The sequence below is a fragment of the Burkholderia sp. WSM2232 genome (assembly GCF_000472545.1).
Classification (GTDB): Bacteria; Pseudomonadota; Gammaproteobacteria; order Burkholderiales; family Burkholderiaceae; genus Paraburkholderia.
On the sequence record NZ_AWZV01000027.1, the window covers coordinates 1 to 56,784 of the forward strand.

A 56,784-nucleotide genomic window follows, 5' to 3' on the forward strand; every position below is an offset into this window, starting at 1 on the left:
TCGTGGTTGGTGTCCATCAGCAGATGGCGCACGCCCGCGCAGAAATGGAACATGTAGGCCCAGCCGAGCACCAGCACGATGAGCTTGACGATGATGTTGGAGAAGAAGGCCTTGAAGCCCNCGAAGCTCAGCTCCGAGGTCAGGCTCTGGTCGAAGAGGTACAGCAGGAACGGCAGCGCGACGAACAGCAGGCCGCCGCTCACGCGATGCAGGATCGACACGCGCCCCGCCAGAGGCAGGCGATACGCCGTCAATATCTGCCCGATACCGATGTTCCGGAATTCCGGCCTCGGTTTTTTTAATGTGTCAGCCACAGTAGACCCCTTCATCTCATTAGAGAAACCCAACGGCGCACTGCCGCGCGCCTTCATCGGCGCGGCTCGTCCGGCCCTCATCGTCATGAAGATGAAAGCTCTGTATTGCGGGGAAGACTTATAGGACGCGGACTGCGCGATGGCGATATTTTGTCGCAGCGCTGATATACTGTCCAATATCTATCTCGTCTTACTGAAATAGGTTTTACAGATACCGGATGGAACTGCGTCATATCCGCTACTTTCTTGCGGTTGCCGAGGAGCGCAACGTCACGCGTGCCGCCGAAAGACTCGGCATTGGCCAGCCGCCGCTCAGCCAGCAGATTCACGCGCTCGAATCCGAAATCGGCGTGCGGCTGTTTCGCCGCACGGGCCACGGTGTCGTGTTGACGGAGGCCGGCGAGGCCTTCGCTGCCGACGCGCAGCGCATTCTGTACGACACGCGCCTTGCGGTCGAAAAAGCCCAGAGCGCGGGGCGCGGTGAGATCGGGCAGTTCAACATCGGCTTCACCGGGTCCGCTGCGTTCAACCCGGTTGTCTCGAAGCTGATTCGCGCTTATCGGCAGGACTATCCGAATGTCACGCTCACGCTCGCGGAGGGCAACACGGCGCAACTGCTCGCCTATCTGGGCGACGGCCGCGTGGATGTCGCGTTCGTGCGTCTTGGCAGCCAGTCGCCTGCGGGCGTGCAATTCCATCACATTGCAATCGAGCCGATGCGGGTCGTGTTGCCGGCCACGCATCGCCTCGCGAAGAAACGCCGGATTCCGCTCTCGGCGTTGGCCGAAGACCCGTTCGTGATGTTGCCGCGAGAAGCGAGCCCCACGCTGCACGATGTGATCGTGGGGGCATGCCGGGAGGCGGGCTTCGAGCCGATCGCCGGGCAACAGGCGCCGCAGCTCTCGTCGGTGGTGAACCTGGTCGCGGCGGAGTTCGGTGTGTCCCTGGTGCCAGCTTCCGTGTGTCAGATACGCGTGGAAGGCGTTGCGTATACCGACGTGCTCGGCAACGCGATTTCGATCCGCTTGTCGCTGGCCTCACGCATGGAAGCGGCGCCTGCAAAGACGGCCAATTTTCTGCAAAAGGCGTTTGCGTTGGGCGCGTCGATCATTTGAGGCCTCGGCCTCGGCGCGGCGCGTCGGCTTGGGCGACTGTGCCTCCTGCGATCCGAGCCGCGCTGTCTTTTTTAGCAACACATCCGCGACCGGTTGCGTCAACGTGCAACAACGCTCAGCACGCCGGCCCGCGTGCTGACTCATCCCCACTGTTCTCCTGTGTCCGGCCTGGCGCGTGTTGCGCGCGGGCGCTGCCGCAATGGCATGCGACTTGCCTTGAACCGCTCGCAGCCAGACTGCGTTCCCCAGACGATGGCGTGGCCGCCCGGCTTCGCGTCGATAACTCAACAGCAACCAGGTGGTGTGGGACCAGAGTAGCGCGCTCGCTTGAACTCGGGTCGACCGCAACAAGTTGTATGGGACCGGAGTAATGGGCTTCGCTCGAACTCCGGTCGACCGCAACAGGTTGCATGGGACCGGAGTAACGAGCTTCGCTCGAACTCCGGTCGACACAGGAGACAAAAGGATGAAAGCACGTTCAATTGCAGCGATGCGGCCGAGGGCGCTTGCGGTAAGCGTCGCAATAGCCGTCGGTCTGTCATGCGCAACAGCCGCCGTAGCCGACGACTACCCGGCCGTCACCTACGAGCGACTCACCGCCGCGCAAAGCGATCCAGGCTGGCTCACCTACTACCGCACCTACAACGGCCAGGCCCATTCGCCCCTCAAGCAGATCGATGCGTCGAATGTGAAGCAGCTCAAACAGGTCTGGAGCTACAAGTTTCCCGCCGATCTGCAGCAAGGTTTCGAAGCGACGCCGATCGTCAATGGCCGTTATCTCTTCGTGACCACGCCGAAAGACAACGTCTATGCCTTCGACGCGGCAACCGGCAAGCAACTGTGGAAGTTCGAACCGAAGCTCGGCGCGGAGTCGTTCAAGACCGCCTGCTGCGACGTCATCAATCGCGGCGTCGCGCTCTACGGCAAGAACGTCTACGTCGCCATGCTCAACGGCGAAGTGGTGTCGCTCGATGCGCAAACAGGTGCGCTCGCGTGGCGCAAGTCGATGTTCGAGCCTGGCCTCGGCTACGCGTTCTCGCTCGCGCCGCTTGCACTCGACGGCGCGCTGGTGGTGGGCAGCGCGGGCGGCGAATACGGCGCACGCGGCTTCATCGCAGCTTTGAACCCCGACAACGGCAACGTGCTGTGGAAGCGCTTCACCGTTCCGGCGGCGGGCGAGAAGGGCGGCAACACGTGGCCCGACGGCATGCAGGAGCACGGCGGCGCACCCGCATGGCTGACAGGCACGTATGACGCGGCATCGAAAACGCTGTACTGGGGTGTCGGCAATCCCGGACCCTGGCTCGCGGATCTCAGGCCGGGCGACAACCTGTATTCGGATTCGCTGCTCGCGCTCGATCCGAAAACCGGTGACCTGAAATGGCATTACCAGTACACCAAAAACGATACGTGGGACTACGACGGCGTCAACACGCCGGTGCTCGCCAACATCAAGTATCAGGACAAGGACTACGACGCGATCATCCACGCGGACCGCAACGGCTACTTCCATGCCATCGACCGCGGCACGGGCAAGCTGATCTACGCGAAGCCGTTCGTCAAGGCGACCTCGGTAACGGGTTATACGGCGGACGGCGTGCCGATTCAGGACCGCTCGAAATACCCGAAGACCGGCACGACAATCGAAACGTGCCCGAGCTTCCTTGGCGGCAAGAACTGGTGGTCGGTCTCGTACGATCCCGACAAGCACATTGCGATCGTTCCTGCGCTGCATGCGTGCATGTCGCTGTCCGGCAAGTCGGTGACCTACATGGAAGGACTGCCGTACCTCGGCGAAGGCTTCGAGATCAAACCTGAACCGGGCAGCAAAGGCTACGGCGAACTGCAGGCTATCGACGTCAGCACCGGCAAGAAGCTTTGGAGCTACTGGAGCAAGCTGCCCTGGAACGGCGGCGTAGCGACGACCGCAGGCGGCCTCGCGTTCAGCGGCTCGCTCGACGGCCACCTCTATGCATTCGATTCGGCAACCGGCAAGGTGCTCTGGAAGAGTCCCAAGCTCGCGAGCGGCATCGTCGCGCAACCCTCGGTGTTCGAAGTGAACGGCAAGCAGTATGTAGCGATCCTCGCCGGCTACGGCGGTGCGAACCCTATCTGGGGCGGCCCGATGGCAAAAGCTGCCGAGAAGATCCCACGCGGCGGCACGCTCTACGTGTTCGCACTCAACAACGGCTGATGTCCAGAACCGCCGTACCCGCCTGCTCGACGCCGCTGCGGGCGAGCGGGCGGGTCACGGTAGCCCGCCTTTTCCGGAAAGCAAGATCATGACGACTCGACTCAACTCCTATGCGCTCGCCGGCGCCTTGCTCGCGAGCGGCGCGCTGATATCCGGCCACGCCAGCGCGGGCGTGCGCGCCTGCACGTTTCCGGGCAGCCCGTCGACAGTACTCGACGAGGCCGTTGCACGCGAAGCCTTTCGCACCGCGGGCATTCCCCTCACGCTCGCACCCGGCGGCTTTGCGAGCAGCGACGACGACGGCGTGTCCCTCAAGGAACTCGACAAGGCGCTCGCGCGCAAGTGCGATGTGATTGCCGGCTTTCCACGCTCGACGGTCGCCGACGGCTCGGACAGCAAACTCAGATTTTCGCGTGCTTATCTGCACTCGGGTTATGTGAGCGTGACGATGCCCGAAGCAACTGCACACAAGGACAGCGCCGAGACTGTTGCCGCCACTTATGCGAGCCCCGCGCAGCTCATCGCCGTGCAGCAGCCCAACGTGAAACTCGATCTGGAGAACACCGCTGAACTGACCGTCGACGCCGTCGCGAACGGACATGCGCAACGCGCAATTGTCTGGTATCCGGCGGTCGTCGCGTATACGAACTCGCACCCTGAGCGGCACTTCAGGATTGCGCAGACCGCGTCGCCGTATGCCGACTGGCAACTCGTATTTGCGTTCGGCAAGAACGGTGCGGCGTTGCAGCCGCGTATCGACGCCGCGCTGCGCAAGATGGAATCCGACGGCAGGCTCGCCGCGTTGACGCGCGGCTGGACGCTGCCTCGCACAGCGCAGGCGAGCGTGCCGGACGCAGCAGCGTTTGCCTATCGCGATGGTCCTCGCGATGCCGGCGTCATGCCGTCCGTGATGCGAGCCGGGGGCCGCGAGATGGGCCGAGGGGATATCATCAAGGTGGACGCGGTCGCATCCGCAGACGTGCCCGGTTTCGACCGCGGGCAGGTCGCACATGGCAAGACCTTGTATTCCAGCGCCTGTGCGAAGTGCCACGGTCCTGAGCTGCAAGGACTGAATGCGCCGGCGTTGCGTGGTCCGTCGTTCGCACCAGCGGGCCATTCGAAGCTGACCATCGGCGGTGTGTACGGATACATGGCGAACAACATGCCGGCGGATCGTCCGGGCAAGATGAAACCGCAGGATTACGCGGACATCATGGCGTTCCTGTTGTATTCGAACGGCTACAGCGCCGGCAAGAGCAAGCTGACGGACGAGGCCGCGAGGGCGTCGTCACGACCGCTGACCGCGGGTACTTCGCTCAACGCAGGCGCTACGCAATAGCTGTAGGCGTCGAAAAAAGTTGCGGGCAGCGCGGCCCGCTCAGCAAAGCGCCCGGCGATTCTCTGTCGTTCAGCAGAATCGCCGGGCGCTTGAACACGTGTGCGGCCAACGCAGTCCGGCAAACCGAAGGGACGCGCGCCACCTTACGCACGGTTCAATTCACTCTACCCAGCCGCGCTGCCGCGCATGCTCGATAAAGCGGTAGATGTCAGTGGCGAGATTCGACGCGTTGAACAAGTCTTCGAGTTCGCCGATGATGTCGTCGAGTTCGCGCGTGCCGTCGCAACGGCTCAGTATTTCGCCTGCGCTGGAATTCAAGCGGATCGTTCCATCGGGCGAGAGCAGCACGTAGCCGTCTTCGGCTACTTCCCATCGCACGCAAAAGAGCGGGCGCAAATGTGGCCGCGGACCGGCACAGCGTTCAGTATCCGGAGCGTTCATGCGAGGCACGCGTCGTATTCGTGGTGGCAGGCCGCGCCTGCATGCTGAGGGGATTCACGTTGTGATGAGGGGTGACTCGAATCGTGCCGCGCGCGTCACGTCGAGCGACGCGCGCGGTGTTCATGCTTGCTTCAGCGTGTGGCGATATACATCGTCACTTCAAAACCGAAACGCAGGTCGGTGTAGGCGGGGGTGGTCCACTGCATGGCTGTCTCCTTGGATAGGACATTCGATTGAATAACCGCATCGTTGAAGCGGTCTCGTATCCAAACGCAAGGTCCATGCCGAACTTGTCGACGTCTCCATTAAGCCGGTTAAAAGCGCAAGTCATGCGTTGTATCGCCAACGAAGGCTCGTTTGCGGGTCGACGCGCGCCGTGCGCGAACCCGGAGCGTGCCGCGCGCGGCGCTGATGGCCGCGCGCTGTTCAATTGTGGAACAGCGGTGTTGCAAGATAGAGCAATGCCACACGGCACCCGGCAATCACGCTGCGTCTTCGCTGTGATTCGCGCCGTGCGCCGGCAGTTTGCGGTAGATCGTATTGCGCGAGATGCCGAGCGTGCGTGCCGCAGCCGACACGTTGCCGCCATGCTGTGCGAGCGCGTTGGCAATCACGCTTGCGGCGACGTCGTGCAGCCGCCCCGTGGGCAGCGGCAATACGCCCGCTTTTTGCGCAGATGTCGGACCGACGGCGCGCAGATCGTCGAAGAAGTCGTCCGGCAGATGCTCGCGGCGGATCTCGCCGTCCTCATCCACCATGACCGCCGCGGTGCGCAGCAGGTTGCCCAACTGGCGGAAATTGCCCGGCCACGCGCATTGCTCGAACAGCATCATGACGTCGTCTGCAATGGTGAGTGGCTGGCCGCCGGCATTTTCGGCCGATGCGTTATCCAGCATCTTTCTGATCACCGCGGACAGATCGGTGCGCTCGCGCAGCGGCGGCAGTTTGACGACAAGGCCATTGAGCCGGTAGTACAGGTCCTCGCGAAAGCGGGCCTGCGCAATCATTTCGCGCAGATCGCGATGGGTCGCGCAAATAATCGCGACATCCACCGGAATCGACTTCGCGGAGCCGAGCGGATTCACCAGACGCTCCTGCAGCACGCGCAGCAGCCGCACCTGCAACGGGTAGGGCATGTCGCCGATTTCGTCGAGAAAAAGCGTGCCGCCGTTGGCCTGCAGCAGTTTGCCGACAGCGCCCTTGCGCCGCGCGCCGGTGAAGGCGCCTTCCTCGTAGCCGAACAGTTCCGATTCGATCAGCGTTTCCGGTATCGACGCGCAGTTCACCGCGACAAACGGCCCGGCATGTCGCGGTGAATCGTTGTGAATGGCTTGCGCGAGCAGTTCCTTGCCGGTGCCCGTCTCGCCGGTAATGAGGATCGGGATGTTCTTGCCGATCACCTTGCGCACCTTGGTGATGACCGCCGCGATCTGCGGGTCGCCCGTGTCGAGCGAGCTTAGTTTCGACAGAGGATTCGTGGCCGCCGCGCCTCTTTCGCTGCGCTGCGTTGCGGGCGCTTGGGTCTGCACGTGTGGCCGGGCGGGCTCGTCGGCCACCGTGCCGCGGCGCAACTGGACGTGTGCGCAGACCACGGCGCCGTTGCTCAGGTTCAGCGAGAGGTGACGGTCGCGCTGCATGCTCAGACGGTCCAACAACTGCGCGCTCGTGAGCCCGAACAGCGACGACAGCGTATGCGCCCGCAGTCCGGCAAGCGGCAGGCCGAGCTGGAATTGCGCGCTGCGATTCGCGGATAGAAAGCGGCCGTCGCAGGTGAACGCGGCGATGCCCTCCATCAAGGTGCCCAGAAACTCCGGGCGGCCGTGAAAGGCAATCTGCAAGGTCTCGCGAAACGTATTGGCGAACAGATGATTTTCGATCATCTGCACCGACATTTTCGCGAGCGCCATGGTGTGCTGGTGATAGCTGCGGTGGTCGCCGGTCACGTCGAGCACGCCGATGAGATCGCCGTACGGATCGAGAATCGGCACGCTCGAGCAGGTCAGAAAGCGGTTTGCGGCCAGATAGTGCTGCTCGCCATGCACGACGGTCGCGGTGCGTTCGGCGAGCGCCGTGCCGATCGCATTTGTACCTTGCCGGCTTTCCGCCCAGTTCGCGCCGGGTCGCAGGGCGACCTTCTCGGCGCGCTGCAGGAAATCGTCGTCGCCGATGGAATGAAGGATCAGCCCTTCGGCATCCGTCAGCACGATCATGCTTTGGGTGTTCACAATCTGCTCATGCAAGGTTTCCATAACCGGCGTAGCGTGCGCGCAGAGAATGCGATTCTGCTCGAGCTTCAATGCCAGTTCGCCTGCAGGCAGCACGTCGTAGTCAGGGCGCATGGACTCGCTCAAACCGAATACTTCCGAGCGTTCATGGGACTTCTGAATAGACGGGGTCAGCCAGCAAGCCTCGCGCGGGGCGAGTGGGGTTACGGCGTGATACATGTCATCGCGCATTGTCTCCTCCTGGTCAGGCCCCGGTCGCTGTGCCGGGGTCGTGCTGGTGCGACACGATGCAAATACCGCGCCAGTTGTTCGCCGTCCGCGTGGCGGGCATTGTTGACATCAATCAATCGCGGCGCGGGCAAAGCACGGATCATGAGCTTGGGTGATGCACGCCCGCCTGAAAAAGTGTGGATGCTGCTGCCGCGCGAGCGGCCGGGAGAAAAATCATGGTACGCGCCGAATACCGGATCGTCGTTGCAGTGGTCGCCGTGTTTGCGTCTCTCGCCGGGTTGTCCCTGGCAATCGACGGACTGCTGTTCGATAACAGCGGCTTCGTGCGATACGGATTCGCAGCTACGGTCGCCGGAGTCGCAGCGTTCGTGCTGCTGCTCAATCCCGGAGCCACTGACAGAGACTGAGATGGTCCGGGGTGCGCGCGGCGCGCGCCGCGCGCAGTGGAATCAGACGTTCTCCGATTCGTCACCGGCGGCGAACAGGCGGTGTTCCGCCTGCGCCTGTTCGTTGTCGATACATTGCACATGCCAGTGGCCCGTCATCAGCGTCCGGGCGCGTTCGGCGCACCATTGCGCCCGCCCGGTTTCGCCTTCAAAGCGTCTGTTGCAATCGTTCAGTTCGAGACCTTCGAGCACGCAGACGGGCGCGCTGTCTTCGGGCGAGCACACGAGCGTGTTGCCGCAGTCCACTTGCAACGTGCCCCATTCCGGGAGCTCGAGACCAAGATGGCCTTCGCGCGACCATTGCCGCGTGTCCAGATCGAGCCAGAGAATGGCGAATGCCATGGGATGGACGCGGTCGAACGTGTGGAGGTGGATAGTGAGACGCATCATGATTCTCCTGTCAAATGCCCCCGCATGATCAAAGCTGGTTGGCGCAGCGCGATCTGCGCTTTTGCTTGCGCGTTCGGGCTGCGGTCCAGTTCATATTTGTCGACGAACCGTGCGGTCGTCTGCCGCGATACCCTCATGCCGTGATCGCGCGCACGATTGCGTGGACGGCATGTTGTCACTCTGTCAGGCCAGGCCGTGCGCGGATTGATCTGGATCAGCGGCCTTGCAACGGCGAACCGGGCGTTGCAGCGGCCGCGGCTCGCGGCGGCTAGTCGAGCTTCAGCACGACGCGGCCATCCACGCGGCCGTTCTTCAGTTCTTCGAAAACATGGTTGATGTTCTCGAGCCGGTCGAGATGAATCCGCGCCCGAACGCGGCCTTGCGCGGCAAAGTCGAGCGATTCCTGCAGGTCCCTGCGGGTGCCGACTATCGAACCGCGCACGGTGATGCCGTTAAGCACCGTGGAAAAGATCGGCAGCGGAAAGTCGCCGGGCGGCAGGCCGTTCAGCGCAACGGTGCCGCCTCGCCGTACCATGCCCAGCGCCTGCGCAAACGCGCTGCGCGACACGGCGGTCACGAGTACGCCGTGAGTGCCGCCAATTTCCTTCTGAATCGCAGCGGCCGGGTCGCACTCCAGCGCATTGAACGTGAGCTCCGCGCCGAGTTCGCGCGCAAGAGCGAGTTTGTCCTCCGCTATGTCGACGGCTGCGACGCGCAAACCCATCGCAATCGCATATTGAACCGCGACGTGGCCCAGGCCGCCGATTCCCGAAATGGTGATCCATTGACCCGGCCGCGTGTCCGTCACGCGAATGCCTTTATAGACGGTCACGCCGGCGCACAGAATCGGCGCGATATCTTCGAACGTAACGGACGCCGGCAGATGGCCGACATAGTTCGGGTCCGCCAGCACATACTCGGCGTATCCGCCGTTGACCGAATAACCCGTGTTCTGCTGCTCGTTGCACAGCGTTTCCCAACCGCCCAGGCAATGTTCGCAGTGACCGCACGCGGTATAGAGCCACGGCACGCCGACGCGATCGCCCTCCTTGATATGCGCGACGCCTTCGCCGACTGCGGCGACATAGCCCACGCCTTCGTGGCCGGGAATGAACGGCAATGACGGTTTGACCGGCCAGTCGCCGTCGGCGGCGTGCAGGTCGGTGTGACAGACGCCCGACGCCTTTACGTTGACGAGAATCTGACCGCGGCCAGGCCGTGGCACGGCGACTTCCTCGATATGCAGCGGCGCACCGAATTCGCGAACTACGGCGGCTTTCATCATTTGAGCCATGAGCTTCTCCAGACGATGGTTGGACCGCAATCAGTATCTGCTCCGCGCACTCGAACGAATTGACATGCGTCAGCCAGGACGCTCGCTGACGGCGCACGGTTGCAGCGCCGGGACCACGGTTGCGTGCAAGGTCCTTCCGCATGATCCATGTCAAGCGGGGGCAGGCGCCGCCGTCCTAATCTGGAATCACACCATCACCTAATCACTCAGGAGGCTTGCCATGCGCGCATCTGATGTCATGACCGGCAACGTCATCTCGGTCACACCCGACATGACCATTCGCGAGGTCGCGAGGCTGTTTGTCGAAAAACGTATCAGCGGCGCGCCGGTGCTCGATCCGGACGGCAGCGTCGTCGGCATGATCAGCGAGGGCGATCTCCTGCGGCGTAGCGAAATAGGCACCGACGAGCGCAGGCGCGTGTCGTGGCTGGATTTCTGGTCCGCAAGCCACGAGGCGCGCGACTACGTGAAAACGCATGGCACCAAAGTGGGCGATGTCATGACCACGGACGTGATCACCGTCGAGCCCGACACGCCGCTCGGCGAGGTGGCCGCTATTCTCGAGACCCGCGGCATCAAGCGTGTGCCCGTGACGGAAGCGGGACGGCTCGTCGGCATCGTTAGCCGTGCAAATCTCGTGCAGGCACTCGCGAGCGTGCCGGATGAACCGGTTTCGAAGTCCACGCTTTCGGACGCCGAAATCCGCGCGCTGCTGATGGGCGAACTGGCGGGCCGCAAGTGGGCTTTTGCTGGCCGCAACATTGTCGTGACCGATGGCGTCGTGCATCTGTGGGGCGTGTTTCAGTCGGCCGAGGCGGTGGACGCGGTTCGCGTCGCGGCGCAAAGCATACCGGGTGTCAAGCGGATCGAAGACCACACCGAGCCGTATCAGGTAATGCCGGGCATTTGAAAAAACGACGGGCGGCGCAAGCGCGCCAGCCGAACCGCATGGAGACAGCATCATGAGTTCAAGCGAGCGCGGCGCCGACGGCGCCGCCGCAATCAGGCGGATTCTCGTTGCCGTGGACGCTTCGCCGGAATCGGCGCGCGCAGCGGACTATGTATGCCACATGACGCTGCCCGGTGCGCTGATCCGCATTGTGAGCGTGGCGGAAAATCCTCGCGTGCTGTTGCCGCTCGGATCGATGACGGACGCAGAGTTGCAGCTCGCGCGAACCGAACTCGCGCGCGACGCCGAACAGGCCGTGGCGCGCGCGAAAAAGATGTTCGCGGACGCGGGCATCGAGGTCGAGTCGGGCGTGATCGAGATTGCAAGGCAGGGCGGTTACACGGCGAACGCGCTGATCGATGCGGCGGCACAATGGGGTGCAGATCTGCTGGTGCTCGGCGCGCGTCAGCATCACGGCATGATGCGCTGGGTGGAGGGCACCGTGTCGGAGTTCGTCACCACGCGCGCGCTGTGTTCGATACTCATCGTGCCTGCCGGCTATGAGGCAGACATCGGGCCATCGCCTCAGCGGATTCTCTTTGCTCTTGACGGCAGCGTGGCGTCGCTGGATGCGCTGTACGCGGGTTGCCGGCTCGCCCGCCCGGACTCGCGTTTGCGCGCGATCTATGTGGTCGACCGTGCAGTGCGGTTGACGGATTTCGTGCCGATCCATGTTCTCGAGGAGGCTTTCATCGAAGAAGGCGAGGCGGCTATGGCGAGAGCGAGAAGCGTCTTCGAAACGGTCGGCAACACGGCGGAGACCGCGCTTGTCAAAACCGAGCCTGTCAGCGACGACGTGTCGCACGCCATCGTGCGCGATGCCGAACGGTGGCATGCGGACCTGCTGGTTCTGGGCACGCATGGACGACGCGGCGTCGCACGCTGGCTGCTGGGTAGCGTCGCGGCGCGCACGGCGCGCCTTGCCCGTACTCCGGTGCTGCTCGCGCGGCCCCTGCCCGACGCATGAACCGGCGGGCGGCAGGCGTGCACCTGAGTGCTGCGATATCGACTTGATTCGATTGGCGCATGCGTCGGCTACAGTGGCAAAATCGCAGAAAAAATGGAGGCCACGTGTCGATCGATATCGCTAATTTCACGCCCGGCTGGTCGCTGACCGGCGGCCTCGCGATCGGGACCGCCGTCGCGGTGCTCGTCCTGTTCAACGGGCGAATTGCCGGCATTAGCGGCATTCTGGGTGGTCTGGTGAGCGCGTTGTTCGGTTCACAGCGCAGCGACACCGGGTGGCGTGTCGCGTTTCTGGCGGGGCTCGTTGCGGCGCCTGTGCTTGCGCATTTGCTGGGTGAATCGGTCGTGCTGGACATCGGCGCCGGCTGGGGCCAGTTGCTCGTGGCCGGCTTTCTCGTCGGCCTCGGCACGCGCTATGCGGGCGGTTGCACGAGCGGACATGGCGTCTGCGGAATTTCGCGCGGCTCTCTGCGTTCGGTGGTCGCCACGGCCACCTTCATGGTGGCCGGCTTCCTGACGGTCTTCGTATATCGACATGTGCTGGGAGGCTGACGTGGCGAAGCTGACTGCGTTGCTTTCCGGGCTACTGTTCGGTGTCGGCCTGATGATCTCGGGTATGGCCAATCCGGCGAAAGTGCTCGGCTTTCTCGATCTCGCCGGAAAGTGGGACCCGTCGCTCGCTTTTGTCATGGGCGGCGCGTTGGCCGTCGGCGTGGTCGCGTTCTGGCTGGCCAGACGCCGTACTAAATCGCTGCTCGGCCTGCCCATGCAAATCCCCGCGAGTTCCGCCGTGAGCCCGAGGCTGATTGTGGGCAGCGCGCTGTTCGGCATCGGCTGGGGGCTGGCCGGGTTTTGTCCGGGCCCTGCTCTCGTCGCATTGGGCGCGGGTTGTCCAAAAGCCTGGGTGTTTGTCGCCGCGATGTTGGGCGGCATGGCGGCGTTCGAACTCGTCGAGCGCGCGAAGCCGCGCCGCCAGCACGCATGACGGTAATGTCTACAGCGGCGTGGAACGCACCGCATTGCCATAGGTGCTGACGATTCGCGCGTCCTGTTCCGCGGCGGAAAAAAGCTCCCACTCGAGACCGTTGACATCGACGCTGCTCGAATACGCCGCAGCGCTATCGTCTTCGAATCCGACATGGCGCAACTGGCCCGCCTGCGCCGGTGTTTCGTTAATCGAAAAGTTGAGCAGATCCGTGCGCCACATCGCGTACTTGCCCGGCACGATGGCGGACGGCGGTTGTCCGAGGCGCCGGCTGTAGTCGGCAATGGATTCGTCGAGATTCGCAACAGCCAGTGCAATGTGAAAGCGCTTCATGATTGGCTCAGGGCGGTGGTGGAGGGTTGATGGTCGAGGACGGGTGGTCGGGTAGTCGGGTAGTGCGATCGACCATGACAGGCTCCAATCGTAAGCACTGTCCACTCGCGCAACCAGCCAGGCGTTTATGCTGGTATGGGTGTTACCCGGTTACTGGGTTGCCCGGGCCGGTCGTGCATCTGCCGCATCGGCCTTGTGCGCGAACGCCTGCACGATCGCGCTGCCCAGTTCATCGGCGATGCGGGGCGAGGGGCCGCCCACAGCGAACATCGTGAACTCGACATCCGGAAGCGCAGGCAGACCTTCATCGGGCGGCATCACGCGCAAGCCGTTCACAAGTTGCGTATGGACCATCGGCGTGACCGCGAAGCCGGCTTGCGCCGCAGCCCGCAAACCGGCGACGCTCGAGCCCACGAGCGCGATCCGGTAGTCCACGCCGCCACGCGCGAGGGCGGCGAGCGCGGCTTCGCGATACGGGCACGGTTCGGGGAACAGCGCGAGCGGTACGGGCACGCCCCGCGCAAGCGACGACCATTCCGCACCCACCCACACCGGAGGCTCGCGCCACAGCACCTGCCCGGCACGACCACCGTCGCAGCGGCCGCCGATCACCACGTCGAGCTCACCCTGGTCCATTGCGACCAGCAGATCGGCGGGAATGCCTACGCGCACACTGAAAGCGATGCGCGGATAGCGCACGGCAAACGCCTGCATCACGTTCATCAGCCGCACATTGGAAAGGTCTTCGGACAGGCCGACGCGAACCTCGCCGTGGCTGGGCTCGCGCGACAGTTGCGCCTGCGCATCCTGATTGAGCGCAAGAATCGCGCGCGCGTAGCCAAGCAGCAACTCGCCGTCCGCAGTGAGCGCGACCGAGCGCGTGGTGCGCGCCAGCAGTTCGCGGCCGATCTGGTTTTCCAGGCGCCGCACGTGCGCGCTCACCGCGGATTGCGTCAGATTCAGACGCGCGGCGGCATGCGTGAAGCCGCCTTCCTTCACGACCGCCACAAACGAGCGCAACAGGACGGTATCGAACACGGCATGCTCTCCTCGGGTGGACCGATTCAGTGCGATTGCGACTGAATCGGTCCACTATACTTCGTTTAAATTTCTCTTTGAAATATGTTGTGATTGCTGCACCCCAACCCGTGTGGAGCAATCTCATGCCGACCCTGCTGCATGTCGAATCGTCACCGCGTAAGACGCGGTCCGCGTCCCTCGAAGTGGCGCACGTTTATCTGGACACCTATTGGGAAGTGCATCCCGATCCTCGCATCGACGTACTGGATTTGTGGTCGACCGAATTGCCGGAATTCGACGGCGACACGCTCGAGGCCAAGTACGCCGACCTGAGCGGCGCGGCCCTTACCGAAGGACAGCAGCAGGCGTGGTCCCGGATCCGCCAGCTCGCGCAGCGCTTGCACGACGCCGACACGCTGCTGTTTTCCGTGCCGCTGTGGAATTTCTCGATTCCGTACAAGCTCAAGCATTTCATCGACGTCGTATCGCAGCGAAACGTGCTCTTCTCGTTCGACGAGCGAGGGCTCACCGGCCTGCTGCGCGGCAAGAACGCCGTGGTGATCTACGCGCGCGGTCTCGATTATTCAATCGACTCGATCACACCCGCGCATTCGTTCGATTATCAGCGGCCGTTCATGGAGGCGTGGCTGCGCTCGGTCGGCGTGACGGATGTCGAATCGATCATCGTCGAGAAGACGCTGCTGGGAGCGGAGGTCGATCGCGCGGCGCGCCAGGCTGCGTGCGAGCAGGCCGTGGCTCTCGCAAGGTCGAGCGCTGTTTGTGCTGCGAAGTAAGTCACGCCGTGCAAGGGCTGGAGCGTCGCCGCGGCTGGTGACGCTTGTCTGCTTTGGAGCGGTTTGCTGTGCATGGTTTGTTCGCTGTCAGTTTACGTAACAAATGTTACGTTATATCATTCGATCGCTTTGAGCAGGACGAGTCGCCCGCTGTTGCGCCGCACGTCCCATCGCTCAATGTCGGCCCGGAATAGTCTGCCTACGAAATGCAACGTTATAACGTTGCGTTAATGGCGGTCCCGGTGTGCAAGCGAATCCCAAAATGACCGTGAACAAAAACTCTCGACGCATTCGACGCACAAGCATGCGTGCGCTTCGGCTGTCGCCGCTTTCTCTCGCGCTGGTCGCCGCATTGGCCCATGCGCAGTCCTCTAACCCGGCTCCGGCGCAGAATGCGGCCCAGACGCCAGCAGGCTCTCTTGCTCCGGTGTTCGTCACCGCGAATCCGTTGGGCGATAGCGACCTGATCGCTCCCGCGACCGCGTTGTACGGCGACGCGCTCACGCGCCGTCAGACCAACTCGCTCGGCGAGACGCTAAACGGTCTGCCCGGCGTGTCGACCACGACTTATGGTCCGATGGTGGGGCGGCCCATCATTCGCGGCATGGACGGCGACCGCATCCGCCTGCTGCAAAACGGCGTGGCTGCGTGGGACGCGTCGTCGTTGTCTTACGATCACGCAGTTCCGCAAGAGTCGCTCACTGTGGAGCGCGTCGAGATCGTGCGCGGACCGGCCGCGCTGCTGTACGGCGGCAATGCAATCGGCGGCGTGGTGAACACGATCGACAACCGGATTCCGCGCGAGCCGATCAAGGGGCTGACCGGCGGCGTCGATGCGAGCTATGGCGGCGCGAACGACGCGCGCGCCGGCGCGGCGCAGGTGGAAGGCGGCAACGGGCAGTTCGCCTTTCACGTCGACGCATTCGACCGCGAAACGAGCAAGGAGCGCATTCCCGGCTTTGCGCATTCGGACCGCCAGCGCGCGCTCGACGGTCCCAACGCGGACGAGGCCTACGGCAGCCTGCCGAACAGCGACGGCCGCTGGCATGGCGGTGCGCTCGGCGGCGCCTACACATGGGCCGACGGTTATGCGGGCCTGTCGTACAACGGCTACGAAGCGAACTACGGCTCGGTCGCCGAGGACGACGTGCGGCTGCGCATGCACCAGGACCACGTAGCGTTTGCATCGGAAGTGCGCAACCTGCGCGGACCGTTTTCGCAACTCAAATTCGACTTCGGCTATACGGACTACGAGCACAAGGAAATCGACAACGGCGAGACCAGCACGACGTTCCGCAATCATGGATACGAGGCACGCATCGAGGCGCGCCATCGCAAGATGGGTCCGTTCGAGGGCGCGCTCGGTGTTCAGCTCAGCCAGAACACTTTCTCCGCTTTGGGCGATGAGACACTCGTGCCGACCACGCAAACCACGAACGTCGCGCTGTTCGGCCTCGAAGAGTGGAACGTGACGGATGCGTTCAAGCTGAGCGCAGGCCTTCGCTACGAGCACGTCAAACAGCAGCCGACGGCGGCCGGCAACGACAAGTTCGCGAGCGCGCGCGACCGCGACTTCAACGCGGTGAGCGCATCGCTCGGTGCGCTCTACAAGTTGACGCCGCTGTGGTCCGTGGCGGGCAACGTCGGTTACACGGAACGTGCGCCCGCGCTGTACGAGTTGTATGCCAACGGTCCTCACGACGCGACCGGCCAGTTCCTGGTCGGCGATCCGGATGCGCAGAAAGAAAAGGCCGTGTCGACCGATCTGTCGCTGCGGTTCGCGAGCGGCCCCAACAAGGGCAGTGTCGGCGTGTTTTACAGCCGCTTCAAAAATTATCTGACCGAGTTCAACACAGGGCGGCTCGTGGACGACTCCGATCAGGTCGTCGCGCCCGGTACTGACGATGCGTTGAACGAAGCCGTGTATCGCGGCGTGCGTGCGGAGTTCTACGGTGTCGAACTGGACGGCAAGTGGCGCGTTTTTCAGAAAGGCCCGCACCAGGTGGACGTGGAGTTCACTGGCGACTACACGCATGCGCGCAACATGGACAACGACCAGCCGCTGCCGCGCATTTCGCCGCTGCGCGCCACAGTGGCTCTCGACTACGGCTATGGTCCATTCGGTGCGCGCGCCGAACTGCAACACGCGTGGGGTCAGCACCGCGTACCCGAGAACGATCTGCCGACGGCCAGTTATACCAGGCTCGGCTTGCTTCTCACCTACAAGTTCCGCGTTGGCGCGACCAACTGGCTAGCCTATCTACGCGGCGATAACCTGACCAACCAGGACATCCGCTATGCGAGTTCGGTGGTGCGGGACATCGCACCCGAAGGTGGCCGAAGCGTGATGGTGGGCTTGCGCACGCGGTTCTGACACGCAGCCATAGTCGCATCTGTCATGACACGAAGGCGGAGCCTCGGCGGCCGCCTCGCACAGCCCGCAACAGGCACGCTCCACAGCTCCCGGACGACGACCATACAAATCGACGCGTTAGCGGCACAAGAACAGTTTGTTTATGCCGTCGGCCTTTTTTTGTCGGCGCTTTTTGCAGACCATGCCGACATACGATGCTGCTAACGAGACTTGGGAAATTCTCCCGCCGCGTACGGAACGTTGCCTAGATCACTAAACATCTGCGGAGCCAATTGACGTGAACGACGATACGATTAACCGCGGCATCAGCCGCCGCGACATGATGCGCATGCTGGCGGGGACCGGCATGATGGTCGCCGGTGGAGGGCTGCTCACGGCCGGGCCGGGCGCGCTCGCCGCCGAGGCGCCCAGAATGGGCGGCAGCATCCGGGTCGCGTGCGACGCGAGTTCGGTATCGGATACGCTCGATCCCGCAGCCGGTTCGACGGGCGGCGACTATATCCGCTTCTTCATGTTTTACAGCGGCCTCACGCAACTCGACGAGAGCCTCACGCCGCGCATGAACATCGCCGAATCGGTGTCCAGCACGGATGCAAAAACGTGGGTCATCAAGCTGCGCCGCGGCGTGACCTTTCACGACGGTAAGCCGCTTGTGCCGGCGGACGTGGTCTATTCGCTGATGCGTCACAAGAATCCGCAAACCGCCTCGCGCGTGAAGACGCTTGCCGATCAGTTCGCGAGTGTGACGGCAAGCGGGCCGAACGAAGTGACGCTTACGCTGCAAGTGCCGAACGCCGATCTGCCGGTGATTCTCGCCACGCCGCAACTGGTCATTGTCAAGGACGGCACGACCAACTTCAACTCCGCAATCGGTACGGGGCCGTACAAGCTGAAGAGTTTCAGGCCGGGCGCGGGTACTGTCGGCGTGCGCAACGACAACTACTGGAAGCCGGGGCAGCCGTACCTCGACCAGATCGAGCTCATCGGCATCAGCGACAACGCCGCGCGGGTGAGCGCACTGCTCGCGGGGGATGTGCATCTGATCAACTCCGTCGATCCGCGTGCCACACGGCGCATCGCCGCGACGCCGGGTTACGAGGTCAAGGAAACGAAGTCGGGCCTGTACACGGACCTGATCATGCGCCGTGACAATACGCTGACGGGCAACCCCGATTTCGTGAAGGGTATGAAGTACCTGTTCGACCGCGAACAGATCCGTTCGGCGGTATTCCTCGGCTACGCGGTGATCGGCAACGATCAGCCGATTCCGCCAGGGCATCGGTATTTCAATGCTTCGCTGCCGCAGCGCAAGTTCGACCTCGACAAGGCGAAGTTCTACCTGCAGAAGGCAGGCGCGGTCGGCACTGCCGCATTGCCGCCGATCTACGCGACCACCGACGCGAACGGCTCCATCGACATGGCACAGTTGATCCAGCAGACGGCCTCGAAGATCGGTGTGAATCTGACCGTCAATCGCGTGCCGGCCGACGGCTATTGGTCGAATCACTGGATGAAGCATCCGCTCGGCTTTGGCAACATCAATCCGCGCCCGAGCGCTGATGTACTGTTCACGCAGTTTTTCAAATCCGACGCGCCATGGAACGAGTCCGCGTGGAAGGACCCGAAGTTCGATCAGTTGCTCGTCAACGCGCGCGCCGAGACCGACGACGCGAAGCGCAAGCAGATGTACGCCGACATGCAGGCGCTGGTTGCAGACGAGAGCGGCATCGGCATACCCGCGTTCATCAGTCTTCTGGATGCCAACGACAAGCGCCTGAAAGGCCTCGGCTCGATTCCCACCGGCGGGATGATGGGCTTTTCGTTTGCCGAGTACGCATGGTGGTCCGCCTGACATAAGCGTTTTATCGTGTCGGGCGTTCCGCTGACCGGCTCTTCGCGAAGACCTCGCGGGGTGGCCGGTCTTCGTGTTGGTGGCATTCAACCGCAAAGACAATGAAGCTAGATTCGTACTGGCTGGACACGGCTCCCGAATTCAGGGACGGTGCGCAAGGGCCTGTTGAAGGGCACAGCGATGTGGTGGTGATCGGGGGCGGCTTTACCGGCCTGTCGGCCGCGCTGGAACTCGCCAGCCGCCGGGTGTCGGTCACACTGCTCGAGGCCGGCCGGATTGCCGGCGAGGCATCGGGAAGAAACGGCGGGCAGTGCAATACCGGCGTCGCGCAAGACTTCGCAGCGCTTGCTGCAAGCGTGGGACTCGAGCAGGCTCGGGGGTTTTATCGCGCGTATGAGAGCGCGGTGCAGACGGTCGAATCGATCGTGACGCAGCACCGGATCGACTGCGATTTCGTGCGTTGCGGCAAGCTCAAACTCGCGGCAAAGCCGAAGCACTTCGACAAGTTTGCGCGGACCTATGAAGTACTGCATCGCGAAGTCGATCAGGATATCGAACTGATCGAGCCGGCCCGCACGCGCAGCGAAGTGGGCTCCAATGCGTTTCACGGCGGCCTGTTGCAGCGTAACGGGGCGCAGATGCATATGGGCAAGTTCGGCGTGGGCCTCGCGCAAAGCGCGGTGCGTCACGGCGCGCGCATCTTCGAGAACGCCGCCGTGACGCGGATGAAGCGCATGGACGGCGGCCGCTACGAGATCACATCGGCGCGCGGTGTGATTCGGGCCGACAAGGTGCTGGTGGCAACCGGACCATCGCGGCAAGGGCCGCTGCAGTGGTTTCAGCAACGAATGGCACCTGTCGGCAGTTTCATCGTGGTCACGGAGCCGCTTTCGCCAGCCCGGCTCGACGCGCTTTTTCCGCATCGTCGCAACTATGTGACGTCGTTGAATATCGGCAACTACTTTCGCGTGACGCCGGACAACCGGCTGCTTTGGGGCGGGCGAGCACGATTCGCGATGTCCGATCCGCGCTCGGATGCAAAAAGCGGCCAGGTGCTGCAGGCCAACCTCGCCAGGTACTTTCCGGAGCTGGGCGCCACGCGAATCGACTATTGCTGGGGCGGTCTTGTCGACATGACGGTGGACCGCCTTCCGCGCGCCGGACAGCATGACGGGCTCTACTATTCCATGGGTTACAGCGGACATGGCGTGCAGATGTCCACCCATATGGGACGTGTAATGGCAGACGTCATGGAGGGGCGCGCCGAGGCCAATCCGTGGCGTGCGCTGCCCTGGCCGCCCGTGCCCGCGCATGCCGCGCGCCGCTGGATGCTGCCGCTCGTCGGCGCCTACTATCGCATGCAGGACATTCTCCACTGACGCGACGCGGCGCATTGGCGAGCCGGTCGGGCAAGCTGCCTTTACAATTGCCCACTTCAGTCCGACAAACGTGACCTGCGCGATGAGATACCACCTTGCATTGACCCTTGCCGCAGCCGTCGCGGCGAGTGCCGCCGCTAACGCTCAAACATCCCCTAACGGCGATACCGGCGCACTGCAATGCGCGATCGGAAAAGTGACCGGCGTGGGTGGGTCCGAACAGAGCGTGCGGGAATACCTGGCAACGCCCCCGCGCGACCAGTATCGTTACCTGGCCGACAATCCGATCCAGTGCCGGATTTCCGACGAGGGGCGTGCGTCCGCATGTACCGGCATCACGACGCTGCGGCGCGAACAGGTGAGCGTGTACGATCAGATCGACAGTTCGCTGACTGCCGTGGTGGCGCGCGTCGAGCTCGACCACGGCACGTATCCTGTGCTGATCGCGGTGCCGAGAAAGGACGTGCAGTGCCAGGAGTGATTCGTGCCTGGGTCTTGGCTGGGTCTTGCCGGGGTTTCGCCTGCGTTTGGTCTGACACTCGCCTGACTTTCGCCTGACTTTCGCCTGAGTCGTTCGGGCCTGCTGGTCTGGCCGCTGGTTCGGACTGTGCCGGTTCGATTCCCGACCCTTTCGCACACGGAACACACAGATGCGAGTTCGATCCCGAATCAGCGTGCTCGAAAGCATTCCGCGCAGCGTCTGGGTGCTAGGGTGCGTGAGTCTGCTGATGGACGTCTCCTCGGAGATCATCCATAGTCTTCTGCCGATGTTCCTGATGGTGAGCCTGGGCGCGAGCGCCGCGACCATCGGCCTGATAGAAGGCATTGCCGAAGCAACGGCGCCCATCGTAAAGGTGTTCTCCGGCGCGCTCAGCGATTATCTCGGCAACCGGAAGTGGCTCGCGGTGACAGGCTATGCATTGGGCGCGTTGAGCAAGCCACTGTTCGCGATTGCGCCGACGGTCGGCGTCGTCGTGGCCGCGCGCGTGATCGACCGCGTCGGCAAGGGAATTCGCGGCGCGCCGCGCGATGCGCTGGTGGCGGACGTAACGCCGGTTCACCTGCGAGGCGCCGCGTTCGGGTTGCGGCAGTCGCTCGATACCATCGGCGCGGTGTTAGGGCCGCTGTGCGCGGTTCTCATCATGTCGGCGTGGGCGGACAACTTCCGGCTGGCATTCTGGCTCGCCGTCATACCAGGCGTGCTGGCCGTCGCGCTGTTGAGCATCGGCATTCACGAGCCGGCGCGCGCGCCCGGCGCGAAGCGCGTCAATCCGATCCGCTTGGAGAACCTGAAGAAGCTCGGCGCGAACTACTGGTGGGTTGTCGCCATTGGCGGCGTGTTTGCACTCGCGCGCTTCAGCGAAGCATTCCTCGTGTTGCGGGCGATGGGCAGCGGCGTGCCCCTGGCATGGGTTCCGCTTGTGATGGTGGCGATGAATATCGTGTATTCGCTGTCGGCCTATCCGTTCGGCAAGCTCGCCGACACGATGAGTCATACGAGGCTGCTGATTGCGGGCCTTGTCGTGCTGATCGCCGCGGACCTCGTGCTCGCACATGGCAATCACTGGGGCAGCGTGCTGCTCGGCGTCGCGTTGTGGGGCTTGCATATGGGCATGACCCAAGGGCTGCTCGCCACCATGGTTTCGCACACCGCGCCGGCGCAGCTTCGCGGCACCGCGTTTGGCTTTTTCAACTTGCTGAGCGGGATCGTTACTCTGTTTTCGAGCGTGATTGCCGGTGAGTTGTGGGACCGGCTGGGCGCTGCCACCGCGTTTCATGCCGGCGCGGTGTTCTGCATCGCCACCATCGTGCTGCTGGTGGCCGGCAAGGCGCGTGACACGCGCGTGGCGCCACGCTGACATGGCACCGCGAGCCTGGGCCGCGTTATTCGGTGAGCTCGGCGAGTTCAGCGACGAGTCGCGACAGGCGGGCAATGCGCTGGTGATACATGGGCGCCTGCGGCGAGGTTTTGAGGTTTTCGACCCGCTCGCGCCAATAGGTTGGCGGAAAAGGCTTTTGCGACACTGATGAGATCACGCGCTCCAGGTGAACGAGCTCGTTCTCCAGTATGTGGTGATGCATGATTGAACCCCCGTGAGTAGCCAGTCTGGCCTGCCCGCGGCGTCGCTGACAATCTGACGCCGCGTAGAACTGGTCCTGCAGCTTGTTCATGTGCGCTCACTACAAAGGACGAGCCGCCATTGCCGCCCCCCGAGGGCATGCAACGGCGGCCAGACCAACCCCGCAGCGGATCGTCTGGTACATAGCCAAAGGATTTTCCGCTATTCAGTGCGTTGCATCGCAAGCCGCTTCTCTGTGGAAGCGTTCTCTTGCAACGTTTCAGCACTGTCACTGCTATAGCACAGCCCTCTCTAAGTCTTATGCCGACGACGCGCTGTCGGCTGTATGGTCGGTGCTCCACACTTGTTCGTATAACTAATCGACTCCTCGCGATCATGAATGGCGAGCGTTCGATAAGCGGCGTCGACCGGTCCAGACGCCGAAGCTCGAACACAGTGCGGCACACGATTCCTGTTTGGTCTCCCGGCTCCCGGTGTTTCGGACAAATTCCGTCACAGCGGTCGGACTCAACGCTGCGAGCGGTCGTAAGAGCAAGGGCCGTGCCATATGTTGAGATGGCGTCTGCGCGAGCGAAAAGGGTTGTCGGGTTATGCGCTGGTGGTCAATCTCGTCCAGGTTGGGTGCTAAAAGTGGACGTTTTCGTCCATGCGGCGATGCGGCGCGCGTAGAGGGGCGCTTTCGTCCGAATGGGACGAGACAGGCGAACGCGTTGGGAGAGGAAGCAGCAGGACACGAACGGTCCCGAGGCTGAGAGTCCGGCGCGGCGAGCGGGCGCCGGGCCGGACGAACCGGAATAACCGGGAAAGACGGGGGGGAACCGGGAGGAACCGGGGGGAACCGGGAGGGACCGGGCCGCCCCGGAAGTACCCGGAACGGCCCGACCGGAACACCTACGACTGCAGGCTGACCTTGCTGTACGTCAGCCGGCTCGGGCGCACCTGCATGCGCACGAGTGACACGAGAAAGCTGAAGCCGGCCTGGTTCGGATCGATCACCGGAACATAGCTGCCCATCTCGTCGCTGAGCATTCGGGAGACACGGCTAGCGACGTCCACGAAACCCGTACAGCCGAGCAGAATGGATTGCGCGCCGTCTTCCCTGATCGCCTTCAGCGCGGCGTCGAACGTGCGGATGATCACGACGTCCATGTCGTCGAGCTGCGCGACCGGGCAATTGATTGCGCGAATCGACGCGAACGTGTCCTGAATGCCGTACGTCTGCGGATGGCCGCGCTGCATGGCGAGCGTGCTCGGCAGGATCGTGACGATCGAGAAACGCTGGCTGAGCGCGAGCGCCGTGAACGCCGAAGCCGGAAAACCGCCGATGATCGGAATGTCGATCACTTCGCGCGCGGCTTCAACGCCGCACATATCGAAGTCGGTTAGCCAGATGCCGTCGAAGCCGTCGTTGGCAATGGCCTGGGCGAGCTCGACCACCGGCATGCCGTTTTGCAGCCAGTTCGTGCGGTTCTCGATGTCGGGGTGTCCCGTGGCGATGTTGCGGATCTCCACCTGCACGTCCGGCGGCACGACGGGCGCAATGGCTTTCAGGATGCGTTCGTTGTACTGCGACGTGGCGACAGGCACGAGCACGCAGACGCGAATCGGCGAGTTCAAGATGCGTCTCCCTTGTGGGCGGATTGTCGTGACTGCAGCGACTGCAGCGACTCGAGCGGCACATAGGGGCCGAGATAGTTGAGCGAGTTGAGCAGTTGCATGAAGCTGTCCAGAATCAGGCCGGGCTTGCGCAGTTGCGCGTCAGCGCGCCAGGCAATAAGCGTCACCGGGCGCTTGCCGACTGCGGGGTTCAGCGAGCCGTCGGAGTTCACGAGGTCGCCATTGCTGAAGACAGACTGGCCTTCGCCGCCGACGTAATAAGCAACGCTGTCGGGCGCGAGCACGATCGGCTGTGGACACGTGCTGTCCCATACAAGCAGCGACTCGTTCTGGTACATCACCGTGTAGCTATGCTGCTGCGCCTCGATCCGGATCTTGCCGACGTCGAAGCCGCCGCTCGTATCCACTTCCGCCGACACCAGTTCGCCTGGCTCCGACACCACTCGCGCCGCTAGCCCGCAACGCTCGACCAGATAGTCCGCCATCTGCCGGGCGCTGCCGATGGCGCCTGCCTGCAACGCGCGGCCGAGGTCGAGCGCGCGCGTGAGCGTGCCGCGAATCGGCGTCGCGCGGCCAATATCGGCCGGTTGCATGACCCACATTGCGAGTCCGCCGAACTGGCCGAACTCGGGGTCGGCGACGACCGGGCGCATCATCTGTTCGACAATCGCCGACACGTCGCGCTGATGAGTCGGGGCGCCAAAGTTGCCGGTGCGCGGCGTCACGTCCAGTTCGACGCACAAACCGCCCTGGCTCACGAGAAACGCGGGCCGCGGGTCGATTTCGGCGGCGGCGAACGTGAGCATCGGCAACGAGGGCACGGCGCGGCCGGCGCCGTCGGCGTCAATCACCGCGAGGCCGAGCTTGGCCGCGACCAGCGCTGCCACCGTGAAGCCGAGCGCGCCGCTTTCCGGCGGCATCACATAGGCGAGCTTCTTCGATTGCGAGGCGAGCCGCGCCTGCACGTTCTGCACGGCTGTCACGGGACCGAGCGGATAGGTCGCCGAATTGATCGCTTCGGGCGCGCCGAGATACGCGACCATGACGGCCGCGCCTTCGGTGGCTTCTTCGACGGAGACCACTTTTACCGTATCGGTCGGGTAGTAGTCGCCGGCCACGAAATGTGCGGCGAGATGCCGGGCGGACTCAATCGTGCCGCCCCCGCCGCTGCCGAAAAAGGCCGCGCCCAGTAACAGCGGTTCCAGATCTTCCGGGCGTAGGTCAAATGCCATTTACGATTCCTTGAGTGTAGTTGTCGAAAGAAGTCTGTTGCTGGAGTTCAGTCAGCAGTTTTGCCGTGCCTGCCACGCGCGGCGTTGCATCCACCGGCAGCGAACGCAAGCCGCGCTCGAGTGTCTCGATCGCTTCCGAGACGCGGCCCGTGGAGCGCAAGAGGTCCCCGAGATAACGCGCGGCATCCACGCGCGCGGGCACGGAGCCGAACGCGAGCGCGGTCGACAGGGCCGTGCGCAAGCCCAGTTCCGCCGCGTTCACGTCGCCGAGCGCCCACTGCGCGCGTGCCCGCGTGACGAGCAGCTTGCCCAGGTAGACGCGTTCCTGGCGGGCCAGTGTTTCGTCGATGGCGGTGGCCAGCATTGCTTCGCATTCCCTGGCGCGTCCGGCACGCAGCAGCAGTTCCCCGTGATGCCACGTCTTGAACGAATAGAACAGCGCGCCGCCATTGCACACGACATGGTTATCGTAGCCGTCGAGCATGACAGTTTCGGCTTCGTCGGTTTGACCCAGCGCGCTGAGATGACAGGCCCGCAACACCTGGCCTACGCCGCGATAGAACGCAAAGCCATATGCAATGGACACCGATTCCAGTTCGCTTGCGAGGCGGCCGAGCCGGTCGAAGTCATCGAAGAGCGCGGCGAGCCACGCCGCGCCTTGCAGATTGACGACGTGAGCGAGCGCGTGCACGCCTGGTTCCGACGCGCGAAGAATCAGCATCTCCATCGCGCGGCGCGCCTGGGCGAAGGCGCCGATCTGATACGCGGCGAGTCCTTCGAAAGTGAGTGCGAGACTCGCGAGGTCGATGCCTTGCGAGCCGGTGCGAATGTCGTTGACTCCCACGCCGAGCAGATTGCCGCGCGCGAGACAGGCAAGCGCTTCCTCGCTGTCGCCAAGCCAGAACAGCGTGTTAGTCATCGCCACGTGAGCTTCGTCGAGCGATACCCGATCGCCGCCGTTCTGCGCGCGCTCCAGCATATTCTGCGCGGTCGCGCGTGCCTGCTTCAGTTGCAGCGTAGTCAATTGCGTGGTCCAGATGCCGAACTGGATCGCAGCAATTTCCGCGGGGGCACAAACGCCTTCGCCGATGGCGAGCGCTGCGGCATAGCACGCGGTGGCCTCCGCATACAGCCAGCCGTGCACGCTGCGCAAGCTCATGCCGAGCAGGCGATAGGCGTCGAACTGCAGGCGGCGCACGGCTTCCTGTTCGTTCGGCGTTTGTAGCACGTCCAGACAGCGACGCAGCGGCGGAATGGCTTCGGCGAAATTCGATTCCTCGATCAACGCCCGCGCATGTTCGAGGCACTTGCGCGCCTCCCGATGATGTTCCTCACGCGACTTCAGGCGCCGTTCGATGGTCTTGCGGCCCACGCCGAGCAGCGCGGCCGCTGCGCTTTTGTTGCCGCTCGTGCGCTCCAGCGCGCGGTCGATCAGCAGATCTTCGGCGGCGCTTAGCTTGTCGCGGCCTTCCAGTTGCAACAGCATGTCCGCCAGGCTCGCGCGTGATACCGGTCCGCTTGCCTCGTTAGCGAGGAACGGCTCGAGCGTATCCACGTCGATGTGTGCACTTTCTGAAAGCACGCTCAACTGGCTGACGAGATTGCGCAATTGCCTGATGTGCCCCGGCCATGGATGTTGCGCAAGACGCCGCAGCGCCGCCGGTGAAAACTCGAGGCGGCGCGCGTGCTGTGACGCGAAGTGGTTGACGAGCGCGGGAATGTCTTCGACGCGCTGTTCGAGTCCAGGCACCGCGAGCACGAATACCGCGAGGCGATAGAACAGGTCCTCGCGAAAAAGTCCCTCGCGGGCGAGCTCGCGCAGGTCGCGGTGCGTCGCGGCCACGACTCGTCCGGCAAAGTGCAGGCTGGTCGACGAGCCGAGCGGGCGAAACGTGCGCGTCTCCAATACGCGCAGCAGCTTGGGTTGCAGCGCGAGCGGCAACTCGCCGATTTCATCGAGCAGCAGCGTGCCCTTGCCGACCTGCTGAAAAAGGCCCTGACGATTTTCGGCGGCGCCGGTGAACGCGCCTTTGACGTGCCCGAATAGTTCAGCTTCGACGAGATGCTCGGGAATCGCGCCGCAATTGACATCGACGAAAGGTTGATCCTGGCGCTGACTGTGCGCGTGTACGCGGCGCGCCACCAGTTCTTTGCCTGAGCCGGTCGGCCCGAAAATCAGCAGTGGATGATCGGTGGGCGCGACGCGATCGATCATCCGGACCAGTTGCCGAAACGCCGGGGCGCCGCCCACGAAGGAGCCGGATTCGGTCTTCTCCTGGGCGAACGGAACGACAGGGGTATAACTCATTTAGCGAGTACGCTCCACATGATCCGCGTGCGGCGCAACGCGGAAGTGGCCGTCTGGCGACGGCGGTCATGCATCGATCAGGTGTCTGGCGGAACTTCCTAGTCTGCTGTAGGAATGTTCCGCCCTAAGAGAGACAGAGTATGACGGCTTGCTGCAGATGTTGTCTTTGGAAATTAATCCTTGCGCCGCTTGCGTGGCGCGTGTCATTGGCCAGGCGCGCGCGGCCGCACAAGCCCGCCGCAACCCGCTTGCTATGCATTACGGATATAACGGCGGCGTCTGCGTGATTCTTTAGCGGTGTGGCGGGGGAGCGGGCTGAGATCAGGTAGCAGCCGCGGTGAATTGAGGGAGCGAGGAAGCAGCGGCAGCGACAGGATGGAGGATGCAGCGAAGGAGCCGTGCCGATCCGCCAAAAGAAGAAGCGCGCAACAGCTCAGGCGGCCGCACGCGGCGGCCGCCTTCGTGTCGCCGCTTTACTGCCCGACTCGCAAGATCAAGCCGGAGGACAACTGCACCATCAGATAGTCGCCGCCGATGCCGACCCACGAGTAACCGCGCGGCGGCGGAGCGAGCCGATAGGCACGCCAGTCGTCGATTACGTATTGACGGTCGCGGTATTCCGGAGGCAGGCGGTCGCCCTTGCGCCAATGTCCCGGCGCGTTTGCCGAGTTGCCCGGGCCATCGGGACCGTGTCCAGGTGGCGTCTGCTGGTGCCCGTGACCATTCGGTCCCTTGCCTTTATTCGGTCCCTGCCCATGGCCTCCGCCATGCCCTGGGTTGCCTTGCGGCGGCTGAGCAAGTGCGAGCGACGATACGAGAAGACTCGCAGCAATGGTCGATGCCAGAAATATGCGGGATTTGCTCATTAGCCATCTCCTCTGAAACTGGTGGCTCAAGGTTAAGAAAGCGCAAAACCGACGACGTTGGCAACCGCAATTGCACGATGCCACACGCCCCGAAATATGCGCTTGAGGATTTCCGCTCCTTATTGTGCCGTATTGCAGCCCATTAGCTGGTGCCGATTGCAACGCCGTGAGCTCTGCTATTTGCCGCCTGGGCTTCCAGTTCGTCCAGTTGCAGCAGAAGCACGTCGATAGAACTCAATTGCGCATTGGTCAAGTGCTGCGAATCGAGCAGTTGATGAAGCCGCTCGCGCCAGTACGCGCCCGGCAGGATGGGCCCCGCGAGGTCCCCCGTCATTGACGCGCGCATGACCCGCGCAAGATGCGCGATCTCCAGGTCGATCAGTGTGAGCATGTCCCACCTCGCAACGTTCGTTCTTGTTGTGTAACCAAGAGCAACTAAACCTTAGTCCAAATGCGGCAAATAACCAATTGGGCCGGGTATGCGCCGCGCTGCTAAAGGATTGGCGGCCAGCGTTAGCACCTTTGTGAAGCATGATATGCAATTGGCGAGTGCCAGTCTCTCCTGATATGACAAAGAATGTCAAATCCAACGGGGTTACCACTCGTTGCAAATTGCACGATCTCCTTACAGGGAATTTCCATATGCTTCAGGCCACAACAATGATGATGGAGGGATTCCCCATGAAAACCCTGTTTAAAGCGCTCACGTGCGTACTCGCAATTCCACTCGCGCTAACGGCTTGCGGAGGCGGCGGTGGCGACGGCGGCAGTACCCCCACCGGCACGCTGCGAGTCCAGATGACCGACGCTCCCGCGTGCGGTTTCGACCATGTCTATGTCACGGTGAACAAGGTGCGCGTGAACATGAACGCGCAAGCCGGCGACGGCGACAGCGGCTGGCGCGACGTCACATTGGCGACACCGCAACGAATCGACCTGCTTTCGCTGACCAACGGCGTGCTTGCGGACCTCGGGCAAACGGCCCTGCCCGCCGGCCAGTATCAGCAAATTCGCCTCGTGCTCGCGCAAAACCAGGGCAACACGCTGGCGAACTCCGTTGTTCCGACAGGCGGCAGCGAGCAGGGCCTCGACACGCCGAGCGCCACGCAAAGCGGCTACAAGATCATCCGGCCGTTCACCGTGCAGGCGAATACCCTGGTCGATCTCGTGCTCGACTTCGACGCCTGCAAGTCCATCGTGCAGAAAGGCAACGGCTCGTACAGTCTGAAGCCGGTCGTGACGGCGACGCCCACGGTGGTGAGCGGCACGATCTCGGGCTATGTCGCGCCTGCGGAAGCGGGGGCCGCGGTGTATGCCGAGCAGAACGGCCGCATCATCAAGGGCACCGTGGCGGACAGCAGCGGACAGTTCGTGCTGACACCGCTCGAGCAGAGCTCGACGAGCGGCAACTATGACATTGTCATCGTGCAGAACAACGTGGCGACGGGCGTTGTGCGTTCCGTGCCGGTCGTTGTGAACGCATCGACCGTGGTGTCGACCTCGGCTGCGCCGATCACGCTGCCGGCGTCCACCATGCACGTTGCAAGCGGCACGGTTCTGCCCGTGAGCGCGCAGGCTATCGTGCGGGCGTTGCAGTCGGTGAGCGGCGTCAACTACGAAATCACCAGCGCGAACGCCAATCTGGATACCGGCGCCTATGCGCTGAACCTGCCGGCCGCCGCGCCCGTCGTCGGTACGTATTCGGGTACGCTGCCGGTCTCGCTCGCTCCTGTGGCCGGCGTGGCGGGCCAGTACACGGCGCAGGCAACCAGCGTGACCGGTGCGACCCAGCAGTCGGCAGTCAATGTCTTGACTACCGATCAAGCCAACGTCAACTTCAGTTTCTAACCACCATTAGATGATGACGGAAGGGCGCAAGCCCTTCCTCGGGGAACCTCATGAAAAAGATCTTCTGTCTGCTTGCTACGGGTGCCGTGCTGTTGAGCGGCTGCGCGCTGTATGTGCCTGATGCGCCGGGTGTGGTCGTGGTGCCGCAAGGCCATCCGCAAGGCGGTCCGGGCAACGGCTTCTGCCCGCCAGGACAGGCGAAGAAAGGCAACTGCTGAGCGTCACCCCGCTGATCACATGCTCGTTGGCATCGTGGGCGCGCCTGTGCGGCGCTCCCGCATCGCCTCGGCATGTGGCTGTCGGGCTTTAAGCACCGCGCGGTCTCGCTGCCCGTCGCAAGCGTGCCGGCGTTCCTGTCTCGTGTCCACATACAGCCCGCGAGCCACGCACCAAGGTTTAGCCTACACCGCCACACACAGCCGATAGGCGTCGTAGATTGCCGTGTGAATGTCGCGCGAGGCCACGGCGTCGCCGATCCGGTAGAGATGAAACTGCCCGCCGCCATTCCCGGTCTGTAAGCCCGGCTGAGCCGCACCGCGCGCGAAGGCCGTCAGGTCCATCTGACCGTCGTTCACCGAATGCGCGCGCGCCGCCTCAAAGAGATCGTCGACGGCAATCGTCCCGCGTTCGACCACGACATGCTCCGCCTCCATCTGCACGAGTTCGCCAGTTAGCTGGTGTCTGAAGATCGCGCGCAACATGCCCGTGTCGCCGCGCTGTACCTCGATCAGTTCGACGTGTGCGCGCACCGGCACCTGCCACTTCTCGAGGTTGCGCATCCACACGAGGTCGTCGCCTTTGCCGCCGGTTTCCTGCGCGGGCAGCGCGTCGAGCACGGCGAGGCGCACCTCGAGTCCCGCCGACACGTAGCGCTCGGCGCACAGATACGCGTTATGGCGCCCGGTGCCGTCATAGACGAGCACGCGCCCCGCTCGTGGCGGCATGGCCGCGAGCGCGTCGGTCACCGGGCGGCACCATTCGCCGCCCGCCAGTCCGTCGAGATCGGGGATGCCGCCGGTGGCCACGATCGTCACGTCGGGTTGCGCTTCGAGCACGTCGTCGAGTTCCGCGTAGTGGTTGTAGCGGACTTCGACGCCCAGGCGCTCCAGTTCTCCGACACGCCAGTCCACAATCCCGATCAGATCCTTGCGCCAGCTTCCCGACGCGGCGAGCACGAGTTGTCCCCCGGCGCGATCGGCCGCTTCGAGCAGCGTCACGCGATGGCCGCGGCTCGCACAAACGCGCGCCGCTTCCAGCCCCGCCGGACCTGCGCCGACAATCAGCACCTTGCGCGGCGTCGCGCTCGGCACGATGGCGTGCGGCAGATAGGTTTCGCGCGCGGTCGCCGGATTGTGGATGCAGGTGGCCTTCGCATTGCGGCAATGCAAGCCGCCTACGCACGGGCGCGCGGCTTCTTCGCGTCCTTCCTCAATGAGCCGCACAAGATGCGGCTCCGCGATATGCGCGCGCGTCATGCCGACCATGTCGATGAGGCCCTCGCGGATCGCATAGCGTGCGGTGGCGAGATCGGCGATCTTCGCGGCATGAAAGACCGGTAGCCGCACAGCGCGCCTGAACGCGGCCGCTTTCGAAAGCCACGGCGCCGACGGCATGAACATGCCCGGCATGCTGTTGACGATGAGCGACATCTTCGTGTCCATACGTCCATAGACCACGTTGAAGAAGTCGAAAAGGCCGCTTTGCTCGAGAATGCGCGCCATTTCCAGACTCTCCTCGAAGCTGCAGCCGTCTTCGAGTGCGAAGCGCAGGCCGACGGGATACTCGCTGCCGACCTCCTTGCGGATGGCCTCGTGAACCTCGAGCGCAAAACGGCAGCGGTTCGCGGCCGAACCGCCGTAGCGGTCGCTGCGCAGGTTGACGCTCGGATCGAGAAACTGCCCGATCAGATGGCCGCCGGCGTGCGTCTCCAGGCCGTCCAGTCCGCCTTGCATGCAGCGTTTCGCGGCGCGTGCGAAGTCACTGACAATGCGCGCGATGTCATGCGTACCCATCGCTTGCGGGATCGCGCGATGCAGCGTCTCGCGGCGCGCCGAGGGCGCGAGCATCGGCAACCACGGTTCGGCGTACGGATCGCCGCGCCGGCCCAAATGCGTGATCTGACACATCAGCGCCGCGCCGTGCGCATGCACGCGTTCGGAAAAGCGCCGCAGATGTGGCACGACTTCGTCGACGCCCATGTTGATCTGCTGGAACGTGTTGGGACTGTCTATGCTCACATTCGACGATCCGCCGAACATCGTGAGGCCAATGCCCCCGCGCGCCTTTTCCTCGTGATAGCGTTGGTAGACTTCCTGCGGGAATTCGCCTTCGATGAGACGGCTCGCGTGACTCGTGCTCATGACGCGGTTTTTCAGCACGAGGTGCCTGATGGTCAGCGGTTGCAGCAGCGGGTCGGAAGAAGCGGCGGGGCGCGTATGGTCCGCGGTGGGCAAGGTCATGTCGGCACTCTCTGAAGGGTCTGCCGACAACGCTAAGGTTGCTCTCGAAGCGCGTCAATTTACATCTTCGTCAACGCGAATTACATGGTGTTAGCCGATGGCACTTCGACTTCCGTCGCTTCAGGCGCTGCACGTTTTCGAGGCGGCCGCGCGACACCTGAGCCTCACGCGCGCGGCGCACGAACTGAATGTCACGCCGGTGGCGGTTAGCCGCATGGTGGCGCGCCTCGAAGACGCACTCGGCTTCAAGCTCTTCGCACGCACGAAGACAGGGCTTGCTCTCACCGACGAGGGCGCAAAGCTGCAACAGGCAGTGGCCTCGGGTTTCGGCCTCGTGAGCGACACCATCCACGAACTCAAAAGCCGGCAGCAGGAGAACGAGACCGTCACGCTCTCGGTGTCCAGCGGCTTTGCCGCGCAGTGGCTGCTGCCGCGTCATCCGCGCTTTCAGGCCGCGTTTCCGGCAGTGAATCTACGTCTGCAAGTCATGGCGACCAGGCTCTACGGTCCCCTCGACGGCGCCGATCTCGGCATTCGCCTGCACAAGCCTGGTTCGGCGAACGACGCGTTGTTCTTTTGCCCCGAGGTGATCATTGCCGTATGCAGTCCGGACTATCTTGCCGAACACGGTCCGCTCGACGCCCTGCGTCAAACGGCTGACGGCACGCGCGGCCACACGCTGATCCACCTCGAGCCGACCACGCATACCTGGGCCGACTATTTTGCCGTGACCGGACTTGCGAACGGCGCAGGTGCGAAACATGTCAGCTATTCCGATGCGGGCCTTGCGTTGCAGGCGGCCATGCTTGGGCATGGCGTGATGCTCGGCTGGCTGCTGGCCGTCGCCGCGCCGCTGAATGCCGGTACGGTCGTTCCGGCGTCGCGACGCATCGTCGAGACGGGCTGCAACTATGTGCTGGAGTGCCGCAGCCGTGAGCCGTCGCGCGCGACGCGCGAGGTAGCGCAGTGGCTTATCGACGAAATGCGCGTCGAGCTCGAGAACGTCGAAACGATCCTCGCTTCGACAGAGCATGTGCAGACTCGCGCGCCGGTTTGAGCATGGCGCCGCGCCGCTTCACCTCTTACGTGCGCCGGGCCAGGGCCAGCGCGCAGCAGCGAACAGCAGGCGGCCCGGGGCGGGCCGCCTGCCGTGTCATGGTCAGCCGCGTTCAGGCTCTGCTTCGCGGCGAAACAACGCGGTTGTGTCCGGGAACCGCGGTGCGGCCGATGCCCGAGCCGCCGCTTTCTTCAACCGGCGGCTGATGCCGGAAGCCTGCATTGCCCGACACGATAGCGATGATCGCGCCGACAACCAGCGCCGCGAACGAGAACCAGCTTGCGCGCGCCACGCCGCGCGCAGCGGCGTCTGCGGTTTCGCGCACCTGCTGTCCGGCTTCGGGGCTCGACGCGATCAAAGTCGCCGACGCAAGCGCCGACTGCATCTGTTGCTTCGCCGTATCGACCACCGAATTCGTTCCACCCGCGTTGCCCGGCGTGGCGCCGACCTGCGCGCCCACTTGCGCACCAGTGGCCGCGACGCTGCCCGCCGTGCTCACCGCGCCCGTGATGACGGAGGTCATCCCGTACACGATGAAAAGCGTCATCACCGCCCAGGCGAGCAGGCCATGCAGCCACCCGAGCACGGGCGCGCAACGTCCTGCGTAGTACGAACCGACGAACACCGCCAGCACCGTCGTCACGATCACCCATACGCCCGAGCCGAAGCCGAAGCCGTGCAGCGGGTCCGGTTTGGACATCGGCGCGAGCAGCGATGCGCCGATGGCCGTGCCGAGCACGCTCATGATCAGATAGACGATCATCGAAAGAATCACGCCCGCGAAAATCGGGCCCCATGACAGCCGGGGCAGGCCGTCTTGTGTGGTGAGCAGTTTCATGGTGTCTCCTGCAAGAGAGGGGAACAGGTCGCCTGTTGCCGCGCACGTCGCCCGGCCTCTGCGCTTGCGCAAGCGCCATGCCGTGAACCGCCTGCGAGCCAGTGTGTCAGCGGCGGCGCGCGTTATACGCGGCGGCTTGCTCCAGCAGCCATGTCCTGAACAGTTCCAGTGGCTTGCCGTGACTCAGTTCGGTCGGGTAGACCAGGTAGTAGGCGGATTCTTCGACGGCGGTGGCGGCGAACGGAATCACGAGACCCAGTTGCGGGAGTTGTTCGTCGACGAAAAACTTGGGAACTAGCGCAATGCCGAGCCCTGCGGCGGCCGCGCTGATCAGCATGGAGTGCAATTCGTAGCGCACGCCGTGCATCGTGGCGCTGTCTTCCACGCCAACATTTGCAAACCAGCGCGACCAGGCGTCGGGCCGCGTGGTCGAGTGAAGCAGCGGGTAGTTCAGCAGTTCCTGCGGCTTGCGGACCGTCTTTGCAACCAGCGACGGCGAGCACACCGGCACCACTTCCTCGCCGAACAGATAGTCGGACGAGGTGCCCGGCCACGTCGGCTTGCCATAGTGAATGGCGGCTTCGAAATGCGACTCCTCAAAAGAGAACAGGTCCGTGCGGATGCCCATGTTGATGCGCACGTCCGGGTTGCGGTCGTTGAAGTCCTTCATGCGCGGAATCAACCATTGCGACGCAAACGTGGGCAGCACCGCAAGCTCCAGGTAACCGCCGCCGCTGCCGTGCGCAATGATGGAGAGCGTGTCGCGATCCAGATTTTCCAGCGCGCGGCGCACCTGCGTGCCGTACAGACGCCCCGCGCGAGTGAGCATGACCCGCTGCTTCGACCGAACGAAAAGGCGCACGCCGAGATTGGATTCGAGCGTTGCGATTTGCCGCGAGATCGCGCTTTCGGTGAGGAACAGCTCTTTCGCGGCATGCGTGAAGCTTTCGTGCCGCGCGGCGGCTTCGAAGGCCAGCAGCGCGCTCATGTTGGGAATCTTGAACCTGCGCATGTTTGTTCCGGAAAGTCATCAAGTGACAATTTAATCTCGCTTTACGCGGCACGCAACCGTTTGAATAATGCTGTTTACGTAAGGTGGGCCGCCATGACGGCTCGCTATGACCCCCCATTCCCATTGCGGCGCCGCGCCGCGAGAGACAAGCAAATGCGCAATTCGAACGTTGAACGCCTGCTACTGAAGCTGCTGGGTCCGGCAAAAACGGAGTCGCTTTTCACGACGTTGAAGTTCCCAACGGCACTGGCAGACTGGGAAGACGGCACCGTCACGCGCGCCGAACTCGCGCAGGCAATGAACATGGCGTTGTTCGAGGACCTGCTGGAGCGTTCGCCGAACGGACGCGCCTACACGAGCGAGGCAATCGCAAACGGTGGCTCGGTCTATTTCGACCACGGCGCGCTGCGCACGGTGCGTTGGGACCACAACGGCGCGCTACCTCCCGGCGAGGCCGCGTTTACCCGTATCCTGCGTCCGCTGGGCTTCAGACTGAACGGGCGCTATCCGCTCGACAAGCTGGGCATGACTGGCCGCGCCTACGCGCATGAAGATGCACCCGACGAAATCGCGCAGTTCTTCGTGAGCGAACTGCATCCCGAGCGCTTTTCCGCCGAATTCCAGCAGGCTGTGACGAACGTGGTCGGTTCGTCGAAAGATCCGCTGACGCCGCTCGCGGTCGCGCAGCTTTGGGAACTGGAGCGCGAAGGCTCGCTGCCTGTCGACGCGGCGCACGCGCTGCTGCCGGTGATTGTCGGCGCGTTCGCGCGTCAGCACGATGTGCCTGACGAGGCGGACTACGAGGTGCTGTTGCGCGAATCAGCGGAAATGGCGTGGATCTCCACTGAGGGCAATGCGTTCAATCACGCGACCGACCGCGTGGAAGATGTCTTCACGCTGTCGGACGAAGAGAAGAGCAAAGGCCGGCCAATGAAGCCGGAGGTCGAGCGTTCCCGTTCCGGCCGTGTGTTCCAGACGGCGTATCGCGCGGATACCGTCGAGCGCCAGTTCCGCTCGGCTGGCGGCAAACTGGTCACGCGCAAGGTTCCCGGCTCGTTCTACGAGTTCATTACGCGCAAGCGCACGTTCGATCAGACGTCGCGTAGCTGGGTGACCGACTTGCGCTTCGACGCCGGCAACGCGCAGGGCATTTTCAAAATGACCGCGAACGCGGCGCAGTAGAGGTGGAAAAGCCGGTGGAAAATGCGGTAAAGGACGCGATGAAGGACTCGGTGAAGCAGGCGGTGAACGATGCGCCGGCGCATGCCGCGAGACGGGCCGCGCCGTTCCAGGCAAGCCCGCGCCTCTTGCAACAGGTCGAGGCCGATCTGCGCGCCGGGCTGCGCGGCGAAGTGCGTTTCGACGCCGGATCGCAAGCGCTGTACGCGTCCGACGCGTCGAACTATCGGCAGATTCCGTTGGGCGTGGTCGTGCCTGCCGATGTGGACGATCTCGTTGCAGCGCTCGAAGTGTGCCGCAGTCACGACGTGCCGTTTCTGACCCGAGGCGGCGGTACCTCGCAAAACGGGCAGTGCGTGAACGTCGCGGTGGTGGCGGACGCGAGCAAATATGTGAACCGCGTCGTCAGCATCGATCCGCAAGGCAGAACCGCTATTGTCGAGCCGGGCGTGATTTGCGACACGCTGCGCGATGCGGCCGAAAAGCATGGCCTCACGTTTGCGCCGGACCCTGCCACGCACAGCCGTTGCACGCTCGGCGGAATGATCGCGAATAACTCGTGCGGCGCGCATTCGGTAATGGGCGGCAAAACTGTCGAGAATATCGAGGCGTTGGAAATCGCCACGTACGACGGGGCGCGCTTCTGGGTCGGACCGACCAGCGAAGCGCAGTTGCAAGCGATCATCGCGCGAGGCGGACGCCAGGGCGAGATCTACGCGAAGTTGCGTGACTTGCGCGAGCGCTACGCCGAGCGCATTCGCGCTGAGTTTCCGCAAATCAGGCGGCGCGTCTCCGGCTTCAATCTCGATCAGCTGTTGCCGGAAAATGGCTTTAACGTCGCGCGCGCGCTCGTGGGCACCGAGGGCACCTGCGCGGTCACGCTGCAAGCCAAGGTGCGCCTCGTGCACAGCCCGGCGTGCCGCGTGTTGCTCGTGCTTGGTTTCTGCGACATCTACACGGCTGCGGACGCCGTGCCGCACTTCAACCGTTTTTCGCCCATTGCCATTGAAGGCCTCGACCGCGCGATCATTCGCGGTTTGCAGGCGCGCGGACTGAAGCGCGACGAAATCGCGCTGCTGCCCGAAGGCGACGCGTGGGTCGTGCTCGAATTCGGCGCTGACACGGTGCGCGAGGCGCTCGCGCAGGCGCATGAGGCAGACGCGTACTTCAAGTCAGGCGTGGCGGGCATGGCGATCAGCGGCCTCGTCGTCGAAGAAATGCCGAAGCAGCAGAAAATCTGGTCGATACGCGAAACGGGGGCGTCGGCGGTGGCTTTGTCGATCGACCCATCGAAGCCGGACCCTATGGTCGGCTGGGAAGACGCCGCAGTCGATCCCTTGCGGCTCGGCGATTATCTGCGCAAGTTTCAGGCGCTCGTGGACCGCTTCGGTTACGAGACGTGTTTATACGGTCATTTCGGCGACGGCTGCGTGCACGCGCGCATCACATTCGACATACGCAGCGCCGAAGGCGTCGTCAAATGGCGTAGTTTTCTGCGTGAGGCGGCGCAACTGGTGGTCGATTTCGGCGGCTCGCTGTCGGGCGAACATGGCGACGGCCAGGCCAAGGCCGAATTCCTGCCCATCATGTATGGCCCGGAAATCATGCAGGCGATGGAAGAGTTCAAGGCTATCTGGGACCCGCTCAATCGCCTGAACCCGGGCAAGGTAGTGCATGCCTACCGCGCCGACGAAAACCTGCGCATGGGTCCGGCCTACAAGCCGGTCACGCTCACCACCAGGCTTGCGTTCGCGAGCCCCGAGGGCGACGGCATGCAGCGTGCGGTGGAACGCTGCATCGGCATGGGCAAATGCCGTTCGCTCGAGGGCGGCACGATGTGCCCGAGCTTTCGCGCGACACGCGAGGAGAAATTTTCGACGCGTGGCCGCGCGCATCTCTTTTGGGAAATGCTTCAGGGCGAAGTGGTCAAGGACGGCTGGAACAGCGTCGAAGTCAAGGAAGCACTGGACACGTGCCTCGCGTGCAAGGGCTGCAAGTCCGATTGCCCGACGCATACCGACATGGCCTCGTACAAGGCGGAGTTCCTGTCGCATTACTACGAGCAGCACCGTCGGCCACGCCAGGCGATGTTCATGGGCCGCATCGGCCAATGGGCACCGCTTGCCAGTCGCTTTGCATGGCTAACTAATTTCATGACGTCGGCGAAACCGTTGGCTCATGTCAGCAAGTGGATCGCGGGCGTGGCGGCCGAGCGGCATCTGCCGGTATTCGCGCCGCGCCCTTTCCGGGCCATCGCGAGGCGTCGCGCGGCCGCAGGCAGCGCCGTTGCGCGCGAGCCTTCGCGCAGGGTCATTCTGTGGGTCGACACGTTCAACGAGCACTTCTCGCCCGACATTGCGACCGCCGCGCTCGACGTGCTGACTCGGATCGGCTATCAGGTGGTGTTGCCACGCAAGCGTCTTTGCTGTGGGCGGCCGCTGTACGACTACGGGCTGCTGGACGAAGCGCGCGCCCTGCTGCGCAGCGCTGTAGATGAACTCGCCGACGACATTCGCGCCGGCGTGCCGATAGTCGGACTAGAACCGGGCTGCCTGTCCGTCTTCAAAGACGAACTGCTGAAGCAGCTTCCCAACGATCCGGATGCGCGAAAGCTGTCGGATCAGACCTTCCTGTTCTCCGATTTCGTCGCGCGCGCCGATTTCGAATGGCCAAAGCTCGACGCGGCAGTCGTGGTGCACGGCCACTGCCATCAGAAGTCGATCTTCGGCATGAAGGGCGATACGGCCCTGCTCGACAAACTCGGCGTGCGTTGGTCGCTGCTGGACACGGGCTGTTGCGGCATGGCCGGCTCGTTCGGTTTCAACACGGACCACTACGACCTGTCGATGAAGATCGCCGAAGACAAGCTATTGCCGCTCGTGCGCAACGCGCCCGCTGAAGCGATCGTGGTGACCAATGGTTTTAGCTGTCGCGAGCAGATTCAGCACGGGGCAGGCAGACAATCCGTGCATATCGCGCAGTTGGCCTTGCAGGCGCTCGGTCAAGCGACGGGGGGCGCCTGGAACGCCCACTGACCGCTGCGCTTGCACGCGTGGGACGCGCCGCTTTTCCGATCAGAAATATCGTTCAAGCTTCCTGCCGCCAGCACTGCACGTTTGGTATTGCCGCCAAAAACGCGCGCGTGTATAGTTTCCGAACGTACCAAAATTTCGTATTGGAAATTCAAAGAGGTCTCAATCGTGAAAGCATCGACCATTCTCTCCGAGCTCGGCATTTCCCACCTCGCGGAAGCGGGCGACATCGCCGTCCATTCGCCGATCAACGGTGAACTGATTGGCCGTGTCGCGAGCAAGACGGTTGCCGACGTCGACGCCGCACTGGCCAACGCGCAGAAGGCTTACGCAAGCTGGCGCAACGTGCCGGCGCCGCGCCGCGGAGAGTTGGTGCGCCTGCTCGGCAACAAGCTGCGCGAGCAGAAGCACGCGCTTGGCAGCATCATTACGCTCGAGACCGGCAAGATTCTTCAGGAAGGCCTCGGCGAAGTTCAGGAAATGATCGATATCTGCGATTTCGCGGTCGGTCTGTCGCGTCAGCTTTATGGCCTGACGATTGCGTCCGAGCGCCCCGGTCATCGCATGGCTGAGACGTGGCATCCAATGGGCGTGTGCACCGTCATTTCCGCCTTCAACTTTCCGGCGGCCGTGTGGTCGTGGAATGCGGCGCTTGCGCTCGTGTGCGGCAATGCGGTGATCTGGAAGCCGTCGGAAAAAACGCCCCTCACCGCACTCGCCGTGGACCGGATTCTGCAAGACGCGTTGAAGGAATTCGGCGACGCGCCGGAAGGTCTCACGTGTGTGGTCAACGGTGGCCGCGAGGTCGGCGCGAAGCTGGTTGCGGACCCGCGCTCGAATATCGTCAGCGCGACGGGCAGCACAGAAATGGGCCGCACGGTCGGCGTGGAAGTGGCGCGCCGCTTTGGCCGCTCGATCCTCGAACTCGGCGGCAATAATGCGGGTATCGTTTCCGGCACCGCAGATCTGGAACTGGCACTGCGCGGTATCGTGTTTTCAGCAGTCGGCACCGCAGGTCAGCGCTGCACGTCGCTGCGCCGGCTGTTCATTCATGAAAGTGTCTACGACAAGGCCGTCGAACGTTTGAAGACGCTCTACAGCAAGGTGGTGATCGGCAATCCGCTCGAACAGGGCGTGCTGATGGGACCGTTGATCGACGAGCAGTCGTTCAAGCGCATGCAGGCGGCGCTGGAGCAGGCGAAGAGCGAAGGCGGCACGGTGTTCGGCGGCGAGCGTCACACGGTTGCGGGCCATGAAAAGGCTTTTTATGTCCGCCCGGCCATTGTCGAAATGCCTTCGCAAACGCCGGTGGTGCTGAAGGAGACCTTCGCGCCGATTCTTTACGTGCTGAAGTACAGCGACTTCAACCAGGCGATAGATGGCAACAACGCAGCCGTGCACGGTCTTTCGTCGTGCGTGTTCACAACGGACCTGCGTGAAGCCGAACGATTCCTCTCGGCTTCGGGCAGCGACTGCGGTATTGCGAACGTGAACATCGGGCCGAGCGGCGCGGAAATTGGCGGCGCGTTCGGCGGCGAAAAGGAAACGGGCGGCGGGCGCGAATCCGGCTCGGACTCGTGGAAGGCCTATATGCGCCGCGCAACCAACACGGTCAACTATTCGTCGGCACTGCCGCTCGCACAGGGCATCGATTTCAACATCGGCTAGGCGTATAGCGCTGCGTATTGACGGCCGTTGCGAGACGGCCGTTTTTTTCAGGCATTGTGCTTGTGCGGACGTGCAAGACAACGTGGGTCGCGTGCTGGCGGTGGGCGTTTTCTTGCAAACCGTCCGGTCATGAGCCATATGGAGCAAGTCGTGAGTTCTCGAGTCGTTATTGTTGGCGGCGGGGTTATCGGCAGTTCTATCGCTTACTTCTTGCGGGCTTCTGACCCGAGCATTTCGGTCACGGTGATCGAGCGGGACCCCACCTACGCGAAGTCGTCGTCGGCCTTGTCGGCCGCTTCGATCCGGCAGCAGTTTTCCACGCCGCTGTCGGTTCAGATGTCGCTGTACGGTATCGAATTCCTGCGCAATATCGGCGAGCTACTCGAAGTCGACGGCAGCAGGCCGTCGATTGATCTGCACGAAGGCGGCTATCTGTTTCTCGCCACCCCCGCAGGCGATGCAACGCTGCGTGAGAATCACGCGCTGCAAAAGAGCCTTGGCGCAGACATCAATCTGCTGGATCAGCAGGCCCTGAAGGCCAGGTTCCCGTGGCTCAATGTCGAGGACCTGGTGTCCGGCGCGTTCGGTGAAAGCGGCGAAGGGTGGTTCGACGGTTATGGGCTCGTGCAGGCGCTTCGCAAGAAAGCACAGTCGCTCGGCGCGCGCTATGTCGCGGCGGAAGTCACGGGCATGGTTCGCGAGGGGCGCAAGGTCACACACGTGATCGCCGGCAACGGCGAGCGCTATGCATGCGATACGGTGGTGAACGCCGCGGGTGCCTGGGCGCGCAAGACCGCCGCGATGATGGACATCGACATTCCGGTGTTCGCCCGCCGCCGCAGCATTTTCAATGTGTCTTCGCCGGCGCGGCTCGAGGCTTGTCCACTGCTGATCGATCCGAGCGGCGTGTACTTTCGTCCTGAAGGAAAGACTTATATTTGCGGCACCTCGCCGCACGCGGACAACGATCCAGACGATCTGCCGCTCGACGAGGTCGACCACGCTCTTTTCGACGACGTCATCTGGCCGACGCTCGCGCACCGTGTGCCTCAATTCGAGGCGCTGCGTGTGGAGAACTGCTGGTCAGGCTATTACGAGTACAACGTGTTCGACCACAACGCGATCATCGGCTATCACCCGCAAGTCGATAACTGCGTGTTTGCCAATGGCTATAGCGGCCATGGTTTGCAGCAGGGGCCGGCCACCGGCCGCGGCGTGAGCGAGCTGATTCTCAACGGACGCTATGTGTCGCTCGATCTGTCTTCGCTGAGCTGGCAGCGCTTGCTGGAGAATCGCCCGATTGTGGAAAAGAACGTGGTGTAGCGAGTGGTTCGATCTGCGCAGGTTGAGCATGCGGAGCCCGGCTGTTGCCGGGCCTTTTCTTTTGCTGACAATGCGCTTGATGACGAAACCGCACTATGTAGTGCATAGATATCGTTTGCTGCAGACATAAGCGCTGACCACAATGAGCGTTTATATGCCCGGCTCTCAGCTAATCACGACATGTACGAATTTACTGCTCCTTTTCAGAGCCCCTCCGGCTCTCCGATTCGCGAACTTTTCAAGTACCTCGCCGAGCCGGGCATGATTTCGTTTGCGGGCGGTTATCCCGCCAGCGATCTATTCGATGTCGAAGGTCTACAGCAAGCCGCGGCTCGAGCTTACCAGGACGCGAGCCAGTGTCTTCAGTATGGACCCACCGACGGTTTGCCGCGCCTGAAGCATGAGCTCATCAACCTGATGGCGCGTCGCGGTGTGCCGTGCGCGCCCAACGAGATGATCGTCACGACCGGATCGCAGCAGGGACTCGACCTGTTGCTTCGCGTCTTGTTGAATCCGGGCGATGTCGCGCTAACAGAACAGCCGGCGTATCCCGCCACGCTTCAGGCACTCAGGCTTCAGCAGGCAAACATCGTGACCATACCTGTCGATGCTCACGGTCTCGACGTCGATTACCTCGCCACGCTCCTTGCCTCCGGTACGGTCGCGCGCCCCAAGCTGCTCTATACCGTTCCCACGTTTGCGAATCCCACAGGCGCGACCATCACACGCGAGCGCCGCATCGCATTGCTGAAACTGGCGGTGCAATACAAGTTCGTTCTCGTCGAAGACGACCCCTACGGCGACCTGCGTTTTTCCGGTGAAACGGTCCCTTCGATTCTGTCTCTTGCCGCTGAAGTGGCTGGCTCCCGTGACTGGATTGTCCATTTCGCAAGCCTCTCGAAGATCGTCGCGCCGGGCTTGCGCGTGGGGTGGACAATCGCGCCGGCAGAAATCGCGCGCCGTTGCGTGGTCGCAAAGCAGACCGTCGACCTTTGCAGCACGCCGTGGACGCAAGCCATTGCCGCCGAATACCTCGCCGACGGCGCGCTCGAACGACACTTGCCACGTATTACCGCGATGTACGGGCGCAAATGCAAAGCGCTGTGCGACGCACTGCATTTGCAGCTTGGCGAGGCTCTGCAGTTTCATCGGCCCGAGGGCGGCATGTTTGTCTGGGCACGTCTGAATGGCGCAGGCGGTAACAGTGCCAGTGGGGTGGACGCCTCCACGCTTTTGCAACGCGCGATCGAAAACAAGGTCATGTTCGTGCCGGGTAAGGCGTTTTTCGCGGACAAGGTCGACGCCGCGTCGCTGCGGCTGTCGTTCGCAGCGCCGGGCATTGCCGACATTGAAGAAGGCGTAAGGCGGCTCAAGTGCGCATACGGCGCGTAGCCGGTACTGCTGACCCGCCTGGGGGAGAGGGGCGAGCGTTAGCGCGCCGGTTAGCGACAACTCCAGTTATGTGGATCGGCGATCTCGTCGGCCGTGACGATGCATGGAGCGATCGCGCAATATGTGTCCTGGCGCTTCGAGAAAATTCATATGCCGGCACGGCGGTTATCCCGCGGTGATGATCGTCGATCACGGTGTTGCCGCACGCACGAGCCATCGCGTCGGCTTCGGTAATGCGCTTCGCGGGGCGTCCGATCACCATGCCGAATTCGACTTGTCTTTTGCTGAACGGCAAAGCCTTAGGCCGAGGATCGACGCGTTCGTATTCGTAAAAATCCCCTCGCAGGAGACTCGTCAGTCTTCGTCAGTGCGGTCAGCGTTCGCACCCGGCGTGCGAACTTGGCACTAGCACTTGTCGTTGCCCGAGAGCCTCGACAATTCCGCCCCGACGTGGCACGCTCATTGCTCATGGTCCGCGCCCACACCAATCAAAACGACAATGACCATGCGACACGACCAGCCCGTTACTGAATTCACGCAGCCCGAACCGATCCTTGCCGCGCCGCTTTCCGGCGTTGTCGAGCGTGCGCCGCAGCGCCCGCTGCGGCTCCTCGCGGGCGTCACATTCTGCTTTGCATGGCTGTTCGGGCTGGAGCCGTTTCTGACAGGCGCCGTCAACGATCCAGCGGCACCCGGAGATGATCGTCGTTAGGCCGATCTCCGCACAGCGCAGACGCTTGAAATTTGCACTGCGCGCGCCGGCATTTTCTACATTGGATGGTCGAGGCTCTCGCGTGACGGCTGCGCAAACCGTCCCAGGCAGGAATAACGGTTGCGCCGGATGAGGTGGGAAACTTCCCCTTCACAGGAGCGTGACCATGCAAACCGACCCCACGATTGACCCCGTAGCCGACCCTTCGAACGAGCCGCTGGACGCGCCCGAAGACCAGCCGCGTCCGCTGCCCGGCACCCCGCCCGACACCGATCCGCTCGCGCCCGGCAGTTCTCCGGAAGACGAGGACGCCCTTGGGCAATCCCAAAAGCAGTCCTAGTTCAACGACGCGCGTTGCCGGAATTAGGGAAACTACGCGTGAAAAGACGAACGGGCGTGCCGTTAATGTAGATGGAAGGCTGTTCGATGCATTGCCGTCCGCTTTCAGCACCGGGTGAGTCACGCGGCGGTCGGCGCCGCAGATTACCTCCGGGCACGCCTCTGCTGAAGGCTTCACTCAGTGAGTAGCATCGAAACAAGTGCATGCGGCGGCTTTGCCGCAATCGCACTAAAAGCCGCCTAATGGGCGGCTTTTATTTTGCCGGTAAAGCCGGTTCGCAGTGCATCCAGAGGCGCTTGCCGTCACTACTACTCAGCGCGTCGGGCGCAGAATCGCGAACAACCGCGATAAGCCAATCAATGAATTGGGAGACGACAATATCCGGCAAATTGAGTTCCGCGATTTTTCAAATAATTAATCGCGCCATTCTATCTGCTCGTCTGCCTGATTAATAAGCAACGCTTAGCCTGTTCGGCTGCATTTTCTGCCTCCAGAATTACTTCACCGGTATTACGAGCTGTTGCATTCACGCAACCCAAATTATTGAAAAGTTGCAAATTATTTATGTTTCACGCAGACGGCGCCTCTGGCCCTTTTTGCCGTTTTCTCAAAATATTCATGTACTTACCCGCAATTGCCGCGAGATTATTGCCGATCCTGCAAGACCGTGTTGTGAGAATTGCTCGCGCCAGTATTAGGGTGTCCCCCTACACTCACGCTTCGTTCAGAGGGTGCCCGCCGTGCCGCCAAGGTTCGGCGAAAGGGCGGCAGCGCGTGCTCGTGCTGTCGAGGCTGGTCCCGCTCCCCTCGCGAAAATTTATCGAACAGGAGTCCCACGCATGAAAAAGAGTCTCATCGTCGTTGCGGTTGCCGCATCGTTCGCTTCCGTCGCTCACGCACAAAGCAGCGTCACCCTGTACGGTCTGCTGGACGCAGGCGTGACCTACACGAGCAACGTTGCTCACAGCTCCAAGTGGGCAGCTGGCAGCGGCGGCATCGACCAGAGCCGCTTCGGTCTGCGCGGCTCGGAAGACCTGGGCAACGGCCTGAAGGCAATCTTCACGTTGGAAAGCGGTTTCAACGTGAACAACGGCCGCTTTGCTAACAACAACGGCATGTTCAACCGTCAGGCATTCGTCGGTCTGTCGAGCGCGCAATTCGGTACCGTCACGCTGGGCCGTCAATACGACGCAGCGCAAGACTTCCTGGCACCGCTGACCGCAACGGGCAGCTGGGGCGGCACGTACTTCGCGCATCCGTTCAACAACGACAACCTGAACACGAACGGCGGCTTCGCGGTTAACAACTCGATCAAGTATTCGAGCGCTAACTACGCTGGCTTCACGTTCGGCGGCACGTACGGCTTCTCGAACCAGGCTGGCGCATTCGCAAACAACCGCGAATACAGCTTGGGCGCTGCATACCAGTGGCAAGGTCTGCGTTTGGGTGCTGCTTACGCGCAGCAGAACAACCCGGGCGCAACGAACGCAGCTGGCACGGCTAGCAACGGCGGCGCGACGGACGGCGGCTTCCTGGGCGCAACCGGCAACTTCCGTCAGCGTGAATTCGGCGCTGCTGGTTCGTACTCGTTCGGCCCGGCTACGGTTGGCCTGGCATGGACGCAATCGCGTATCGACAACGTTGCAGGCGTTCAGCAATCGCTGCGTGCCAACAACTACGAAGTCAACGGCAAGTACAACCTGACCCCGGCTCTGGGACTGGGCGTTGCCTACACGTTCACGGACGGCAAGGGCTACGGCGTTGCTGCAAACGGCGGCTCGACCTCGGTGCGTTACCACCAGATCGGTCTGCAGGCTGACTACGCTCTGTCGCGCCGCACGGACGTCTACGCTCAAGCCGTGTACCAGCACGCAATGGGCGACGGCGGCGTCGCTTCGATCTACAGCGGCGACATCACGCAAGCTCCGTCGTCGTCGAAGAACCAGACGGCTGCTACGGTCGGTCTGCGTCACCGCTTCTAAGCTTCAGCTGAAGCTGCTTGTTGTACAGAAAGGTGCCCCGAGGGGCACCTTTTTTTTGCACGTGCGAAGGTGCGTCAGTGCACCTGTAACCCGCGGCCGGTCGCAGCTCGACTCGCCGGATCAGGCCGGTTGCCCGACCTTGAATACGGCGACGGCCTCGCGCAACTGCTCGGTCTGCTCGTCCAGCGAACCGGCGGCGGCCGCTGCCTGCTCGACCAGTGCCGCGTTGCGCTGCGTGACGTCGTCCATCTGGCGAATCGCGAGATTCACTTCGCCGATGCCGGAGCTCTGCTCCTTCGACGCCGCCGAAATCTCATTCATGATCGCCGTGACGCGGCGCACGGCCTCGACCACTTCGCCGATGGTGCTGCCGGCGCGGCCGGCGAGCGTCGAACCTTCGCCGACCTGCTCGACGGACTGATCGATCAGCACCTTGATTTCCTTGGCCGCCGTTGCGCTGCGCTGCGCGAGATTGCGGACTTCGCCTGCCACTACCGCAAAACCGCGGCCTTCCTCGCCGGCGCGCGCGGCTTCCACGGCGGCATTGAGCGCAAGAATGTTGGTCTGGAACGCAATGCCTTCTATGACGTTGATGATCTCGCCGATCTTGCGCGAACTCTCGGTAATGCCGGCCATTTTTTCGACGACGTCGTTGACCACTTCGCCGCCGCGCGCAGCGATGCTCGACGCGTCTCTAGCCAGATCGGAAGCCGTTGTGGCGTTGTCGGCGTTCTGCGTGACGGTCTTGGTCAGCTCGTCCATGCTGGCGGCGGTCTGCTGCAACGACGCCGCCTGTTCTTCGGTGCGGCTCGACAGGTCGAGGTTGCCGGCGGCAATTTCTTTGGATGCGACGGTGATGGTTTCGGCAGAAGTCTTGATGCACGCGACGGTGGCCGCGAGTTGATCGCGCATTTCGCGCAGCGAGAACAGCAGGCTCGTGGTGTCGCCGCGGCGCAGCTCGATAGGCGTAGCCAGGTCGCCGCGAGCGATGCGCATGGCGATTTGCGCAGCCGCGGACGGCTCGCCGCCGATCGAGCGCGACACATTGCGCACCACGCGCGACGCGACGAACGACACCAGCACGCCCAGCACCAGCAGCATGCCGCCTGAGCGCAGCAGTGTCTCGTAGAACTGCGCCTGGATGTCGTCCATGTATGCGCCAGCGATGAAGTCCCAGTTCCACGGCGCAAAGCGCTTCACGTAGCCGATTTTTTCGCTCGGCTTCGTTTCGCCGGGCTTCGGCCACCAGTAACGCAGATAGCCGGAGCCTGCTGCGGAGCCGCCCGCTGCGGCGATGTCGTGGTAGAGCGCGTTGCCCTTCGCGTCGCGAAAGCCGCTCATATCCTTGCCGTTGAGCTTCGGACTCATGGGGTGAGCGATCATCACGGAGTCGCCGCGTACGATCGTCACGTAGCCCGACGTGCCGTAACGCTGTGCGTTGACGCGGGCGATGGCCTGCTGCTTTGCTTCGTCGACGGAAAGCTTGCCGGCCTCCGCCTGCTTCGCGTAGTCCGCGACGATCGAGGCGGCCATGTCGGTGACGTCCGCAAGAGCCGAGCGGCGCGCGTCCAATTGCGCGCTACGTGCGTCGAGCGCGTTGACGATGGTTACGATCAGCAGCGCTGCCCAGCAAAGCAGCAGGGGCACCCACAACTTCTGTTTCAGTGTCAGACGGTTCATTATCGGATTCGACAGTGCGTTGGACGCGAAAATAGGGTGCGCGGGCGAGGCCGCGCCATAGTTCGCATAACGGCTGTCGAGGCGGATTCTTTATCCGCGTGCCGACAAAATAGGCACAGGGGCGAGCGATTACGCTCGCCGTGCCTTGGCAAAAAGCGGCAAAAGTGCGGAACGCCGCACTATGGGCGCTCTTGTGCGCGTCAACCGCGCGTATCGACCCACTCGCGTGCCCAGCGTGCGGAATGCTGCAGGGCCTGTTCTTCGTTGGCGAAGTAGTCGAGCGAATAGAACTGGTAGAGACCCTCGGCGCGGGCGCTGTCGGCGCGTTCGAGCAACAGGTTGGACGAAAACGTGCCGTCGGGCAAACGGTGCGCCGAAGGTTTGACGGCATAGCCGTTGTAATGATGAATATGTTTGTTTTGCATTTTGTATTTTAATGATGTGCGGGTGCGCGCCGCCGTGCGAACTTTCATTGAGTCGCGCGGACGAGCCGATTCGAAGCCATTGCGAGCCGAATCAGAACGCAGCCGGAAAGCTAAAAAGGCGTTGAAGCCGAAAGGGGATGAGGTGCAACGAGGCGTTTGGCGCTCGGGCGAATTGCGAGTATCGCAACTCTGAAGCGATCGCGCGCCAACTGTGGGAGATGAAACTCCGCGAGGATGTCGCTGCAGCCCGATGTCCGATGCCGGACACCGAGCCCTTCATGCTTTGCTTAGAGCGGCGTGATGTTGGCCGCTTGCAGACCCTTCGGGCCCTGCTTGGTCTCGAAGCTCACCTTCTGATTTTCAGCGAGCGTCTTGAAGCCATTGCCCTTGATTTCGGAGAAGTGCGCGAACAGGTCGTCGCCGCCCTTGTCCGGGGTGATGAAGCCAAAGCCTTTGCTGTCGTTGAACCACTTAACGGTACCGGTATCCATGAAGAACCCCTGAGAAAAGAAATAGAAAATGTGCCCTGCGAAAGAGCGGGAGAAGCGTCAAGGAGGGAGAGGACAACGAATACCGCTGAGGAGCGAGACATTGATGAACAGCAATCGAACTTCTTGAACTTCGGATGCAACAGTAACCGCTGCGGCATACCACCGTCAACAACTAACTTGTAACTGTTCTGATGTGCCGTTGCCGGCCAGCGCTGCTATGGGTTTGCAAGACGGCCCCGTTTATACGGCTATCCGGATCGCACTTCGTGTGGCGCTTCATGGCCCGCTTTAGGTCGTGATTCAACCCACTGTTCAGCTCGATTTGGCTCCTGCATGCGGCCACGCATGTCGGTGGTCTCAGGTCAGGCTGCTCCAGCGGCGCCGCATGCCTCGACGTCAGCTCAGATCCCCACCTTGTGAGCGGTCACGATCAGACGCAAGCCGAGCGCCGCGACGGCACTCGCGGCGATGCGGTCGATCCACGCTTTCCACTGCAGATAGATTTCGCGCGGACGCCGGCTCGAAAAGCACAAGGCAACGATCGTGTACCAGCCGGCTTCAATGCAGAAAATTGCGGGAGGCAATGCAAAGTAGCACCACAGCGGCGGATGCTGCGGCAAGAGCGCCGCGAAGATGCTGCCATAGTAAACCGCTGTCTTGGGATTGCTCAGCTGGGTGCTGAGGCCGACCCAGAAAGATTTACGTGGATTGGTGGAGGCGCTTTGGCCCGCGTCGAATGCCAGCGGTTTAGCGGCGCCGCGCCATATCTTCGAAGCCAGATAAACGAGGTAGAGTCCACCGGCCACTTTCAGGCCGATGTAAAGCCATTCGACGGTAGCGAGCAACGTGTACAAGCCGAGCAGTGCAATTCCGCTAAAAAACACCCCGCCGATTCCCATGCCGAGCGCCGTGGCGAGGCCGTCCCCGCGCGACAGACCGATGGCATTCCTCGCGACGATAACGAAGCTCGGTCCGGGACTCATTGCGCCCAGTAGCAGCGCGGCAAGAATGGTGAGGATAGCGGTTGAGGCTGGCATGCTTGTGTCTCCTTGTTCTGACTATTGCCCGTCATTGCGGTCATTGCTTCGCGATAGACAACGTCATTGAAAGATAGCATGGGCGCCGGTGGGTGCGTCTGCTTTATTGAATCGCCTTTCGCATACGGCATACGGGTACTCATCATGCAATAAGCACCGAAGCGGTAACCGGGGCAACAACATACACGCTGCAGGCAGTCACAATTGATTGAATGCTAGAATCGCGCCCTATACGCGGAAACTGCTTCGGAACACCGGAGCGCAGGGTGCAATTCGAGCAATGGCGGCGAATTCCCCACCACCCGGTGTCACTCATTCGGGAATAACAGAAGGCTTCGCGTTCTTCCAGCCAGATCTTTTTTCTTTTCTATCGCAAGCATTAGCAGCTGCGACACCAGTACTTATGAAAGAGCGAGAAGAACAACAACGGCTGTTCGACCTCGACGGCAATGCACGCGAGCGCCTGATCGTGTGGATACGCCGGCGCATGGACGAATACGGCATTACGATAGAAGCACTCGCCGAGTCGATTGAAGCGGACGCCACCGCGACGCGCGCGGTCATTTATCGCGATGCATTCGGTAATACGTGGGACGGACATGGCGACAAGCCTGACTGGCTCGCACGCGCCATTTATGCAGGGCAAAATATCGAGCACTTTCGCTGCTGAACTCAGGCGGCTCAATTGCAGTGCGTGCGCATGCCAGTTGCCGGCCGACCCGCGAGCACTTTCGCCGTTGATCGTGTGTGCGATCTCCATTAACATCTGCGCTCTTTGCCGGTGGCGCGCACGCTCTGTTTTACCTCCTCCATTTTTCGGCATTGAAGGCGCGCGCCACAGAACTGGAAGCTGCATGCCGTACCGTCGAGTCAGTCCCTCATCGTCATTTCCTGTTGCCCATTTTGCTGCGTGGCTTCGCTATGCCGCCGTGTTCGCGCTGTTGTGGCTGAACATCGGCTGGACGTTCGGGGCGGCTCACGAGCCTCTCCGACAAGCGTCGGTTCGCGAGAGCTGTCATGTGTCGCCGCCGGCGCGGCATTCGTCGAAGGCGAAAGCGCGGACCGCGAGCGCGGCGAAGAAAGTTGCGAGGCACAAGGCGCGGCAGCGTGTCGCGCACAAGCGCAAACACATCACCGACACCGAGCGCCCGCTGCATGCAAGCAAGCTCGCGCCCAAATCGCGCCGCCAGGCCGCACGCATTGCGCGCGACCCACGCGGCCCGAAGCGCCCGGCGGGCGTGACCGTGCATCGGAAGCGGCAGCCTGTAGCGGCCTCGCGTACGTCGGCTCGCGGGGCGCAAGCGACCCATGCGGGGCTTCGCCTGTTGCCGCGCTGCGGTTATACGCCGAAGTCGCGAGCATTGCTGCGCGCGCGTTCGGTGTTTGTGATCGACGAGCGAACGCAAACCGTGCTCACCGAAAAACAGGCCGACACGGTGATGCCGATTGCTTCGATATCCAAACTAATGACGGCGGTGGTGTCGCTCGACGCCAAACACGCGCTCGATGCGCCACTCAACGTCACGGTTCAGGATCAGGATTTCGACAAGTTCACCGGATCGCGCCTGAGTGTGGGTTCGGTTCTGCCTCGCCACGACATGCTGCACATTGCGCTGATGTCGTCGGAGAATCGCGCGGCTGCCGCGTTGAGCCGCGATTACACCGGCGGCAGGCCAGGCTTCGTGGCCGCGATGAATGCCAAGGCACGCGCGCTCGGCATGCGCCATACGCGCTTCGTGAACGGCACCGGCCTGTCGCCGCGCAACGTGTCGACGGCGCGCGACCTCGCTCGGCTCGTGGCGGCGGCGAGCCGCTATCCGCTGATTCGCGCCTATTCGACAGATCGCGCTCAACTGGTTTCTCCCGGCGGCCCGCGCGCGAGCCTGAGTTATCACAACTCGAATGCGCTCGTGAGAGGGGGCGACCGCTCCATCGTGTTGCAGAAAACTGGCTTCATTAATGAAGCGGGGCACTGCGTTGTCGTGCGAATGATGGTGCACGGCCGACCCGTCGACATTGTCGTGCTGGGTGCGCCGGGGCCGCGCGATCATCTTGCGGATGTAATCAGAATCCGCCGCTGGCTGCGTTGCTCGTTGAGGTGACGGCCGTGCGCTGGTGCAGCGAGTGCGAAAAAAAGCCCGCGCAAGGCGGGCTCAACTACTTGGAGTTTCGCGATCCAGTCGCTGGACGGATCGACTTCAGTGTAGATGAAAGCTAGATGAAAGTGTGGGAAATCGGCGTTACAGGTCGAAAAACACCGTTTCCTTGTCGCCTTGCATATAGATGTCGAAGCGATACACGTTGGCCGTGTTCGGATCGCGGCGCGCAATGAGCGTGTCGCGGCGATCGGCCGGAACTGCCGCCAATACCGGGTCGCGCTGGTTGGCTTGCGCTTCGTCCTCGAAGTAGATCCGCGTGAAAGTATGCAGCAGCATGCCCCGCATCGTGACGATCACGTTCAGATGCGGCGCCTCGTCCGCACTCGTGCGGCCAGGCTTGACCGTTTCCACAACAAAGCGCTTGTGCGGATCCGTGCCCGTGCCGACGCGCGCAAAGCCGCGAAAGCCCGTCTTCAGGATTTCCTCGCGCGATTCCGGATAGTGGCCGTTCGCGTCCACTTGCGACATTTCCAGCATCGCGTCGCCGATGGCGTTGCCGTCCCCGTCGAATACCTGGCCGACAATCGTAATGTGTTCGCCGGCCGCCTCGCGGTCCGCGAGAACGGGTGTAAAGAGGCTTTTGAAGTCGAAGTCGTATTGCTGCGGGCACAGGCCGTACGCGAAGTAGGGTCCAACCGTCTGCGAGGGCGTTTGCTTGAGAGTGGTCATGGCTTAGCGCTCCATCGGGGTTTCGTTGCGGCCGCGCAGCACGATGTCGAAGTCGTAGCCGAGCGCGTAGGACTCTTGCGTGGTGTCCAGCGAAAAGTTCGCGATCAGCCGGTCACGCGCATGTTCGGGCGTGCCCTGGAAGATCGGATCGAACGCCAGCAGCGGGTCGCCGGGAAAGTACATTTGCGTGACGAGCCGCGAGCCGAAATGCTCGCCGAACAGCGAGAAGTGAATGTGATTCGGACGCCACGCGTTCGGATGGTTACCCCAAGGGTACGCGCCCGGCTTGATGGTCAGGAAACGGTAGCGGCCTTCGTTATCCGTCAGGCAGCGGCCGGCGCCGAGGAAGTTCGGGTCGAGCGGCGCGTCGTGCTGATCGACCTTGTGCACGTAACGGCCGGCGGCATTGGCCTGCCAGATTTCGACGAGCGTATTGCGCACCGGGCGGCCGCCTTCGTCGAGCACACGGCCCGTCACGATGATGCGTTCGCCAAGCGGCTCGCCGTTACGAACGGCGTTGCGCGTCAGGTCGTTGTCGAGTGCTCCGAGGTCTTCGGTGCCGTAGACGGGCACGCGCTGGTCGCGCAGCTTTTCCTTCAGCGGAATTAACGGACGCGTCGGGCCGCGTTTGACCGACGAACCGTAGCTGGGAGAGATGTACTCGGGATGCGACGCGAAATCGCGCGCGCTGAGAAAGGAATCGTCCATCGATGTCTCCTTCGGGGATTGTGGAATACCGCGTTATGGCGTGACTTTATCCAAACTGTCCGGTTATGAAAAATGACGTTTTGGCGTTTTTGATATAACCTGCCGTTATGCAACGCAGCCTCGCGGATAGCCGCGTCAAATTCCGTCATCTTCAGTGCTTTCTGGCCGTCGCCCAATTCGGGAGCGTTCAGCGGGCGGCTGGCAGCCTGTCGATCACGCAACCCGCCGTCTCGAAGACAGTGGCCGAACTCGAGGGCATTCTCGGCGTGAAACTGTTCGAGCGCGGCCGTCACGGAGCCGTGCCGACGCGCGAAGGTCAACTGTTCATGCCGCACGCCAGTGCCTGCGTCAGTGCCTTGCGCCAGGGCGTCGATCTGCTCGCACGCGCAGAAGGCGCGGCCGCCGCCACGCTCGAGATCGGCATTCTGCCGACCGTCGCCGGCGCGTTGGTGCCGCCCGTCCTCAAGCGTTTTGCGTCGCTCTGGCCCCGTGTGATCGTGCGTCTGGCAACGGGCGCAAATCCCGAATTGCTCGAGCGTCTGAAAGCGGGCACGATTGAATTCGCAATCGGGCGGCTAGCCGATCCCGAGCGAATGGTCGGGCTCAGCTTCGAACAGTTGTTCAGCGAGCCGCTGGTGGCGGTCGTGCGAGCCGGGCATGCACTCGACGTAACGTCGGGTTTGCCGTCCGCTGCATTGCAGGACTTCCCGGTGGTGCTGCCGCCGTTTGGCACGCTGATCCGGCAGTCAGCGGACAGTCTGCTGAGTGCGTGGGGCGTGCTGCCGCTGGCCGCGTTTGTCGAAGTGTTGTCGGTATCGACGGGGCGCGCGTTGACGCTCGAAAACGACGCCGTGTGGTTTGTGCCGTTGAGCGCGGTGGAGTACGAACTGGCGCACGGCATGTTCGTGCGTTTGCCTCTGCCGTTTGCGGGCACGGACGAACCGGTGGGCTTGATCCGGCGCTCCGACACCCAGCCTTCGCCGGTGGGGCGAGCGTTTATCGACGCGGTGCGGGAAGTCGCGCAAGCGCGGATGGCGGTAAGCGGCGGCAAGGCCGCTGGCAAGGTAACGCGCAAGCGCATGCGTGGCCGGACGCCGGCGAACTGACAGCGTCGCTGCGCTCAGCTGCGGGCCGCGCCGCGACCGCATATCGTGCGTGTAGTGAACCATCCAGTACAAAATGATGTTGCGAAGCTGGCGCGAGCCGGTGTAAAAACACGGTGCGAAAGCGGCTGCTTCCCGCACGAGCTTGCGTCACATCGCGCGGGCGGTGTCGAACTGCGCGTCGAGCAGCACAGTCCGCAGCGCGGTTGGCAACATGATTGGCACCGCGATCCGCAACAAGCGAATCAGCATCGAAAGACAGTACAAGGAGATTGCCATGCCCAGCGACTTGCCCACTCCAGAAGCCGCGCTTCGCGCTGTGTCGGCGCCTGAGCACAATCCGCTCGGCACAGCCGGCCTGGAATTCGTGGAGTTCGCCTCGCGCGATCCGCAGGCGCTTGGGGACACCTTCACCCGGCTCGGCTTCAAAGCGATTGCGCGCCACATCAGCAAGGATGTCACGCTGTACCGGCAGGGCGAAATGAATTTCCTGATCAATGCCGAGCCCGATTCGTTTGCCGCCCGCTACGCTGAGGAGTACGGCGCGGGCATTTGCGCAATTGGTATTCGCGTGGCCGACGCGCAGCGCGCTTTCGACCGCGCTATCGAACTGGGCGCGTGGGCGTTCGAAGGCGAGAGAATCGGCGCGGGGGAACTGCTGATTCCGGCGATTCAGGGCATTGGCGACTCGCACATCTACTTTGTCGACCGTTGGCGCGGGCGCGGCGGCCAGCGCGGCGGGCTGGGCGATATCTCCATCTTCGACATCGACTTCCGTCCGATACACATTGACACTGCGCATGCTGATCTGAGCCACGCGGGTACGGGCCTCGTCGCCGTGGATCATCTGACGCAAACGGTGGGCGCGGGCCGTATGCAGGAGTGGCTCGATTTTTACCGCGACCTGCTGAATTTCCGCGAAATT

General features: G+C 62.8%; 53 protein-coding genes (1 of these 53 only partly in view). 29 read left to right on the top strand and 24 right to left on the bottom strand.

What is annotated here, in order from left to right; translation table 11 throughout:
• The coding region (sdhC, locus tag F757_RS0122805; protein ID WP_442856656.1) for a succinate dehydrogenase, cytochrome b556 subunit at positions 1–329 on the bottom strand (329 nt) is incomplete at its 3' end.
• Between the two features lie 203 nt (positions 330–532).
• Here sdhC and F757_RS0122815 point away from each other — a divergent pair.
• The 3 genes from F757_RS0122815 (at position 533) to F757_RS0122825 (ending at position 4,962) form a co-directional block, all read left to right on the top strand.
• On the top strand, positions 533–1,429 hold the full coding sequence (locus tag F757_RS0122815; RefSeq protein WP_013341959.1) for a LysR family transcriptional regulator: 897 nt from the start codon (positions 533–535) through the stop codon (positions 1,427–1,429).
• Positions 1,430–1,895: 466 nt separating this feature from the next.
• Complete coding sequence (locus F757_RS0122820; RefSeq protein WP_027213411.1) at positions 1,896–3,623, top strand: methanol/ethanol family PQQ-dependent dehydrogenase; 1,728 nt, start codon at positions 1,896–1,898, stop codon at positions 3,621–3,623.
• Between the two features lie 88 nt (positions 3,624–3,711).
• Complete coding sequence (locus F757_RS0122825) at positions 3,712–4,962, top strand: c-type cytochrome (protein WP_027213412.1); 1,251 nt, start codon at positions 3,712–3,714, stop codon at positions 4,960–4,962.
• Between the two features lie 159 nt (positions 4,963–5,121).
• On the opposite strand, the gene pqqD is transcribed toward F757_RS0122825, so the two are convergent.
• The 3 genes from pqqD to F757_RS0122835 form a co-directional block, all read right to left on the bottom strand.
• Positions 5,122–5,403 carry a pyrroloquinoline quinone biosynthesis peptide chaperone PqqD gene (pqqD, locus tag F757_RS0122830; protein WP_027213413.1) on the bottom strand — a complete coding sequence of 94 codons (282 nt, stop codon included), beginning with the start codon at positions 5,401–5,403 and terminating at the stop codon, positions 5,122–5,124.
• 131 nt (positions 5,404–5,534) lie between these two features.
• Entirely contained in the window at positions 5,535–5,609 is a 75-nt protein-coding gene (gene pqqA, locus F757_RS35370; protein WP_013341955.1) for a pyrroloquinoline quinone precursor peptide PqqA, read from the bottom strand.
• Between the two features lie 276 nt (positions 5,610–5,885).
• Positions 5,886–7,859, bottom strand: a complete 1,974-nt coding sequence (locus F757_RS0122835; RefSeq protein WP_027213414.1) for a sigma-54-dependent Fis family transcriptional regulator — start codon at positions 7,857–7,859, stop codon at positions 5,886–5,888.
• A gap of 215 nt (positions 7,860–8,074) precedes the next feature.
• Here F757_RS0122835 and F757_RS0122840 point away from each other — a divergent pair, with 215 nt between their 5' ends.
• Positions 8,075–8,266, top strand: a complete 192-nt coding sequence (locus F757_RS0122840; RefSeq protein WP_027213415.1) for a DUF2964 family protein — start codon at positions 8,075–8,077, stop codon at positions 8,264–8,266.
• A gap of 42 nt (positions 8,267–8,308) precedes the next feature.
• On the opposite strand, the gene F757_RS0122845 is transcribed toward F757_RS0122840, so the two are convergent.
• Together F757_RS0122845 and adhP are read right to left on the bottom strand one after the other, a co-directional pair.
• The gene (locus F757_RS0122845; protein ID WP_027213416.1) at positions 8,309–8,692 is read right to left on the bottom strand and encodes a DUF3564 domain-containing protein; all 384 of its coding nucleotides are present in this window, start codon (positions 8,690–8,692) and stop codon (positions 8,309–8,311) included.
• A 271-nt stretch (positions 8,693–8,963) separates the two neighbouring features.
• A complete protein-coding gene (gene adhP, locus F757_RS0122855; protein ID WP_027213418.1) occupies positions 8,964–9,989 on the bottom strand; it encodes an alcohol dehydrogenase AdhP in 1,026 nt (341 codons plus the stop codon).
• A 220-nt stretch (positions 9,990–10,209) separates the two neighbouring features.
• On the opposite strand from adhP, the gene F757_RS0122860 reads away from it, so the two are divergent.
• From F757_RS0122860 to F757_RS0122875, 4 genes are all read left to right on the top strand, one after another.
• On the top strand, positions 10,210–10,899 hold the full coding sequence (locus F757_RS0122860) for a CBS domain-containing protein (protein WP_027213419.1): 690 nt from the start codon (positions 10,210–10,212) through the stop codon (positions 10,897–10,899).
• 52 nt (positions 10,900–10,951) lie between these two features.
• Positions 10,952–11,905, top strand: a complete 954-nt coding sequence (locus tag F757_RS0122865) for a universal stress protein (protein WP_027213420.1) — start codon at positions 10,952–10,954, stop codon at positions 11,903–11,905.
• A gap of 104 nt (positions 11,906–12,009) precedes the next feature.
• Entirely contained in the window at positions 12,010–12,456 is a 447-nt protein-coding gene (locus F757_RS0122870) for a YeeE/YedE family protein (RefSeq protein WP_027213421.1), read from the top strand.
• Between the two features lies 1 nt (position 12,457).
• Complete coding sequence (locus tag F757_RS0122875) at positions 12,458–12,889, top strand: YeeE/YedE family protein (RefSeq protein ID WP_027213422.1); 432 nt, start codon at positions 12,458–12,460, stop codon at positions 12,887–12,889.
• 9 nt (positions 12,890–12,898) lie between these two features.
• Here the strand turns inward: F757_RS0122875 and F757_RS0122880 are convergent, their stop codons facing one another.
• Both F757_RS0122880 and F757_RS0122885 read right to left on the bottom strand, forming a co-directional pair.
• A complete protein-coding gene (locus tag F757_RS0122880; protein ID WP_027213423.1) occupies positions 12,899–13,222 on the bottom strand; it encodes a hypothetical protein in 324 nt (107 codons plus the stop codon).
• 150 nt (positions 13,223–13,372) lie between these two features.
• Positions 13,373–14,260, bottom strand: a complete 888-nt coding sequence (locus tag F757_RS0122885) for a LysR substrate-binding domain-containing protein (RefSeq protein WP_027213424.1) — start codon at positions 14,258–14,260, stop codon at positions 13,373–13,375.
• Positions 14,261–14,385: 125 nt separating this feature from the next.
• On the opposite strand from F757_RS0122885, the gene F757_RS0122890 reads away from it, so the two are divergent.
• The 6 genes from F757_RS0122890 to F757_RS0122915 all read left to right on the top strand — a co-directional run bounded on the left by F757_RS0122890 (position 14,386) and on the right by F757_RS0122915 (position 22,500).
• On the top strand, positions 14,386–15,036 hold the full coding sequence (locus tag F757_RS0122890; RefSeq protein WP_027213425.1) for an FMN-dependent NADH-azoreductase: 651 nt from the start codon (positions 14,386–14,388) through the stop codon (positions 15,034–15,036).
• 304 nt (positions 15,037–15,340) lie between these two features.
• A complete protein-coding gene (locus tag F757_RS0122895) occupies positions 15,341–17,410 on the top strand; it encodes a TonB-dependent receptor (RefSeq protein ID WP_051376845.1) in 2,070 nt (689 codons plus the stop codon).
• 277 nt (positions 17,411–17,687) lie between these two features.
• On the top strand, positions 17,688–19,262 hold the full coding sequence (locus F757_RS0122900; protein WP_027213427.1) for an ABC transporter substrate-binding protein: 1,575 nt from the start codon (positions 17,688–17,690) through the stop codon (positions 19,260–19,262).
• A gap of 101 nt (positions 19,263–19,363) precedes the next feature.
• Positions 19,364–20,641, top strand: coding sequence for an NAD(P)/FAD-dependent oxidoreductase (locus F757_RS0122905; protein ID WP_027213428.1), 1,278 nt, complete (start codon positions 19,364–19,366; stop codon positions 20,639–20,641).
• Between the two features lie 82 nt (positions 20,642–20,723).
• Positions 20,724–21,122 carry a hypothetical protein gene (locus F757_RS0122910; protein WP_027213429.1) on the top strand — a complete coding sequence of 133 codons (399 nt, stop codon included), beginning with the start codon at positions 20,724–20,726 and terminating at the stop codon, positions 21,120–21,122.
• Positions 21,123–21,291: 169 nt separating this feature from the next.
• Positions 21,292–22,500 (top strand): MFS transporter, encoded by a 1,209-nt coding sequence (locus F757_RS0122915; protein ID WP_027213430.1) that lies wholly within the window; start codon positions 21,292–21,294, stop codon positions 22,498–22,500.
• Positions 22,501–22,525: 25 nt separating this feature from the next.
• Here F757_RS0122915 and F757_RS0122920 read toward each other — a convergent pair whose 3' ends face one another.
• The 6 genes from F757_RS0122920 to F757_RS0122945 form a co-directional block, all read right to left on the bottom strand.
• On the bottom strand, positions 22,526–22,813 hold the full coding sequence (locus F757_RS0122920; protein WP_232221446.1) for a hypothetical protein: 288 nt from the start codon (positions 22,811–22,813) through the stop codon (positions 22,526–22,528).
• Positions 22,814–23,613: 800 nt separating this feature from the next.
• Entirely contained in the window at positions 23,614–24,339 is a 726-nt protein-coding gene (locus F757_RS0122925; protein WP_027213432.1) for an aspartate/glutamate racemase family protein, read from the bottom strand.
• Complete coding sequence (locus F757_RS0122930) at positions 24,336–25,571, bottom strand: DUF917 domain-containing protein (protein ID WP_027213433.1); 1,236 nt, start codon at positions 25,569–25,571, stop codon at positions 24,336–24,338. Before F757_RS0122930 ends, F757_RS0122925 begins: the two co-directional genes overlap by 4 nt.
• Complete coding sequence (locus F757_RS0122935) at positions 25,561–27,879, bottom strand: sigma-54-dependent transcriptional regulator (protein ID WP_027213434.1); 2,319 nt, start codon at positions 27,877–27,879, stop codon at positions 25,561–25,563. The genes F757_RS0122930 and F757_RS0122935 overlap by 11 nt, the downstream gene beginning before the upstream one ends.
• A 473-nt stretch (positions 27,880–28,352) precedes the next feature.
• Complete coding sequence (locus F757_RS0122940) at positions 28,353–28,745, bottom strand: RcnB family protein (RefSeq protein ID WP_027213435.1); 393 nt, start codon at positions 28,743–28,745, stop codon at positions 28,353–28,355.
• Positions 28,746–28,887: 142 nt separating this feature from the next.
• Entirely contained in the window at positions 28,888–29,136 is a 249-nt protein-coding gene (locus F757_RS0122945; protein ID WP_027213436.1) for a hypothetical protein, read from the bottom strand.
• Between the two features lie 290 nt (positions 29,137–29,426).
• Between F757_RS0122945 and F757_RS0122950 the strand changes: the two genes are divergently transcribed.
• Entirely contained in the window at positions 29,427–30,593 is a 1,167-nt protein-coding gene (locus F757_RS0122950) for a DUF4382 domain-containing protein (protein ID WP_027213437.1), read from the top strand.
• A gap of 50 nt (positions 30,594–30,643) precedes the next feature.
• On the top strand, positions 30,644–30,811 hold the full coding sequence (locus F757_RS35890; RefSeq protein WP_013341931.1) for a hypothetical protein: 168 nt from the start codon (positions 30,644–30,646) through the stop codon (positions 30,809–30,811).
• A 183-nt stretch (positions 30,812–30,994) separates the two neighbouring features.
• On the opposite strand, the gene F757_RS0122960 is transcribed toward F757_RS35890, so the two are convergent.
• The gene (locus tag F757_RS0122960; protein ID WP_084531002.1) at positions 30,995–33,052 is read right to left on the bottom strand and encodes an oxidoreductase; all 2,058 of its coding nucleotides are present in this window, start codon (positions 33,050–33,052) and stop codon (positions 30,995–30,997) included.
• A gap of 97 nt (positions 33,053–33,149) precedes the next feature.
• Between F757_RS0122960 and F757_RS0122965 the strand changes: the two genes are divergently transcribed.
• Positions 33,150–34,109 (top strand): LysR family transcriptional regulator, encoded by a 960-nt coding sequence (locus F757_RS0122965; RefSeq protein ID WP_027213439.1) that lies wholly within the window; start codon positions 33,150–33,152, stop codon positions 34,107–34,109.
• A gap of 112 nt (positions 34,110–34,221) precedes the next feature.
• On the opposite strand, the gene F757_RS0122970 is transcribed toward F757_RS0122965, so the two are convergent.
• Positions 34,222–34,947: a YrzE family protein gene (locus tag F757_RS0122970; protein ID WP_027213440.1), complete on the bottom strand. Its 726-nt coding sequence runs from the start codon at positions 34,945–34,947 to the stop codon at positions 34,222–34,224.
• Between the two features lie 106 nt (positions 34,948–35,053).
• The gene (locus tag F757_RS0122975; RefSeq protein WP_027213441.1) at positions 35,054–35,959 is read right to left on the bottom strand and encodes a LysR family transcriptional regulator; all 906 of its coding nucleotides are present in this window, start codon (positions 35,957–35,959) and stop codon (positions 35,054–35,056) included.
• A gap of 153 nt (positions 35,960–36,112) precedes the next feature.
• Here F757_RS0122975 and F757_RS0122980 point away from each other — a divergent pair, with 153 nt between their 5' ends.
• The 8 genes from F757_RS0122980 (at position 36,113) to F757_RS0123015 (ending at position 47,587) form a co-directional block, all read left to right on the top strand.
• Positions 36,113–37,141: a DUF1338 domain-containing protein gene (locus tag F757_RS0122980; RefSeq protein WP_027213442.1), complete on the top strand. Its 1,029-nt coding sequence runs from the start codon at positions 36,113–36,115 to the stop codon at positions 37,139–37,141.
• A 38-nt stretch (positions 37,142–37,179) separates the two neighbouring features.
• Positions 37,180–40,173 (top strand): FAD-binding and (Fe-S)-binding domain-containing protein, encoded by a 2,994-nt coding sequence (locus F757_RS33975; RefSeq protein ID WP_051376846.1) that lies wholly within the window; start codon positions 37,180–37,182, stop codon positions 40,171–40,173.
• Between the two features lie 165 nt (positions 40,174–40,338).
• Entirely contained in the window at positions 40,339–41,838 is a 1,500-nt protein-coding gene (amaB, locus tag F757_RS0122990) for an L-piperidine-6-carboxylate dehydrogenase (protein ID WP_027213443.1), read from the top strand.
• A gap of 150 nt (positions 41,839–41,988) precedes the next feature.
• Entirely contained in the window at positions 41,989–43,161 is a 1,173-nt protein-coding gene (locus F757_RS0122995) for an NAD(P)/FAD-dependent oxidoreductase (protein WP_027213444.1), read from the top strand.
• A 180-nt stretch (positions 43,162–43,341) separates the two neighbouring features.
• Positions 43,342–44,553: an aminotransferase-like domain-containing protein gene (locus tag F757_RS0123000; protein ID WP_027213445.1), complete on the top strand. Its 1,212-nt coding sequence runs from the start codon at positions 43,342–43,344 to the stop codon at positions 44,551–44,553.
• Between the two features lie 505 nt (positions 44,554–45,058).
• A complete protein-coding gene (locus F757_RS0123005) occupies positions 45,059–45,265 on the top strand; it encodes a hypothetical protein (protein ID WP_035467382.1) in 207 nt (68 codons plus the stop codon).
• Positions 45,266–45,431: 166 nt separating this feature from the next.
• On the top strand, positions 45,432–45,605 hold the full coding sequence (locus F757_RS36270) for a hypothetical protein (protein ID WP_013341911.1): 174 nt from the start codon (positions 45,432–45,434) through the stop codon (positions 45,603–45,605).
• 839 nt (positions 45,606–46,444) lie between these two features.
• Positions 46,445–47,587 (top strand): porin, encoded by a 1,143-nt coding sequence (locus F757_RS0123015; protein WP_027213447.1) that lies wholly within the window; start codon positions 46,445–46,447, stop codon positions 47,585–47,587.
• 120 nt (positions 47,588–47,707) lie between these two features.
• Here the strand turns inward: F757_RS0123015 and F757_RS0123020 are convergent, their stop codons facing one another.
• From F757_RS0123020 to F757_RS0123035, 4 genes are all read right to left on the bottom strand, one after another.
• Complete coding sequence (locus F757_RS0123020) at positions 47,708–49,267, bottom strand: methyl-accepting chemotaxis protein (protein ID WP_027213448.1); 1,560 nt, start codon at positions 49,265–49,267, stop codon at positions 47,708–47,710.
• Between the two features lie 200 nt (positions 49,268–49,467).
• Positions 49,468–49,692, bottom strand: a complete 225-nt coding sequence (locus F757_RS0123025) for a hypothetical protein (RefSeq protein ID WP_027213449.1) — start codon at positions 49,690–49,692, stop codon at positions 49,468–49,470.
• Positions 49,693–49,979: 287 nt separating this feature from the next.
• Positions 49,980–50,183, bottom strand: coding sequence for a cold-shock protein (locus tag F757_RS0123030; RefSeq protein ID WP_013341906.1), 204 nt, complete (start codon positions 50,181–50,183; stop codon positions 49,980–49,982).
• Positions 50,184–50,584: 401 nt separating this feature from the next.
• Positions 50,585–51,220: a LysE family translocator gene (locus tag F757_RS0123035; RefSeq protein WP_027213450.1), complete on the bottom strand. Its 636-nt coding sequence runs from the start codon at positions 51,218–51,220 to the stop codon at positions 50,585–50,587.
• Between the two features lie 403 nt (positions 51,221–51,623).
• Here F757_RS0123035 and F757_RS0123040 point away from each other — a divergent pair, with 403 nt between their 5' ends.
• Complete coding sequence (locus tag F757_RS0123040; RefSeq protein ID WP_027213451.1) at positions 51,624–51,890, top strand: H-NS family nucleoid-associated regulatory protein; 267 nt, start codon at positions 51,624–51,626, stop codon at positions 51,888–51,890.
• A 184-nt stretch (positions 51,891–52,074) separates the two neighbouring features.
• Positions 52,075–53,322, top strand: coding sequence for a serine hydrolase (locus F757_RS0123045; protein WP_027213452.1), 1,248 nt, complete (start codon positions 52,075–52,077; stop codon positions 53,320–53,322).
• A 138-nt stretch (positions 53,323–53,460) separates the two neighbouring features.
• Here F757_RS0123045 and pcaG read toward each other — a convergent pair whose 3' ends face one another.
• Both pcaG and pcaH read right to left on the bottom strand, forming a co-directional pair.
• Positions 53,461–54,048: a protocatechuate 3,4-dioxygenase subunit alpha gene (pcaG, locus tag F757_RS0123050; RefSeq protein WP_027213453.1), complete on the bottom strand. Its 588-nt coding sequence runs from the start codon at positions 54,046–54,048 to the stop codon at positions 53,461–53,463.
• 3 nt (positions 54,049–54,051) lie between these two features.
• Positions 54,052–54,756: a protocatechuate 3,4-dioxygenase subunit beta gene (pcaH, locus tag F757_RS0123055; protein WP_027213454.1), complete on the bottom strand. Its 705-nt coding sequence runs from the start codon at positions 54,754–54,756 to the stop codon at positions 54,052–54,054.
• Between the two features lie 107 nt (positions 54,757–54,863).
• Between pcaH and pcaQ the strand changes: the two genes are divergently transcribed.
• Positions 54,864–55,862 carry a pca operon transcription factor PcaQ gene (gene pcaQ / locus F757_RS0123060; RefSeq protein ID WP_027213455.1) on the top strand — a complete coding sequence of 333 codons (999 nt, stop codon included), beginning with the start codon at positions 54,864–54,866 and terminating at the stop codon, positions 55,860–55,862.
• Positions 55,863–56,009: 147 nt separating this feature from the next.
• Here the strand turns inward: pcaQ and F757_RS36865 are convergent, their stop codons facing one another.
• Positions 56,010–56,138: a hypothetical protein gene (locus tag F757_RS36865; protein WP_269660712.1), complete on the bottom strand. Its 129-nt coding sequence runs from the start codon at positions 56,136–56,138 to the stop codon at positions 56,010–56,012.
• Here F757_RS36865 and F757_RS0123070 point away from each other — a divergent pair.
• Positions 56,137–56,784, top strand: partial view of a 4-hydroxyphenylpyruvate dioxygenase family protein gene (locus tag F757_RS0123070; RefSeq protein ID WP_027213456.1) — the 5' portion only. 474 nt of this gene lie beyond the right edge of the window; only the first 648 of its 1,122 coding nucleotides appear in the window; the start codon lies at positions 56,137–56,139; its stop codon lies off the right edge, out of view. The two genes, F757_RS36865 and F757_RS0123070, sit on opposite strands and share 2 nt — an antisense overlap.

What these genes read in the sequence shown, in the direction of transcription:
- F757_RS0122815 (WP_013341959.1), top strand. Translation starts at nt 533, where the DNA reads ATGGAACTGCGTCATATCCGCTACTTTCTTGCGGTTGCCGAGGAGCGC.
- F757_RS0122820 (WP_027213411.1), top strand. Translation starts at nt 1,896, where the DNA reads ATGAAAGCACGTTCAATTGCAGCGATGCGGCCGAGGGCGCTTGCGGTA.
- F757_RS0122825 (WP_027213412.1), top strand. Translation starts at nt 3,712, where the DNA reads ATGACGACTCGACTCAACTCCTATGCGCTCGCCGGCGCCTTGCTCGCG.
- pqqD (WP_027213413.1), bottom strand. Translation starts at nt 5,403, where the DNA reads ATGAACGCTCCGGATACTGAACGCTGTGCCGGTCCGCGGCCACATTTG.
- F757_RS0122835 (WP_027213414.1), bottom strand. Translation starts at nt 7,859, where the DNA reads ATGCGCGATGACATGTATCACGCCGTAACCCCACTCGCCCCGCGCGAG.
- F757_RS0122840 (WP_027213415.1), top strand. Translation starts at nt 8,075, where the DNA reads ATGGTACGCGCCGAATACCGGATCGTCGTTGCAGTGGTCGCCGTGTTT.
- F757_RS0122845 (WP_027213416.1), bottom strand. Translation starts at nt 8,692, where the DNA reads ATGCGTCTCACTATCCACCTCCACACGTTCGACCGCGTCCATCCCATG.
- adhP (WP_027213418.1), bottom strand. Translation starts at nt 9,989, where the DNA reads ATGGCTCAAATGATGAAAGCCGCCGTAGTTCGCGAATTCGGTGCGCCG.
- F757_RS0122860 (WP_027213419.1), top strand. Translation starts at nt 10,210, where the DNA reads ATGCGCGCATCTGATGTCATGACCGGCAACGTCATCTCGGTCACACCC.
- F757_RS0122865 (WP_027213420.1), top strand. Translation starts at nt 10,952, where the DNA reads ATGAGTTCAAGCGAGCGCGGCGCCGACGGCGCCGCCGCAATCAGGCGG.
- F757_RS0122880 (WP_027213423.1), bottom strand. Translation starts at nt 13,222, where the DNA reads ATGAAGCGCTTTCACATTGCACTGGCTGTTGCGAATCTCGACGAATCC.
- F757_RS0122890 (WP_027213425.1), top strand. Translation starts at nt 14,386, where the DNA reads ATGCCGACCCTGCTGCATGTCGAATCGTCACCGCGTAAGACGCGGTCC.
- F757_RS0122895 (WP_051376845.1), top strand. Translation starts at nt 15,341, where the DNA reads ATGCGTGCGCTTCGGCTGTCGCCGCTTTCTCTCGCGCTGGTCGCCGCA.
- F757_RS0122905 (WP_027213428.1), top strand. Translation starts at nt 19,364, where the DNA reads ATGAAGCTAGATTCGTACTGGCTGGACACGGCTCCCGAATTCAGGGAC.
- F757_RS0122910 (WP_027213429.1), top strand. Translation starts at nt 20,724, where the DNA reads ATGAGATACCACCTTGCATTGACCCTTGCCGCAGCCGTCGCGGCGAGT.
- F757_RS0122915 (WP_027213430.1), top strand. Translation starts at nt 21,292, where the DNA reads ATGCGAGTTCGATCCCGAATCAGCGTGCTCGAAAGCATTCCGCGCAGC.
- F757_RS0122920 (WP_232221446.1), bottom strand. Translation starts at nt 22,813, where the DNA reads ATGAACAAGCTGCAGGACCAGTTCTACGCGGCGTCAGATTGTCAGCGA.
- F757_RS0122930 (WP_027213433.1), bottom strand. Translation starts at nt 25,571, where the DNA reads ATGGCATTTGACCTACGCCCGGAAGATCTGGAACCGCTGTTACTGGGC.
- F757_RS0122935 (WP_027213434.1), bottom strand. Translation starts at nt 27,879, where the DNA reads ATGAGTTATACCCCTGTCGTTCCGTTCGCCCAGGAGAAGACCGAATCC.
- F757_RS0122940 (WP_027213435.1), bottom strand. Translation starts at nt 28,745, where the DNA reads ATGAGCAAATCCCGCATATTTCTGGCATCGACCATTGCTGCGAGTCTT.
- F757_RS0122945 (WP_027213436.1), bottom strand. Translation starts at nt 29,136, where the DNA reads ATGCTCACACTGATCGACCTGGAGATCGCGCATCTTGCGCGGGTCATG.
- F757_RS0122950 (WP_027213437.1), top strand. Translation starts at nt 29,427, where the DNA reads ATGAAAACCCTGTTTAAAGCGCTCACGTGCGTACTCGCAATTCCACTC.
- F757_RS35890 (WP_013341931.1), top strand. Translation starts at nt 30,644, where the DNA reads ATGAAAAAGATCTTCTGTCTGCTTGCTACGGGTGCCGTGCTGTTGAGC.
- F757_RS0122960 (WP_084531002.1), bottom strand. Translation starts at nt 33,052, where the DNA reads ATGACCTTGCCCACCGCGGACCATACGCGCCCCGCCGCTTCTTCCGAC.
- F757_RS0122965 (WP_027213439.1), top strand. Translation starts at nt 33,150, where the DNA reads ATGGCACTTCGACTTCCGTCGCTTCAGGCGCTGCACGTTTTCGAGGCG.
- F757_RS0122970 (WP_027213440.1), bottom strand. Translation starts at nt 34,947, where the DNA reads ATGAAACTGCTCACCACACAAGACGGCCTGCCCCGGCTGTCATGGGGC.
- F757_RS0122975 (WP_027213441.1), bottom strand. Translation starts at nt 35,959, where the DNA reads ATGCGCAGGTTCAAGATTCCCAACATGAGCGCGCTGCTGGCCTTCGAA.
- F757_RS0122980 (WP_027213442.1), top strand. Translation starts at nt 36,113, where the DNA reads ATGCGCAATTCGAACGTTGAACGCCTGCTACTGAAGCTGCTGGGTCCG.
- F757_RS33975 (WP_051376846.1), top strand. Translation starts at nt 37,180, where the DNA reads ATGAAGGACTCGGTGAAGCAGGCGGTGAACGATGCGCCGGCGCATGCC.
- F757_RS0123000 (WP_027213445.1), top strand. Translation starts at nt 43,342, where the DNA reads ATGTACGAATTTACTGCTCCTTTTCAGAGCCCCTCCGGCTCTCCGATT.
- F757_RS0123005 (WP_035467382.1), top strand. Translation starts at nt 45,059, where the DNA reads ATGCGACACGACCAGCCCGTTACTGAATTCACGCAGCCCGAACCGATC.
- F757_RS36270 (WP_013341911.1), top strand. Translation starts at nt 45,432, where the DNA reads ATGCAAACCGACCCCACGATTGACCCCGTAGCCGACCCTTCGAACGAG.
- F757_RS0123015 (WP_027213447.1), top strand. Translation starts at nt 46,445, where the DNA reads ATGAAAAAGAGTCTCATCGTCGTTGCGGTTGCCGCATCGTTCGCTTCC.
- F757_RS0123020 (WP_027213448.1), bottom strand. Translation starts at nt 49,267, where the DNA reads ATGAACCGTCTGACACTGAAACAGAAGTTGTGGGTGCCCCTGCTGCTT.
- F757_RS0123025 (WP_027213449.1), bottom strand. Translation starts at nt 49,692, where the DNA reads ATGCAAAACAAACATATTCATCATTACAACGGCTATGCCGTCAAACCT.
- F757_RS0123030 (WP_013341906.1), bottom strand. Translation starts at nt 50,183, where the DNA reads ATGGATACCGGTACCGTTAAGTGGTTCAACGACAGCAAAGGCTTTGGC.
- F757_RS0123035 (WP_027213450.1), bottom strand. Translation starts at nt 51,220, where the DNA reads ATGCCAGCCTCAACCGCTATCCTCACCATTCTTGCCGCGCTGCTACTG.
- F757_RS0123040 (WP_027213451.1), top strand. Translation starts at nt 51,624, where the DNA reads ATGAAAGAGCGAGAAGAACAACAACGGCTGTTCGACCTCGACGGCAAT.
- F757_RS0123045 (WP_027213452.1), top strand. Translation starts at nt 52,075, where the DNA reads ATGCCGTACCGTCGAGTCAGTCCCTCATCGTCATTTCCTGTTGCCCAT.
- pcaG (WP_027213453.1), bottom strand. Translation starts at nt 54,048, where the DNA reads ATGACCACTCTCAAGCAAACGCCCTCGCAGACGGTTGGACCCTACTTC.
- pcaH (WP_027213454.1), bottom strand. Translation starts at nt 54,756, where the DNA reads ATGGACGATTCCTTTCTCAGCGCGCGCGATTTCGCGTCGCATCCCGAG.
- pcaQ (WP_027213455.1), top strand. Translation starts at nt 54,864, where the DNA reads ATGCAACGCAGCCTCGCGGATAGCCGCGTCAAATTCCGTCATCTTCAG.
- F757_RS36865 (WP_269660712.1), bottom strand. Translation starts at nt 56,138, where the DNA reads ATGGCAATCTCCTTGTACTGTCTTTCGATGCTGATTCGCTTGTTGCGG.